We start from the raw sequence: 57671 nt of genomic DNA, 5'->3' as shown, positions 1-57671 counted from the left end.
GATTTGAAACTTCGGCCGGGCTACCCGCTTCAAGTCCAGGTCGAAACCAGTACCGGGATGTCCGAACGCTACCCGTGCCGCTTTGTGGGTGCCATGCCAGGGCGGGCGCTATTGCTGTCAGTGCCTCGGGTTAATGGTCGCTTTCTGCGCTTGCGTCCTGGGCAGAAGGTTGTGGCCCGGATGATGGTGGCAAATGGGGTCGGAGTTTTCACCTGCTCGGTGGAGAGCCAGGCCACGGAGCCCTACCCACTGTTACACCTCGACTACCCCGAAGAAGTCGGCTTTAAAGGCATTCGGCAGTCCACCCGTGTGGAAATAGACTTGCCGGTCGTGGTGCTCAACCAGAGCAGCCTTGAGGCCTCCGAAGTGGAAGCCCGTGTGGTTGATATCAGCCTGTCGGGTGCGCGCCTGGAGTTGGATCGTATTCTGGGCGATATCGGAGACAAAGTATCCATTACCGCCCAGGTTGAAGTGGCCGGGCTCTATCGTGATCTGCGCCTCGAGGCGGTCATCCGCTCCCGGGTTGAGCGCAGTACCCAGGAGCTCAAGCAGAACACCCCGGTAGTGTACGGGCTGGAATTCATTGAGGCGGATGAAGATCGCCGCTTGCTGTTGGCCGCCTATGTGTATGCAAAAATTGCCCAGGATCAATTACCCACACCTTAGCGCCGGTCTGGCGTTGTGCCTGTGTCTGAGCGCGGCCACTCCGGTCCAGTCGGTTGAGCTGGAGCAGCTGTGGCTGCCCAAATCCTATCTACGACACCTGCCCCGATTGTATGACGCTGCGCGCCTGGTGGAGGAATCCCCGGGTTGTGAAGAGCTGCTGGAGGGCACCAGTCATCTCGGGCGGAGCACACTCGAGCGTCCCGTCTTCACCCTCAAGTGCCGCAATCCATCGGGCCAGACTTTCAGCCTGATGGTCGACGGTCCCAGCCTGATGAAAGTGGATGACACCCGTCCCGGTGGCCTGGTGTCCTTTGAGCAACTGCGGGAAGAGTATGAGCTGGCGCAGCAGCGTGAGCGGGAGCGACAAGAGAAAGCCCGAGAGCTCGCCGCCCTGGAAGCGCAAAAGCAACAGACCGAGCAGGAGCGCCAGCAGTGGTTGCAGTGGTGGGAGGATGAGTTTGCCCGGCGGGAGACGCTCTGGAAGGAATGTGTCGCGGCACTGGAGCAGCGAGTGGGTGGAATGCAGGCACTGGAATGGCTGACTACCGAGCGCCCTGAGCCCGAGTTGGGGCAGGAGCCAAACCTGGAAAGCCATCCGCCGCTCACCTATGTGATCGACTTCAATGCAGAGAGCTATTATGGCGAGGCGTTGTTTTATCGGGCGTCTTGTCGCCAGGACGACCAAGGGGAACTGGAGCTGGATATCAAGGCGCGAAGGGACTAGATAAAAATGGTCAGACACAAAAAAGGGTCCCTGAGGACCCTTTTTTGTGGAACCGCCACTAGCGTTTAGGCGCTGGGGGTTGCCTTGGCGGGACGGCCGCGGCGGGCGCCGGCCTTTTTCGCCGCTGCTTTTTTAGCGGTGGTTTTTTTGGCCGCGGTTTTGCGGGTGCCGGTTTTCTTGGTGGCGGCCTTCTTGGCAGTGCTCTTACGCGCAGCGGTTTTCTTGGTCGCTGGCTTTTTGGTCGCCGCTTTTTTCTTGGCGGTGGTCTTTTTGGTGGCTGCCTTGGCTTTGGCGGCGGCCTTTTTGGCTTTTGCCTTGGCCTTGGCGGCGGCTTTCTTGGCCGCTACTTTCTGCCGTGCTGCCAGTTTCTTGGCGGCGGCGCGGGCGCGGGCGGCTTCTTTTTTGGCTTTCGCTTTGGCTTTGGCGGCCGCTTTCTTGGCGGCGGCTTTGGCGCGAGCGGCTTCTTTACGAGCGGCGGCCTGCTGAACCTTGGCCATGGCGGCTTCGGCTTTGGCTACGGCTTTGTCGTGCTCATTGGCCAGTTTGTTGGCGGCCTTGATTTCGGCCAGGGTCTGCTTGGCGGCTGCCAGATCAGCTTTGACCGTGTCGTGAGCGGCCTTCGCCGTGTTCACTGCGGCCTTGGCGGCTTCTGCCTGCTTGGCCGCGGCGGGGGTTTTCTTCTTGCGCGCGGTGGCCAGCTTGGCGCGGGCTGACTTGACTTTGGTCGCCGCTTTGGTGGCTTCCTTGGTCAGTGCTGTTACGGTTTTCTGGGCATCGGTTTCCTGTTGAGTGCGGGCTTTGCTCAGTTGCGCTTTGACCTGAGCGAGCTCTTTTTCCAGTTGCGCAACAGCGTCAACGGACGATTTTTTGCGTGCAGCCATGGTTTGCTTCCCTTATTGTTTTGGAAGAAAAATGAAGGATGAATAAAAAGCAAAATACAAACAGGTGATAAGTTAAAACTTTGTGGTGAAAATTCAAGTTTTTTATTGCGAAATCAGGAAAATAAACCGCTTTTTCGTAAAAAAAACCCGTTTTCGGGTTTTTCGAACAGTCGATTGAAATGTTTACCGGTTGGTTTTGAGTTTGGCGGAAGGCTCACCCCTGATTCGTCATTGGACTGCGGGCGTTATCCTTGAGTGCGTTTTCTGTATATAATCACAGGTATGATTCAAGGTCGGGACACGCTTTGTGCGTAAAATTATTCACTGTGATGCGGACTGCTTTTTTGCCGCAATCGAGATGCGGGACGATCCGAGTCTCCGTCATCGTCCGATTGCGGTGGGGGGCAGCTCGGATCGGCGTGGCGTCATCTCCACCTGTAATTATGAGGCGCGGCGTTACGGCGTTCGCTCGGCAATGGCGTCGGCTTACGCCAAGCGTTTGTGTCCGGACTTGCTGATTGTGCCGCACCGGATGGATGCTTATCGGGAAGCGTCCCTGCAAATGCGTCATGTGTTCTACGATTTTTCCGAACGAGTGGAACCTTTGTCGCTGGATGAGGCCTATCTGGATGTGACCGACAGTGAACACTGTCAGGGGAGCGCCACCCGGATCGCCGAGGCGATTCGCGAGCGGGTTCGCGACGCGCTGGGTATTACCATTTCGGCCGGCGTTGCGCCCAATAAATTTCTGGCCAAGGTGGCCAGTGATTGGCGCAAACCCGACGGTTTGTACGTGGTGCCTCCGAAGCAGGTGGCGGAGTTCGTTCGTGCGTTGCCCGTTGAGCGCGTGCCGGGTGTCGGCCGGGCCACGGCTCAGAAGCTGGCGCAGATGGGTGTGACCACCTGTGGTGACCTGCAGGCTTTTGATGTGTTTGAGCTCAGTGAGCGCTTCGGGGCCTTCGGTGTGCGTCTGCACCACCTGTGCCACGGGCGTGACGAGCGGGCGGTGACGGTCAGCCGGCGTCGCAAGTCCCTCAGTGTGGAGCACACCTTTGCCCAGGACCTGCCCGACCTCGAGCATTGCCTCGGGCAGTTGCCAGGGCTGCTGCAGTCTCTGGCCCTTCGGTTGCGCCGGGTTGATGGCGATTATCGGGTGGTCAAGCGGTTCGTGAAGCTGAAGTTTGAGGATTTCACCTCCACAACCCTTGAGCGGGCCGGGACCGATGTCAATCAGGCCGCTTACCGGGCGTTGTGTGAGGAAGCGTTTGTGCGCGGCGATCGGCCGGTCAGGCTGCTCGGCGTTGGGGTGCGGTTTGTGGATTTACGGGAAGATCAGGCTTTTTACCAGCTCGATTTATTCTCTTAGCCGCATTTTTATGGCAGTTTCACCTTTGTCAGGGTGTAAAAAGGACCATTAGCGGGCGTTGGGATGGCGACAACGGCAAGAAAGCGATGGTCATGCAGCGGTAAAAGCTGTTAGTATTCGGGTCTGTTTCTGGGGGGCTCAAGGGCGCCCAGTGATTTCAGACACCCAGTGATTTCAGATAAGAACGGGAGTAAGTGCGGTGAGAAGAAAGAAGAGCCGTAGCGGTGATGATAGTAACGATATCGATTTGACGCCCATGCTGGACGTGGTTTTCATCATGTTGATCTTCTTTATTGTGACGGCTTCGTTCGTCAAGGAGATCGGCCTGGACACCAACGTCCCCGAAGAGAATGACCAGCCGCCACCGGAAAATGCGGATCCCAACATCGTGGTCGATATCCGTCAGGATAACCAGGTGTGGATGGAAAACCGTCGTGTGGATACGCGGGCGATTCGTTCCAACATTGAGCGGATGCGCGCGGAACTGCCGGAAGCCACGGTGATCATTCGTACGCACGAACGTGCTGATGCTTCCGTTTATGTCTCGGTAGCAGATGCCGCTCGGGCGGCCAATGCACCTAGTGTTGTTCTTGTGCCCATGCCGGAAGAAATGCGCGCCCGTTAAGGCCGCTTTTTTGACGGACATAAAAAAACCACCGAGCGATCGGTGGTTTTTTTATGTCCGTCTATTGGGTTGGCTTGAGCGTGTCCGGCCAAAAAGATCTGGCGGATCAGGCGCCCTCAGTGGACGCCTTCTCTCAGTCTTTGACTGTTTGCGTTTAGCTGGCGAGCTGCTTGCGCACCGAGGCCAGCTTGACGCAGATCACAAACACCTTCATCGCCCCTTTCACTTCCTCGACACTGGGCACGGAGGGCGCAATACGGATGTTGCGGTCCTCGGGGTCCTGACCGTAGGGGAAGGTGGCGCCCGCGGGTGTCAGCTTGACCCCGGCTTCGGCCGCCAGGCGAACGGTGTCCTGGGCGCAGCCCGGACGAGTGTCAAACGACACAAAATACCCACCCTGGGGCTCTTGCCAGTTGCCCAGATCGCTGTCCGCGAAGGCCTCATTCAGCGCATCCAGTACCGCCGCAAAGCGGGGCTTGAGCAGTTCGGCGTGACCCTGCATGTGCTTCATCAGAGCGTCCCGGTTGGGCAGGAAGCGGCTGTGACGAATCTGGTTGACCTTGTCCGGGCCGATGGTGCAGGTTCCCAGAAACTGCTTGAACCCTTTCAGGTTGGCGGTGCTGGCATTGACGAACGCGACCCCGGCACCGGCATGGGTGATCTTTGAGGTCGACGCAAACTGAATGACCGAGTCCTCGGTGCCGTGTTGGGCGCAGGCTTTCATTACACAGGTCAGTTCCGGCGGGTTGTCCACCAGATCGTGAACGGCGTAGGCGTTGTCCCAGAATACCCGGAAATTCGGGCCGGCGATTTTGCCCAGAGCGGCGATGCGTTCAACGGTTTCATCGCTGTACACCACACCGGTCGGATTGGAGTATTTGGGCACACACCATATGCCCTTGATGCGCGGATCGTCTTTGACCAGGGCCTCTACTTTGTCCATATCCGGACCAGTGTCGGTCATGGGCACGGCAATCATTTCAATACCGAGTTGCTCACAGACGGTGTGGTGACGGTCGTAGCCGGGCACCGGGCAGAGGAATTTCACGTTGCCCTCGTTCTTCCAGGCGCTGTCCGGGCCGGTCAGGCCGAACTGGTGAGCGGTCAGCATGACCTGGAACATCAGGGTCAGGCTGCTGTTGCCACCGACCAGCACGTCGTCGGGCTCGACGCCCATCAGGTTGGCGCCCAGTTGTTTGGCTTCGGGCAGGCCGTCCAGGCCACCGTAGTTGCGGGTGTCGGTGCCGTCGGCGGCTTTGTAGTCACCTTTGAGAATGCCGTCCAGCGCATCGGACAGGCTCAGTTGCTCCGGAGAGGGCTTTCCTCGGGTCAGATCCAGGTTGAGCTTCTGGTTGACGATGGCTTGGTATTCGTCGGCCAGTTCGGCTTCCCACTGGCGCAGTTGTTCCTGTGTCGCTTGATCCAGTTGCAAGGTGTCTACCTCAATGGTTGGTGGGCGAAAGGGCCATTATAACCCTTGGTGGGTGAAGATTTAACCGGGCATGGGTGTTAACCGCGGACGACCGCTCAAGTGGATCATGCCTCAAGCGGTGGGGTCGGGCAGTCCAGTGCGTCCGCCACGGCGCGGTAAAGCTCCGCTTCCCGTGGTGTGACCCGCTGGTCCTGGAGCAGGCAGTCGCGCAGCGCTTTGAGTAATTCGGGCTTTTCCAGCGGGCGCAGCTGGCGCAATCGGTCCAGGGCACTGTCGAGGCCGGTGAAGCCGATGTCCTCGGTAGGCATCAGTGATGTCTCCAGGCCCAGCCGGGAGGCGCCGGCCCGGTAAGCCTCGGCCGGTTGGGTGCGACCGGCCCAGGCGGCGACCGACAGCAGCAGTCGGGCTTCGGCGTTGCAGTACGCCAGCTTGAGGCGCTGGCGTTTGGGGGCCGGTGCCACCAGGTGGGTGTGTGCCAGCCGGTAAACGATCCACTCGCTCAGTTGTACTCGTCCGTCGGCTTTCGCCAGACCGTTCAAAATGACGAGAAAGTCCCGGCGTTGCTGATCGGAGAATTCATTGAGCGAGGGCAGGGCCAGCTCAATCGCCGGCAGGCGCAAACCGTCCGGCAGTTCGGCACTCTGCGTCATCACCGGACGCAGCGCGTCCAGCTCGCTCTCCTTCAGTTGTTCCGCCAGATAGTGCCACTCGGATGCGCGCGCATTCGGGTCGGCAGTCAACAGTAGGCCCCAGAGAACGCCCCGGGCGCTGAAGGGGGCGCGGGCCGCTTCGCGCAGCGTTTGGGGTAGTGTCTCCAGGGTGGCCCGTGCCTGTTCAAGCGCCTTGGGACTGATGTCACCTGTGTGATGCCCGGCGCTGCTGGCCACCGCAACCGCCGCCATGGCTCGGGCCGTCTCTTCTCGCCCGGTTGTGGAAGCGGATTCGGAGGTTTGCGCTGCTGCTGCGCTGTCGGGCTGACTCAGCGGGGTGAAGTCCCCCTGCCAGCCGGGCAGTACCCGGCGAATCCGGTCTTCCAGCGGTGGGTGGGTGGCCATCAGGCCGCTCAATCGTGCCTTGACGCCCTCTTCGAAGTACATGTGGCTGAATTCGTTGGCGTCACTGGCCGAAAGTCGTGACCCGTCCGGAGAGTGGCCGATCTTGATCAGGGCGCCGCCGATGCCCTCGGGATTGCGGGTGTACTGAACCGCCGATGCGTCCGCCAGGAACTCCCGCTGCCGGCTCACCGCCGCCTTGATCCAGTTGCCGAAGAAAGTGCCGACGGCGCCGAGGATGATCAGTCCCAGTCCGATCAGTGCGACATTGCCCTGATTGGAGCGACGGCGAAGCCCGCGGTGAGCACCGCTGCGCGCCAGAATATGGCCGAGCAGACCGATCAGGAGCAGGCCGTTCAGCACCGCCACCAGGCGCAGATTCAGGCGCATATCGCCATGCAGGATGTGACTGAACTCGTGCGCAATTACTCCCTGCAATTCATCCCGGGAAAGCTGCTCCATGGCGCCACGGGTGACCCCAATGACCGCGTCGTGAGGGCCGTGGCCCGCGGCGAATGCGTTGATGCCGGCTTCATTCAGCTCGTACACCGGGGGAACCGGTGTGCCGGAGGCAATGGCCATTTCCTCGACAATATTCAGCAGTTGTCGCCGGGGCAGTTCCTGGCTGTTGCCGGGAATCAGTTGGCCGCCCAGGGCCTCGGCCACGGCCTGCCCACCCGCGCGCAACTGCAACCATTTGAAGCCACTGCCCACCAGAACCAGCAAGCCGACCATCAGAGAAATCCAGGCGATGGGTTGCCAACCCACTTGTTCGAGCAGGCGTCGCCAGTAGCCGCCACCGCCGGCCGTTTGCACCGAGGTCAAACCGACGCTGGCGACCACGAATACCAACGTGGTGAGGGCAATGATGCTCAGTACCGCCAGCGTCATTAACACCACCAGGCGACGGGTGTTGCGGCGAGCCAGCTCCTGGTGTTCAAAAAAATCCATAGCGGGGCGGCCGGGGCTTATTTGAACGAGACTTTGGGGGCGGCCTGAATGGCTTCGCTGTCGTCAAACTCCAGCAACGCGGCATCCTCACGATGGCCGAGGTGTCTGGCGAGAATGACCGGTGGGAAGCTCTGCTTGTAGGTGTTGTAGGTCATCACCGAGTCGTTGAACGCCTGGCGGGCGAACGCGACTTTGTTTTCGGTGCTGGTGAGCTCTTCATTGAGCTGCATCATGTTCTGGGACGCTTTCAGGTCGGGGTAGGCCTCCATGACCATGTTCAGGCGGCCCAGTGCCCCCGCCAGGCTGTTTTCGGCTCCGCTCAGTTGTGCCATGGCCTGTGGGTCGCCGGGCGCGCTGCGGGCGGCATTGAGACCGGCAAGCGCCTGGTTGCGTGCCTGGGTTACGGCTTCGAGGGTCTCCCGCTCATGGGAGAGGTAGGCCTTGGCGGTTTCGACCAGGTTGGGGATCAGGTCGTAGCGGCGTTTGAGCTGAACTTCAATCTGGGCAAAGGCATTCTGAAATCGGTTTTTCAGTGCGACCAGGCGGTTGTAAACGCTGATCAGGTAGAACACCAGCGCGCCGATCAGTACCAGAACAACGATGGTTGAAATGTCCATAACGCGAATCCTTTTACCGGGGTTGAAATTATTGTTCAAGGGCCGGGGTGATCGGCGCCTCAGTCAATGTACTCAAATACTCGCACGACTCGCTCCACACCGCCAGTGCGGCTGACAATGTCGGTGATTCGGTCGGCTTCGGCCCGGGATACAAGGCCCATCAGGTACACACTGGCGTTCTCGGTAATCACCTTGACCCGGCCACCCTCGACATCGCGACTGGCATACAGCTTGGTTTTGACCTTGGTGGTGAGCCAGTTGTCGTGGCTGCGGGTCATGAAGGAGATCGGTGCGTCGACTTCCAGCTCATTGTGCACCTGCCGGACACTGTGGATAGCATCCACGGTCTTGGCGGCCAGGCTGCGCAGTTCGACATTGGGTACCTGACCGACCAGCAAGACCACGGCGTTGTAGCTGTGCACATCGATGGGCGATTCGTCCAGGCGTGGGTGGGCTTTGTTGATATTGACGCTGGCAATGGTCTCGATCTGGGAATCGTCGATGCGCATACCGAGCGAGCGTTTCCCGGGGTTCAGTTGGATGGGCTCGCTGGTAGTGGCATCGACAATGGTAGTGCAGCCTCCAAGCACCGACAGCAGTGTGGTCAACAAAATGGCGGGTAATCCCAAGAAGCGTGGACGAGCCATCAGTGGAATCCTCCAAACAGGTGTTGATCAATCAAATCACACAGACAAAAAATCGTCAGCAGGTGCACTTCGTGAATGCGTATCGCCGAGGGCAGGGCCGCGCGCAGTTCGATATCCCGGTGGTCGAGCAGGGCGGCGGCGTCGCCACCATCGCCGCCCGTAAGCGCGATCACCCGAATGTTGCGGTCGTGGGCGGCGCTGATGGCCTGCAACAGGCTGCCGGCATTCCCAGTGCTGGTGATCAGCACCAGCACGTCGCCGTCCTGCCCGAGGGCTCGCAGGGGTTTGGCGTAGACATCATTGCCGCCACCGTCGGCGGCAATGGCGGTCTGGGTGATCATGTCGGCGCCCAGATTCAGCGCCGGCAGGCTGGGTCGCTCCTGCTCGAACCGGTGTACCAGGCTGCTGGTGAGAATCTGTGCCTGGGCGGCGGAGACCCCGTTACCGCAGGTGAGGATCTTGTGGCCGTTGAGTAGCGCCTCGACCATCACTTCACTGGCGTGAACAATCTGTGGGGCGAGGCTTTCACCGGTCTGCATGGTGGCCTCAATGCTTTCGTGAAACAGGGTGATGACCCGTTGTTCCATAGGATGTCCCGTTTTCGAGTGACGGGCTCAAATTGCGCTGAAAGCGTCTTTGAGCCAGGTTATTGGAGCGCCAGCGGTGCGGCGCGGATCGAACGCCACCACATCGAAACGACAGGCGACCCGATCGGTCAGTCCGGTGCGCTGTAGATAGTGCTGCGCGGCGCGAATGAGCTTCTGCTGCTTGCGAAAATCCACGGTTTCGGCCGCTGAGGCAAAGCCGTTATGGCGGCGCAGTCGAACTTCAACAAAGACCAGCGCATTGCCATCGGCCATGACCAGATCAATCTCTCCGGCTTTGCAGCGGTAGTTACGGTCCCGGACCGTCAACCCCTGTGCCGCCAGATAACGTTCGGCTTCCTGTTCGGCGGCTTTTCCGGCCTCAGCGCTCGCCGGGCGGTTGTAAGTCATCACGCAATTCCTCCTGAAGCGTGTTGTCACGTGGGGTGGCGGCGGCCATGGGCCGGGCTTCTCCCCCCTGAAATTGGGCCCAGACCAGCTCCCGCTCAATCCGCCCACCGGGGCGCATACGCAGCGCACCGGTGGCGCCGTAGAGTCGGGCATCCTCAATCTGCTCCAACTGGGGCAGGCGCGGGTAAAGCCGGTAGGCGTCCACACCCAGGGCGTGCAGACGACTGTATATGGCCGCCTCCTGGCTGTGCTCGGCCAGTGTCGCCTTCTCTTCGAACTCGCCGTTGAGCAGCCAGGGCAGGGTATTGAAGCGTACTCCGTTCAGGTCCCGATTGCTTTTGGTGTCCCGTTCGCCGGTGTAGATGTGACTGGTGGCGTACACCGGCAGATCGCCGGCGTAGTGGAATGCCAGGGTCGGCCGTATCTGGCGGCCCTGCTCGGGGTCGGCCATCAGGAAAATCATGTCCAGGTCCTTGCGCCGCCGTGGCTCAAATTCCAGGGCGCTGCCGAGCAGGCGGGTCAGGGCCTGTCGGCGGGCCTGGCTCTGATCAATCAACAGCGCCTGCTGGATGATCCGGGAATAATCACCGCTGCCAGGAAACTGGCTGTCGATCGAGACTTCGCCGCCCAGCGCCCGCCACTCCCGGGTGAAAGCCTGGGCGCTGCGCGCACTCCAGTTGCGGTCCGGAGCGAGGATCATGGCGTTGCGGTGGCCTTCCTGATAGGCGCGACGGGCCACCTGACGGGCTTCGTCCTCCGAGGCGAGGCCAAACTGATACAGGCCCTCGGGCGCTTCGGGTCGCTCTTCATTCTGAGTGCTGTCCACGTAATTGAGGGTCAGCACGGGAATCGGTAGCAGATCCTGTTCATGCAGTTGCCGGACTTTGTCCTTATCCAGTGGGCCGATGACCAGATCGGCACCTTCGGCCATGGCTTGTTCGTAAAGCGCCAGAATGTCATCGCTGGCGCTGGTGTTGTACTGACGTATCTGGGGGCGCTGGCTCTGTTCATGTCCGGCTCGGTAGTAGGCGCTGAGAAAGCCGTCGCGAACGGCATCGGCGGCGCGGGCCAGGGTACCTTCTTCGGGCAGTAGCAGCGCGACCTGCCGGGGCTTTTGTTCAATCAGTCGGCGCAGCAGTTGCAGGTCTTTAGGCAGGTTGGTGCTGGCGGGGTGGTTGGGCCAGGCGCTCTGCCACTGGTCCACCTGAGCTTGTTGCCGCTCGAGGTTGGTCTGATTGTCTTTACTGATCGCGGCCAGCTCGAGCCAGCCGCGCAGTGGGGTCTGACTCTCATCGCTGATGGCCTGTTCCAGTTCTGCGAGGGGCAGGGACATCAGACTCTGCCAGAGCTGCTCCCGGTTCTCGGCGCTCGCCGGTTCCTCGGGGCTGAGGAGCGAATCCATGAGCATGCGTTCATTGACGCTGGCGATGACATCACCGGTGCGCTGGTACAGGTGGGCGCGCAACTCACGCAGCGCGAGCTCGCGCTCCGGCGCCATGGTCTGCCACTGTTGTTCCAGACGGGGGTTGGTTAGAATGCGTTCGGCCAGATAGTAAGACCCTTCATTCAGTGCCACTGAGCCCAACAGCTCGGTGTGCAGCAAAAATCCGGGGTTATCCAATTGGCGGCTATCGATGGAGGTCAGCAGGTTACGGGCCCAGTCGTACTCCTGTTGTTCGACCAGCAGGTTGGCGGCTTCCAGCAGAAATCCTTCGCGTTCGGGTGACTGGCTGGCGCGGGCCTGATCCACCAGTGTTTTGACTCGGGCTTCAATCGCCTCCCGGGACAGGGGCGTCTCATCCGCCGGGGTTTCCATCGGAGGTGTGCTGCTGCAACTGGCCAGAAGCCAGACCAAAAGCGCGAGCAGGGTGCACAAGTATCCCCGGTATTGCATGATGATGTTCTCCACTAATACAGCTTACGATGTGAGTGCAACCAGACGATAAGGCACGTTTATGACCTCCAATACGACATCAGATCCGCTGGCACCCGGTGGCAGTTCGGGTACCTCTGCGGCCGGTGTTCTGTATGTTGTCGCCACGCCTATTGGCAATTTGGCCGATATGGTACCCCGTGCGGTGGAAATTCTACAATCAGTGGCGTTGATTGCGGCGGAGGATACTCGCCATAGTGCGCGACTCCTGTCACATTTTTCCATATCCACCCCCTGCATCGCTTACCACGACCACAGTGATGCAGAACGCACCAGTAAAATCCTGGATCGGGTGGTTGCCGGGGAGTCCGTGGCGCTGATTTCCGATGCCGGTACGCCGTTGGTGTCAGACCCCGGCTATCGGCTGGTGCGTTCAGCGCGCGAGCGCGGCCTGAATGTGGTGCCGGTACCCGGCGCCTGCGCCATGGTCGCGGCGCTCAGTGCGTCGGGTCTTCCCTCTGATCGCTTTTCCTTCGAAGGGTTCCCGCCGCCCAAGGCGAATGCCCGCCGCCAGTGGCTGGAGGCACTGTCCGCCGAGTCGCGCACCCTGATTTTCTACGAGGCGCCGCATCGGGTGCTGGCCTGCCTGGAGGCCATGGCCGAGGTGATGGGGGGTGACCGTGAGGCGGTGATTGCCCGTGAGCTGACCAAAACCTTTGAGACCATTCGGCTGGCACCCCTGGCGGAGCTGGTGGAGTTCGTTCGGGCGGACAGCAATCAGCAGCGGGGGGAGATTGTGCTGATGGTGGCGGGTGCTTCAAACCGTTCGGACAGTACGCTGGATGCCGAAGCTGAGCGGGTGATGGGTATTCTGCTGGAGGAACTGCCGCTCAAGCAGGCGGCCGCGATGGGGGCGAAGATTACCGGGGTGAAAAAAAACGCCCTGTATCAGTGGGCGCTTGAGCATAAGTAGTTTGAGTGGGAGAGGGTGGTTACGGCGGATGCGCTTCGCTTATCCGCCCTACGCAAACTCCGCACTATGCGTAGGGCGGATAAGGCCGAAGGCCGCATCCGCCGTAACGAACCCACGCGCATCCGCCGTAACCCAGCTTGCTTAAAGCATCAAAACCGCAAAGTCCCCTGCAACGCAACACTGCGCGGTCGTTCATAGAAAGCGTAATAACCGCTGCCGGTTCCGCCGGTCAGAACCGTTGCCACCGGGAGGCCGTTGGCGTAGCTGACAATGGCCTCATCGGTCAGGTTCTTGCCGATCAGCGCCACTTCCCAGCGGTCGTCCTGGCCGCTCAGGGCCACCCGGGCGTTCACTTTCACGTAGCTGTCCTGAGCCATGCGTGGGTCCAGGGTGGGTGTCGCCAGGTACTCGTCGCTGTAAATCAGGTCCAGGGTGCTGCTCAGAGTCAGTCCACGGCTCAGTGCCAGAGTGTGATTAGCGCTGATGTTGCCCTGGAATTCGGGGGTGAATTCCCGGGTTTCGCCGCTGGCGTCACACTGGGTCTGCCCCGGCGCCTCGCCAAAGTAGCACTGGGCGGTAGGGAAGTCGTCGTACTCGAAGTCCAGCCAGGCCAGCCCACCGGAGATCATCAGCTCGTTGGTGGCCATCCAACGTCCGTCCAGCTCCAGCCCCTGAATGGCGGCCTCGGCGGCATTGGTGACGTTAAAGCTGAAGGCGCCGTCAAACTGGCTGGTCTGCAGGTCCTGGAAGTCAGTGTAGAACAGGGCCGCGTTCAGCTCGGCCCGGCCGTCGGCGAGGTTGAATTTGCCCCCGAGCTCATAGTTCTTGACCTCTTCATCCTCAAATTCGAACACCCCGGTAATCGGAACCGGCGAGCCGGACGAGGCGTTGACGGCGTTGTTTACCGTGGGGCCCGGGTGGGCGTTGGAGCGCACATCGAAGCCACCGGATTTGAAGCCAGTGGTGTAGCTGGCATAGACCATGTCCGTGCCGTTGAGGTCATACTGCAGGGTGACCGACGGCGTGAAACCGGACTCCGAGCGGGTCCGGCTCAGCGCCTCGTAGGGCTCGATGTTGAACAGTCCGTACAGGCCATTGTAGGGATCCTGCGGGGTGCCAACGGGGCGCTCGACGGTGGCGCCACTGTTCGGGTCCGTTACCGTGTGGTACTGACGCCGGCTCGCGGTTTTTTCTTCGTCGGTGTAGCGTCCACCGAGAATCAGGCGCAGGTCGCTGGTGAGTTCCCAGGTGCCCTGGAAAAATACCGCGGCGATGTCGCTATCCTGCTCGAAATCCCGCTGGGAGGCGGTGCCGCGCAATAGCAGTGCGCCTTCACCCACCTGTTGCTGCAAGGCAACCGGCAGAAGGCTGTCCGAGGGAACCCGGATTTCATCGTCGAATTCCAGGTCACTGCTCTGATAGAACAGGCCGCCCATGTAGCTGAAGGGGCCGGATTCCGGCGAGGCGATACGGATTTCCTGGCTGACCTGGCTGTAATCCTCTTTCGACAGGATGTTGAACATCGGGACGCCGACGAAGTCGCAATCGCACAGTTCTTCATAGTCGTAGGCGGTATAACCGCTCACGGCGGTCAGGCTGTGCTCGCCCAGCTCGGTCTCCACCTCCAGCATGGCATTGCGGGTGTTGTTGTAACTGAAATCGCCGTTGGACTGACGGTTGAAGTCCTGGGTGGTATCCAGGGTGTAGGCGCCGCCGGTCAGCTGGGCGAGTACCGCCGAATAGGGCACGGTGGGGCGGCCGGGAATCTCGATCTCCGCGGGGTTGACCACCTCGAGGTTGCGCCCCTCCTGATCGAAGGAGCCATCCTCGAGCTTCAGGGTGATATCCCACTGGCTGTTGGGTTGCCAGAGCAGGGTGCCGCGCACCACCTGATCTTCTTCCCGGGTTTCATCCTGGCCGGTGGTGGTGTTGTGGAAATGACCATCAATACTGCGATCCAACACAGCCAGTCGGCCACTGAGCTGATCGGTCAGCGGACCGGAAATGACCGCGCGCAGGTCCTGCTCGCTGTGCTCGGGCTCGTACAAGCCGCTCACTTTGGCGAAGAACTCATCGGTGGGGCGGGCGGTCGTGATGCTGATGGCGCCCGCGGTACTGTTCTTGCCGAACAGGATGCTCTGCGGGCCGCGCAGAACCTCGACCCGCTCTATATCCAGAAACGGCGCCCGGCTGAGCTGGGCGCGGCCGAAGTGAACCCCGTCCACAAACTGGGCGGCGGACTGCTCGAAGCCCTGGTTGACGCCGGAGCTGATGCCCCGGATCGAAATGGTGGTGCCGATGCCGGTCTGGGTCATGTTCAGACTGGGTATGTAATCGGCCATGCGTTCGATGCCGGTGATGCCGGTATCGTCGATTTTCTCGCCCGCCATGGCGTTGACCGAAATGGGGACATCCAGAAGGTTCTGCTCGCGCTTTTGCGCGGTGACCAGAATTTCCTCCAGGGCCGGTGTGCTCTGGGCCTGGGCCGTGACGCTGAAGCTGGCCGCGATGGCCAGTGAAAGTGCGGTAAGTTTATAAGTGTTCACAGACGTCTCCTGTCCTTTTTTATGGTTGACCTTATTTTAGATCATAACGGGATTAAAAACGAAATCGTCAGTAAATAATCTGGGGTGTGGTGCTTTGTGTTGAAAATGTGCGCTTGCGCACGTTCGCCAAGGTCGCTACTCTATGTCCTCGGAGTCGGCTCGGCAGTCGCTTCGGTGCTTGCACCGGGGAGGAAAGTCCGGGCTCCATAGGGCAGAGCGCCAGGTAACGCCTGGGGGGCGAGAGCCCACGGAAAGTGCAGCAGAAAGTAAACCGCCTAAGCGACCTCGGTCGCCGGTAAGGGTGAAATGGTGCGGTAAGAGCGCACCGCGCGACTGGCAACAGTTCGTGGCGATGGTAAACCCCGCTCGGAGCAAGACCAAATAGGAACCCGATGGTGCGGCCCGTACCGGGTTCGGGTAGGTCGCTCGAGGTGCGTGGCGACACGCATCCCAGATGAATGACTGTCCTCGACAGAACCCGGCTTACAGGCCGACTCCGACTTATTCTGTTTTAGAGCGCTTCCTTCTATCCCCCGTCTTTTTTAATCCTAAAAATCCACAAACTTAATGTAACACTTTAAGTTTGTTCTCTATTGCGCTGATAGTTATAGCTTATTCCCTTTTAGCGGTTTCTGGCGCATCTCTCATTCCTGTCTATACCTACAGTTTTCTCTGCAGATCCCGTGCGGTTCGCCGCATTTTCCTTCTCTATTGCTTGACTTTGCTTTGCCCGGATTTATAGTGTGCCATAAGTGGTAGAAAGTGGTTATTAGTGGTTTTTTGTGGAAATCCGGGATGTGAAGTGGTGAAAAGTGCCCACACCTCCCATCAATTGACAGGTGAATCGTGCTCACAGGCAGTCACTCCATCAATATGGACGCGAAGGGTCGCATGGCGATCCCGACTCGCATTCGCGAGTCCTTTGTCGCGTCCTGCGAGGGCCGCCTGGTGCTGACCGCTCACACCCAGCAGCGCTGCCTGCTGGTGTACTCCGAGCCGGACTGGCTGGAGCGACTGCCGAAAATTCAAGCGCTGCCGGATAACGACCCGGCGGCGGGCCGGATCAAGCGTCTCTGGATTGGTTATGCGACCCCGTTGGAGATGGATGGCAACGGACGAATTCTGGTGCCCCCCACCTTGCGCAGCTTCGCCAGACTGGACAAGAAACTGATGCTGGTGGGGTTGGGCGACAAGATGGAATTGTGGAACGAAGACAGCTGGCAGGAGCTGATTGAGCAGCCGCTCGATACCGAGCTGTCCCCGGCGCTGCAATCGCTGACACTGTAACCGGATTTCAAGTGGCTCGGCCCGAGCCGAAGTGGCACAACAAACGCGGCATAACAAAAGGTAGCCCATGAGCGATTCGCCCCACCAAACGGTACTGTTGAATGAAGCGGTTGACGCCCTGGTTCAGGATGTCGACGGCTTTTATGTCGACGGTACCTTTGGCCGGGGTGGGCACAGTGCCCGGATTCTGGAGCGGCTGTCGGAAAAGGGGCGGCTACTGGGCATTGATAAGGATGCCGATGCCATCGCGGTGGCGCATGAGCGGTTTGCTGGAGATGCCCGCTTCGAGATCGCTCAAGGCTCCTTTGCCGCACTTGCCGAATTGGTGGATGCGAGAGGCATGACCGGCAAGGTCCAGGGACTGTTGTTGGATCTGGGCGTGTCGTCGCCGCAGTTGGATGAAGCCGAACGTGGTTTCAGCTTTATGAACGACGGTCCTCTGGACATGCGGATGGACCGAAGCTCCGGACAGAGTGCGGCCGAGTGGCTTGCTGAGGCCCCGGAAGCCGAGATCGCCCGGGTTCTGAAAGAGTATGGCGAAGAGCGCTTCGGCAAGCGAATGGCGCGAGCGCTGGTCGCCGCCCGGGCGGAACAACCGATCACCCGGACCTCGCAACTGGCCGAAATCGTCAAGGCGGCCAACCCGGCCTGGGAGAAAGGCAAGCACCCGGCAACCCGGGCGTTCCAGGGGATCCGGATTCACGTCAACAATGAGTTGTCGGACCTCGAGGCCATTCTTGCCCAGGCCTTGACGGTGTTGGCGCCGGGCGGACGGCTGGTGGTGATCAGCTTCCACTCGCTGGAAGACCGCCTGGTGAAGCGCTTTATCCGCCGGCAGGAAAAAGGGCAGCCGCTACCGGCCGGACTGCCGGTACGCGATGAGCAGCTCGATCGCACGCTCAAGAGTGTGGGCAAGGCGGTTCGGGCCAGCGACATTGAAGTGGGCGCAAACGTGCGTTCACGCAGCGCCATTATGCGCGTTGCGGAAAAACTTTAAACGATCAGGTGACGAGGCGATTTTGACCATGACCCACAACACATCCAATGCACAGCACTCCCGCCGGGGCATCACCCTGGCGGTGGCTGTGTTGTGGGTGTTGGTGGTGTTGTCGGCGCTGGCGGTCATCGCCTCTACCCATCAGACCCGTCAGCGGGTTGACCGTCTGGAGACCCTGCGCCGGGAGGCGGCCGAGCTCCAGGTCGTGTGGGGACAATATATGTTGGAGCAGAGCACCTGGGCCGCCTATGGCCGGGTGGAGCAAATAGCCCGCGATGAGCTGGCCATGCGTCTGCCGGATGACGAAGACATCGTGATGGTGATTCATGAGTAGGGCGCAGACTCTGACAATTGCCCGCTGGCGAGTCTGGCTGGTGGCCCTGGCCGTGCTGGTACTCGGCTCGGCGCTGTTGTGGCGCCTGGCCAGTCTGCAGGTGCTGCCCGATACCGCCCAGGGTTATGAGTTTCTCCAGGGCCAGGGGCAGGCCCGAACCCTGCGCACCGAATCCATCAGTGCCTACCGGGGGGTGATTACTGACCGCAACGGCGAACCATTGGCAGTCAGTACGCCGGTCGAAACCCTCTGGGCAGACCCGACACTCCTGTTGCAGTCGCCCGAGCGCTGGAACGAGTTGGCGCGGGCGCTGGAACTGTCGGAAGCCGAGCTGGAAGCTCGGCTCTCTCGTTATAGCGGCAAGGAGTTTATGTATCTGCGCCGGCATCTGCCTCCCCAGGCTGCCGAAGCGGTTCTGGCGCTGGAGATTCCCGGCGTTTACAGCCAGCGCGAGTACCGCCGCTATTACCCGGCCGGGGAAGTGGCGGCTCATCTGGTGGGCTTTACCGATATCGACGATCGGGGCCAGGAGGGCATGGAGCTGGCTTACGACGCCTGGCTGTCGGGGGAGAGTGGCGCCAAGCAGGTGCTCAAGGATTTGCGTGGTCGTACCGTCAAAGAGCTCCAGTTGGTGAAGTCCGCCCGGCCCGGTCGCAATCTCGCACTCAGCATTGACTTGCGCCTTCAATATCTGGCGCATCGGGAACTGAAAGCCGCGGTCCTGAAAAACAACGCCAAGGGCGGGTCGCTGGTGATCATGGATGTGCAGACCGGCGAGGTTCTGGCCATGACCAACCAGCCGGCCTACAACCCGAACGATCGCTCCGATCTGCACTCTGGGGCGTTGCGCAACCGGGCAATCACGGACCTGTTTGAACCCGGCTCCACCATGAAGCCGCTGGCGGTCATGGCGGCACTGGAAACCGGTCGTTTCAGTCCCAGTTCGCTTATCAACACCGCCCCCGGTTATGTTCAGGTGGGGCGTAAAACACTGTTGGATCCGGTGAACTACGGCACCCTGGATCTAAGTGGAGTGATTGCAAAATCCAGCCAGGTGGGCATGACCAAACTGGCACTGAAGCTTGAGCCATCGACGGTGCGCAACATGTATCAGCGGCTCGGACTGGGCCAGGGTGTGGGTACCGGGTTTCCGGGTGAAGCGGTGGGTACGCTGCCCACCTATGAAAACTGGCGCCCCATTCAGCGGGCAACCTACGCCTTTGGTTACGGTCTGAATCTCACCGCCATGCAGTTGGTAAACGCTTACAGCACGGTTGCCAGTGGCGGGGTCAAACGCACGCCTTCGCTGCTGAGGGTAGACGACGTGGTCGAGGGCGAGCGAGTGGTGGATGAAGAGCTGGCCCGGCAGGTCACGGCCATGCTGCGTCGGGCGGTCAGTACCGAGGGTACGGCCCGCAGGGCTGAAATTCCGGCTTATCCGGTGGCGGGCAAAACCGGCACCGTGCATAAAGTGGGTGAGGGTGGTTATGTTGAGAACCGATACATCGCCTCGTTTGTCGGTATGGCACCGGCAGACAATCCGCGCATTGTCGCGGCGGTAATCATCGATGAGCCCTCGGATGAGCGTTATTTTGGTGGCCAAGTGGCCGCTCCGGTGTTTTCCAGAGTAGCCGAAGGCGCACTGCGTCTTTTGCAGGTGCCGCCCAGAGTGGACGGGGCGAAAGGCATCATGGTTCAGGATGACAAAAAGCGCGGAGAGCCCTGGTCATGACCCGTCGCTACGCCATTAACCTCGCGGACCTGGCACCGGCGCTGAAGCTCGATCCGGCGTCGCTGCCCGACATTCAGGGGCTGACCCTGGACAGCCGCCAGGTTCAGCCCGGTGATGCGTTTGTCGCCCTCAAGGGCGCGGTGCATGATGGGCGAGCTTATATAAAGGATGCCGTCGACAGTGGCGCCGTGGCGGTGCTGGTGGATGTGGACGCACCGGCGGACCTTCAGTCTGTGCCGGTTGTTGCACTGCCCAACCTGGCGGGCCAACTGAGCGAGTTGGCAAATCGGCTGTATCAGTCCCCGAGCGAAGCGGTCAACATCTTTGGCGTGACCGGAACCAACGGCAAAACCACCTGCTCTCTGCTGATGGCCCAGCTGGCGGCCGTCCATTGGGGAACGGCAGGGGTGATCGGCACTCTGGGGTATGGACTGTTGAAAGCCGATGAGCCTGCCGCCAAGCAGATTGCCGGCCTGGAACACACAGGCTTGACCACACCGGACGCGCTGAGTGTGCAGAAAACGCTGCGCTCGCTGGTGGATCAGGGCGCGCAGACGGTGGCCATGGAAGTTTCCTCCCACAGTCTGGTTCAGGGGCGCGTGGCCGCTGTGACGATGACGGCCGCTCTGTTCACCAACCTGAGCCATGACCACCTGGATTTCCACGGAGATCTGATCCGCTATGGCGCCGCCAAGGCACGCTTGCTGGAGCAACCCGGCCTGCAGGTGGCGGTCATCAATCGGGATGATGCCTGGGCCGCGAGCCTCGCCAATCAGGTGCCGGAAGGAGTTCAGGTGGTGAGTTATGCCCTGGATGACCCTCAAGCCGATGTCTACGTCACCGATCGGGTCGAACAGCGCGCGGGCATCAGTGCCCTGATCAACACCCCCTGGGGACAGGGCGAGCTCCACAGCCCACTGTTGGGTGAGTTCAATCTCAGCAACCTGCTGGGCGTGATCGCAACGCTCTGTGCCGCCGGTATGGCGCTGGAGGACATTCTGGCCGCCGTTCCCGGTCTGGTACCGGCACCCGGGCGCATGGAGCCGGTGGTTCTGGATGAGCAACGACAGGATGTGCAAGTAGTGGTGGATTACGCCCACACCCCGGACGCACTGGAGAATACCCTCAAAGCGTTGAGTCACCACAACACGGGTCGGCTCTGGTGTGTGTTCGGTTGCGGTGGAGACCGGGACCGCGCCAAGCGTCCGAAGATGGGGCGGCTTGCCGAGCGGTACAGCGATTACGTGGTAGTGACCAACGACAACCCCCGCTCAGAGGATCCCGCCCAGATCGCGGCGGACATTCTGCGGGGCATGGACAATGACCATCAGTGCCTGGTGATTGCCGATCGCGCTCAGGCTATCGACCTGGCCATTCAGCAGGCCCGCGCCGGCGATACGGTATTGGTCGCGGGTAAGGGCCATGAGGATTATCAGATTTTTGCCCGGGAAACCCTGGCGTTCAGTGATTGCCAGCAGGTGCGCCAATCGCTGCAGCGTCGGCTGGATAAATTGACTCCCGGGGAGGTGACACCATGATCGGTACGATCGCTTTGTCAGAGCTGAACCGTCGTTTTGGGGGTGAGTTGACCCAGGGAGATGCCGAGTTCCGTCGGTTGAGCACCGACACCCGAACCGTGCAGGCCGGGGATCTGTTCCTGGCGCTGCGGGGCGAGCGCTTTGACGGCCATGAGTTTGTGCAGACCGCAGTCGACCGGGGCGCCTGTGGCGTGGTGGTCGACCAGCCGGTGCCGGACCTGACCGTACCTCAGTGGGTTGTGCCGGATACCCTGACGGCCCTGGGCCAGGTGGCATTGCTCAACCGTGAACGGTTTCGGGGCCCGCTGGTGGCGATCACCGGCAGCAGCGGCAAAACCACCGTGCGGACCATGCTCGCGGGCATTCTGGTGCGTGCCGGCGGTGTTCTGGCAACGCGGGGCAACCTGAATAATCACATCGGTGTGCCATTGACGCTGTTGGAGCTGGATGAGCATCACGAGTACGCGGTGATTGAAATGGGCGCGAGTGGCCCGGGCGAAATCGCGTCCTATTGTCAGTGGGCGAAGCCGGATGTGGCGCTGATCAATAACGTCATGCCGGCGCATATCGAAGGTTTTGGTTCGGTCGAAGGCGTCGCCCGCGCCAAGGGAGAAATCTATACCGCGCTGGATGAAAACGGCATTGCCGTGATCAACCGCGACGACGCCTTTGCCTCTTACTGGTTGTCCAGTCTGGGTGGCCGCCGAGTGATCAGTGTATCGCTGGATCAGCAGGAGGCGGATTGTCGGGCTCGGGATATCGAGTATCGCCCGGACAGTGTTCTGTTCACCCTGGTCACCCGCAACGATGAGGCGCGGGTGCAACTGGCGGTACCGGGTGAGCACAGCGTCAGAAACGCCCTGGCCGCAGCCGGTTGTGCGTTGGCGTTGGGCCTGAGCGCTCAGGCCATTGCCCGTGGGTTGGAGAGTTTTGAACCGGTGGCGGGGCGTATGTCCGCCCGGCGAGGTTGGGCCGACGCGCTGATCATTGACGACAGTTACAACGCCAACCCCGGCTCGGTCCGGGCGGCGATCGAAGTGCTCGCCGCACACCAGGGCAAACGCATACTGGTGCTGGGCGATATGGGCGAGCTCGGAGAGCAGAGTGTCGAGCTGCATCGTGAGGTGGGTGAGCGGGCGCGCGAACGCGGCCTGGATCGGCTGGTGACGCTGGGGCCCCTGAGCGCCCAGGCCGCTGAGGCCTTTGGTGAGGGCGCCAGCGCCTACCGTACTCATGAGGAAGTGATTGCAGCCCTCAAGGGTGAGCTGGATGAACACACCCGCGTGTTGATTAAAGGTTCTCGCAGCGCCGGTATGGATCGGGTGGTGCGCGGTTTGAGCAAAATCGGAGACCAAGACTGATGCTACTGTGGCTCGCAGAATACTTACAAGAATACCTGCGCGGCATGGCCGTGTTTCAGTACCTGACGCTGCGTGCGATTCTCGGGGTGCTGACAGCCCTGGTGATTTCACTGTTGTTGGGGCCCTGGATGATTCGCCGGCTCAACTACCTGCAGATCGGTCAGGCTGTGCGCAGCGACGGACCGCAAACGCATTTGAGCAAGTCCGGCACACCGACCATGGGCGGCACGCTGATTCTCGCGGCCATTTTCATCAGCACCCTGCTCTGGACCGATCTCAGCAATCGTTATGTCTGGGTGGTGCTGGTGGTGACCGGCATTTTCGGCGCCGTGGGTTGGGTCGACGATTACCGCAAAGTGGTCCAGTCCAACTCCCGTGGTCTGCCCGCGCGCTGGAAGTATTTCTGGCAATCCGTGGCCGGTGTCGGCGCGGCCCTGTTTCTGTATTACACCGCCGTTCTGCCTGCGGAGACCCAGCTGTTTGTACCGTTTTTCAAAAACGTGGCGCTGGATCTGGGCGTGTTTTATCTGGTGATCACCTACTTCGTGATTGTCGGTTCGAGCAACGCGGTGAACCTGACCGACGGTCTGGATGGGTTGGCGATCATGCCTTCGGTTATGGTGGGCTCGGCGCTGGGGATCATTGCCTATTTGTCCGGCCACGTGGAGTTTGCCAATTATCTGCACATCGCTCATATCCCCGGCGCCGGTGAGCTGGTGATTTTCTGCGGCGCCCTGGCGGGTGCCGGGCTGGGCTTTTTGTGGTTCAACACTTATCCGGCTCAGGTATTCATGGGCGATGTAGGTGCGCTTGCGCTGGGGGCCGCCCTGGGGGTGATTGCCGTGATTGTTCGCCACGAGATTGTCCTGTTCATCATGGGCGGCATCTTTGTGATGGAAACGGTGTCGGTCATCCTGCAGGTGGCGTCCTACAAATTGACCGGGCGCCGGATTTTCCGGATGGCACCGCTGCATCACCATTACGAATTGAAAGGTTGGCCGGAGCCGCGCGTGATCGTGCGTTTCTGGATTATTACCGTCATGTTGGTCTCCTTCGGGCTGGCCACGTTGAAACTGCGTTAACGGAGCGAGTGAAACTGTGCCTCAACTGATTGCGTCAAGCTGTGAAACCGCCATCGTGGGCGCCGGTGTGACCGGCGTCTCCGTCGCGCGTTTTCTGGCGCGTCGGGGGCAGGCGTTCACCTTGCTGGATACCCGTGCGGATCATCCCCAGCGCGAGGCGCTGGAGCAGGAGTTTGGTGCCGAGCGGGTGCAGTTCGGCCCCCTGGATGTGGCGTTGATGAGCCGGGTGGAAGAGGTGGTGGTCAGCCCGGGGATCGCGATTAGCATCCCCGAACTGCAACAGGCGCGCAATGCTGGCGCTCGCCTGGTGGGCGATATCGAACTGTTCGTGCGTTACGCCAAGGCGCCGCTGATCGCGATTACCGGCTCCAACGCCAAGAGCACGGTCACCACCCTGGTGGGTGAAATGGCCAAAGATGCGGGCGTGCGGGTCGCCGTGGGCGGCAACCTCGGCACCCCGGCACTGGATCTGCTCGACGACAGCGTTGAGTTGTATGTGTTGGAGCTTTCCAGCTTTCAACTGGAAGGTGTTTCAAAACTGAGCGCCAAGGTGGCCACGGTGCTCAATGTCAGTGCCGATCATATGGATCGCTACCCGAACATGCCCGCCTACCATCAGGCCAAGTTGCGGGTTTATTTCGGCGCGGAACAGGTGGTGTACAACAGCCAGAGTGTGCTGACCCAGCCGCCGATGAGTGTCAATGCGATACCGGTCACCTTCGGTGGACGTCCGGAGTTTCACCGGTTTGGCGCGGCCGAGCATGAGGGCGAGTTGTGGCTGTACTGGCAGCTTGACCCTCTGATGCCGGCGAGCGAACTGAAAATCAAGGGACGGCACAATATTGATAACGCGTTGGCGGCGTTGGCATTGGGGCACTCGGCGGGTTTGGCTCACGAGTCCATGCTTAACACCCTGCGTCGCTTCCGGGGCTTGGCGCACCGGTGCGAGTGGGTGGCGGAACACGCTGGCGTGGCCTACTACAACGACTCCAAGGGCACCAACGTGGGCGCCGCCGTGGCGGCCATTGAAGGGCTGATGCCCCCTCAGGGAAAGGTTGTACTGATCGCCGGCGGCGACCCCAAAGGCGCGGACTTTGCCGAGTTGCGCAAACCGGTCGAGCGCTGTGTTCGCACCCTGGTGTTGATCGGCGCCGCCGCCGATGCCATGGAGTCGACGCTGGGCGACCTGGCGGACGTGATCCGCGCGGACTCCATGGTGGATGCGGTGCGCAAAGCCGCCACCGCCGCACAGTCAGGCGATGTGGTTCTGTTGTCTCCGGCCTGCGCGAGCTTCGATATGTTCCGCAATTACCAGGACCGGGGCGAGCAGTTCCGCCAGGCAGTGGAGGGCCAGCAATGATCAATTGGCTCAAACAGCACTGGGAAGAGTCCGTGGCGATTTTCCGTGGCGGCGTGGATCAATGGCTGATTCTCCTGTGGCTCGGTCTGCTCAGCATTGGTCTGGTGATGATCGCTTCCGCCTCGATCGCGTTTGCGGCGGACACCTACGGTGACCCCTGGTTCTTTACCAAGCGGCACTTTGTGTACCTGCTGTTGGGGGTGGCGGTTGCCGCTCTGGTCGTGGCGGTGCCGGTGCGCTATGCCCAGCAATACGCCGGCTGGTTGATGGTGGCGACCCTCGGGTTGCTCTGCCTGGTGTTGGTTCCGGGTATTGGCCGGGAGGTGAACGGCGCCCGTCGCTGGCTGGACCTCGGGTTGATCTCGGTTCAGATTTCGGAAGTGGCTAAAGTGGCTGCGGTTGTGTTCTTTGCCAGCTTCTTCGCCCGTCGGCACCAGGAGTTATATACCGGTTGGCAGGGCTTCGTGAAGCCGGTGCTGGTGTTGGGGCTGATGTGTTTGCTGCTGTTGTTCCAGCCGGACTTCGGTAGTGCCGTGGTGCTGGCCAGCGTGGTGCTGGCGATGATGTTTATCGCCGGGGTCAAGCTTTGGCACTTCGGGTTGTTGGCGGCGGCGGCCATTGCCTGTCTGGCAGCACTGGCGGTGTATTCGCCCTATCGGATGACCCGTCTGGTGACCTTTCTGGATCCCTGGTCGGCTCAGTTTGGCTCCGGCTATCAGTTGACGCAATCCCTGATCGCCTTCGGTCGGGGAGAGTGGTTTGGCCTTGGTCTCGGGAACAGTCTCCAGAAGCTGTTTTACCTGCCGGAAGCGCATACGGACTTTATTGCCGCCATCATGGCCGAGGAGTTTGGACTGATCGGCCTGGTGGTGATGCTCGGAGTATTTGCGGCGTTGATCGTGCGGGTTTTTGCGATCGCTCGCGCAAACCTGACGGCCAACCGGTTGTTTGCCGCGTTCGCCTCTTACGGCGTGGCCATATTGTTCACCTTCCAGGTATTCATCAATGTCGGTGTTGCCGCGGGCTTGTTGCCCACCAAGGGGCTGACTCTGCCGTTCATCAGTTATGGCGGCAGCAGCTTGTTGATTGGCTGCGCGCTGATCGGCTTTGTGATTCGGGTGGATTGGGAACAGCGCCAGGCGGTTCCGGTTTCGCGCGTGCGCACCCGGGTCAAGCCGGTGTCGGTGAGCTCACAGTGGCGGGAGGCAGCATGATGACTTCAGCCACCCGTAAAAAAGCCTTGATTATGGCCGGTGGCACCGGCGGTCATGTGTTTCCGGCGTTGGCGGTGGCGCACGAGCTGCAGGCGCAAGGCGTTCAGGTGGCCTGGTTGGGTACCGCCAAAGGTATTGAGGCCCGTCTGGTGCCAGGCGCGGGTATTGCCCTGCATTATCTGTCCGTGCAGGGCGTGCGGGGCCGCGGTATGGCCGGCCTCCTGAAAGCGCCGTTTCTGATTTTGGCGGCCATCTGTCAGGCGCTGGCGGTGATCTGGCGGTTCAAGCCGGATGTCGTGGTGGGCTTTGGCGGGTTTGCCTCCGGCCCTGGTGGTATTGCGGCAAAACTGTTGTGGAAGCCGTTGGTCATTCACGAACAGAACGCCATCCCGGGCACGACAAATCGCTACCTGGCGCCTTTGGCTCAATCGGTGCTCAGCGCGTTCCCGACTGGCCTGAAAGGAGCGCAGATGGTGGGCAATCCGGTGCGTCGTGAGCTGGCGGCCCTGGCAGCGCCCGCGGAGCGTTTCAGCGCGCGGGGCGAGCAGCCGCTGCGGCTTCTGGTGCTGGGTGGCAGCCTGGGGGCGCAGGCCATTAACGAACAGGTGCCCGAAGCGTTGGCCCGACTTGCACCTGACGTCCGCCCGGCGGTGTGGCATCAAAGTGGCGCGGCCCACCAGGAAGCCACCCGGTCGCACTATGACGCTGCCGGCGTGGACGCCCGGGTGGATGCGTTCATTGATGATATGGCCGAGGCCTACGCCTGGGCCGACTGGGTGATCTGTCGAGCCGGCGCCCTGACAATTTCAGAGTTGATGACAGTGGGGTTGGCGGCGTTGTTGATTCCGTTCCCCTACGCCATTGATGATCATCAGACGCACAATGCGGCCGTGTTGGTGAATGCCGGTGCCGCGCTGGCGGTCTCGCAAAAAGATCTGGACGGTGAAAAGCTGGCGGCCTTGATGCGGGAAGAGTTTTCCGAGCGCAGTCGCCTGCGCGCCATGGCCGAATGTGGCCGCCAACTGGCACGACCCGAAGCGGCGCGAGTGGTCGCCGAGCAATGCATTGCCCAAACCGAGGTCAATCGTGGATAAAGCCATTCAATATTACGAAGTTCCGGAGATGCGCCGCATTCGACGCATTCACTTTATCGGCATCGGCGGTGCGGGTATGAGTGGTATTGCGGAGGTGCTGATCAATCAGGGCTATGAAATTACCGGCTCCGATCTGAAAGCCTCCGGCACCACCCGTCGCCTCGAGGCGATGGGGGCAAAAGTGTTTATCGGCCACCGCGAAGAGAACGTGGTGGATGCGCACGTTGTGGTCAACTCCAGTGCGGTGAAAGCGGACAACCCGGAGATGATCAGCGCCCGCGAGCGACGTATTCCCATCGTGCGACGCGCCGAGATGCTCGGTGAACTGATGCGCTATCGCCACGGTATTGCGGTGGCCGGCACTCACGGTAAAACCACCACCACCAGCCTGATGGCGTCGGTGCTGGCGGCCGGCGGGCAGCACCCGACCTTCATTATTGGCGGCCTGGTCAATAGCGCGGGCAGTAATGCTCAGTTGGGGGCCAGTCGCTACCTGGTGGCGGAAGCGGACGAAAGCGATGCGTCCTTCCTGCACTTGCAGCCCATGGTGGCGGTGGTGACCAACATCGACGCGGATCACATGGACACCTATGGGGGCGACTTCAACCAGTTGAAGCGCACCTTTATCGAATTCATTCACAACCTGCCGTTCTACGGGCTGGCGGTGTTGTGCGGGGATGATCCGGTGGTGCGCGACATCATCCCATCGCTGTCGCGCCCGATACTGACTTATGGCTTTGAGGCCCACTGTGACTTTCGGGCGATCAATGTCAGCAAGGACAAGATGCAGACCCGCTTTGAAGTCGAGCGCCCGGACCATAAAGAGCCGCTGGCGATCGAGCTCAATATTCCCGGGTTGCACAACGTATTGAATGCGACGGCAGTAGTGGCCGTCGCCACCGATGAAGGCCTGAGCGATCAGGCCATTCAGGACGGACTCAAACACTTCGCCGGTGTGGGTCGTCGCTTCCAGGTGTATGGCCACTACCAGGTGGAGAACGGCGAAGCCATGTTGGTGGACGACTACGGACATCACCCCCGCGAAGTGGCGGCGACGATTGCGGCCATCCGCGATGGTTGGCCGGATCGCCGCTTGGTGATGGTCTATCAGCCGCACCGCTACACGCGGACCCGGGATCTGTACGAAGACTTTGTGGACGTGTTGTCCTCGGTTGATGCGCTGGTGCTGCTGGAAGTGTACAGCGCTGGCGAAGACGCTATCCCGGGCGCGGATGGCCGCCACTTGAGCCGCAGCATTCGGATGCGCGGCGCGGTCGAGCCGATATTTGTCGAGTCGGTGGATGATGTCCCGGATGTGATTCGGGATATCGTCAAACCGGGCGATATTGTGATTACTCAGGGTGCCGGTAACGTCGGCGCTCTGGCAGGTGAACTCGCCCAGCGCAAGTTGCGCTAGGCCTTTGAGGTATTGATCGACGTGAACACAGAAGCAAACAACACAGTGTCCGCTGCCTCCGCCGGGTTCAACCCGGGTCGGGTGGGCGTGTTGTACGGCGGAACCTCGGCCGAGCGGGAAATTTCCCTGCAGACCGGGGCCGCGGTGTTGGACGCATTGCGCCAGTCCGGTGTGGACGCGGTGGGGATTGATATCGGGGCGGATGCCATTGCCCAGTTACAGGCCACGCCCATGGACGTGGCGTTTATCGCCCTGCACGGCCCCGGCGGTGAAGACGGTCGCATTCAGGGTGTGCTCGAGTACATGGGCATTCCCTACACCGGCAGCGATGTGTCAGCCTCGGCATTGGCGATGGACAAGCTGCGCAGTAAACAACTGTGGGCGGGTATCGGCTTGTCCACACCCGAGTTTGCCGTGGTCAATGCGGACAGCGATTGGGATCAGGTTCTGAAAAACCTCGGTGGTGACGCCATTGTGAAGCCGGCTCACGAGGGTTCCAGTATTGGTATGGCTCGGGTGCAGAGTGGTGCCGAATTGGCTCATGCCTATCGGGATGCGGCGCATTACGACGGCAGCGTGTTGGTTGAACGCCTGATTACCGGAAGTGAATACACGGTGGCCATTCTCGACGGTGAGGCACTGCCTCCCATCAAGCTGGAAACGGACCACCGCTTTTACGATTACGACGCCAAGTACCTGGCCGACGACACGCGTTACCTGTGCCCCTGCGGCCTGGATGCGGAGCGCGAGCAGGGGCTCAAGGCGCTCGCCTTGCAGGCATTCAGCAGCCTTGGTTGTCGTGGCTGGGGCCGGGTGGATGTGATGGCCGACCACTTGGGTAACTTCTATTTACTGGAAGTGAATACTGTGCCGGGCATGACCAGCCACAGTCTGGTGCCGATGGCGGCACAGGCCGCCGGCTTGAGTTTCGCCGAGCTGGTGGTGCGGATTGTGCGAGCCTGCCAGACGGGGTCATGAAGTCCGGTTCGGTAAAACGGATTCCCGGGCAGGGCAGAGTGACGCCGCGTGGCGCCACCCGCAAAAGCCAACCCCGAAAGGACTGGGGAGCCATGCTCAGGGGAGGGCGCCGATGGATTGGCCCGGTGTTACTGGTGGGTGTGTTGATCGGCGCGGGAAGCTGGTTGGTCGAACCGATCAGCGGATGGTTGAACCGGCCGGTCGCCGAAGTGAGTGTCGAGGGAACGTTTCGCTACCTGAGCCGTAAGCGGATCGAAACGTTACTGAGTGATCAACTGGGGGAAGGGTTCCTGCAGCTGGATCTCGCGGCGATCAAGCAGGCACTGGAAGCGGAGCCCTGGGTGGCTCAGGCCGCATTGACAAGGCGTTGGCCGGATCTGCTGCACGTGAAAATTATTGAGGAGGAGCCGATTGCCCGTTGGGGTGAGATCGGATTCCTGGATCGCGGCGGAGATATCATTGCCGTTGATGATCAATCGGCACTGGCGCATTTGCCCCTGCTGGCCGGATCGGATGCGGATGCCGTGGCGATGATGGAGCGTTACCAGGATCTGGCGCAGATGCTGCGTCATCGGGGGCTGAGTATTCAGTCGCTGAGAAGTGATCGGAAAAATGCCTGGCGCCTGACACTGAGCGATGGAGTTGCCCTGGTGATCGGACGGGATCAGGTGCTGGAGAAGATGCAGCGATTCGCCACGGTCTATGACCGGCAGCTGAGCGAGCGCTGGGACGACATAGAGCAGGTGGATTTACGCTATCACAACGGGGTGGCGGTCGCCTGGAAAGCACAACAGGAAGAAGCAGAAACGCAATGATGGAAAACTGTGACATGCAAAAGAGGTTCGCATAATGGCCCATGTAGCTGACAGCAAGATGATTGTCGGTCTGGATATCGGTACATCCAAAGTCGTCGCTATCGTCGGTGCCATTACTCCCGAGGGCGAATTGGAAGTGGTGGGGATCGGCTCACACCGCTCCAGCGGACTCAAAAAGGGTGTGGTGGTGAATATCGAGTCGACCGTGCAGTCCATTCAACGGGCGATCGAAGAGGCGGAGCTGATGGCCGGCTGCCAGATTCACTCGGTCTACGCCGGTATTGCCGGCAGCCACATCCGCAGCCTGAACTCCCACGGCATCGTGGCGATCAAGGACCGCGAGGTGTACCCCCAGGATCTGGAGCGGGTGATTGATGCCGCCCAGGCCGTGGCCATTCCTGCGGACCAGAAGATCCTGCACATACTTCCGCAGGAATTCCTGATCGACGATCAGGAGGGCGTCAAGGAGCCGCTGGGCATGTCCGGTGTTCGTCTGGAAGCGAAGGTTCACCTGGTCACCTGCGCCGTCAATGCGGCGCAGAATATCGAAAAATGCATTCGGCGCTGTGGGCTGGAAGTGGAAGACATCATTCTCGAGCAGCTCGCCTCAAGCTTTTCGGTGCTGACCGAAGATGAGAAAGAGCTGGGTGTCTGCGTGGTGGATATCGGTGGCGGCACGACCGACATTGCGGTGTTCAAGGAGGGGGCCATCCGTCACACCGGCGTGATTCCCATCGCCGGTGATCAGGTCACCAACGACATCGCCATGGCGTTCCGTACCCCGACGCCCCACGCGGAAGAAATCAAAATCAAATACGCCTGCGCCCTGGCGAAACTGACCGGTCCCGATGAAACCATCAAGGTGCCGAGCGTGGGCGATCGCGAGCCGCGGGATCTGTCCCGCCAGGCGTTGGCCGAAGTGGTTGAACCGCGCTACGACGAACTGTTTACGCTGGTACAAGCGGAGCTTCGGCGCAGTGGCTTTGAAGATCTGATTGCCGCCGGCATCGTGCTGACCGGGGGCACCGCGAAAATGGAGGGTGTGGTTGAACTGGCGGAAGAAATTTTCCACATGCCGGTGCGCTTGGGCGCGCCCCAGAACACTCGCGGTCTCAAAGATATTGTCAACAACCCCATTTATTCAACCGGCGTTGGCTTACTGCAATACGCCATCAAGCAACAGCAAGAGGGGAGGGCCATCACGCATGTCCGAGACAACGACGACTCCTGGTTCGGTCGCTTGAAAAAACTGTTTCAAAGTCATTTTTAGATTACCGTTTGCTTATTTTGTTACTTCAATAATTTTTAATTTGGTAAAGGAAAAGGGGAAATACTATGTTCGAGCTCGTAGACAACATCCCGCAAAATGCCGTGATTAAAGTCATTGGTGTCGGTGGTGGCGGTGGCAACGCCGTCAAGCACATGATCGACAGCAACATCGAGGGCGTGGAGTTCATCTGCGCCAATACCGACGCACAGGCGCTCAAGGACATCGACTCGCGCACCGTACTGCAACTGGGTCATAGCATGACCAAGGGCCTGGGGGCGGGCGCCAACCCCGAAGTGGGCCGTCAGGCCGCCATGGAAGACCGTGAGCGCATCGCCGAAGTACTGCGTGGTGCCGACATGGTGTTCATTGCTGCCGGTATGGGCGGCGGCACCGGCACCGGTGGGGCGCCTATCGTGGCCGAGGTGGCTCGCGATCTGGGCATCCTGACCGTGGCGGTGGTCACCAAGCCGTTCCCCTTCGAAGGTCGCAAGCGCATGGTCGTAGCCGACGCCGGCATCAAGGAGCTGCAGGAGCGGGTGGACTCACTGATCACCATCCCGAACGAAAAACTGCTCTCGGTGCTGGGTAAGTCCACCAGCCTGCTGGATGCGTTCAAGGCCGCCAACAACGTCCTGCTCGGTGCGGTACAGGGTATTGCCGACCTGATCATCCGTCCGGGCATGATCAACGTCGACTTCGCTGACGTGCGCACGGTGATGTCCGAAATGGGCATGGCGATGATGGGCACTGGCCACGCAACCGGTGAGAACCGGGCCCGCGAGGCGGCTGAGGCGGCCATTCGCAGTCCGCTGCTGGAAGACGTCAACCTGCAGGGCGCGCGCGGTATTCTGGTGAATATCACCGCCGGTATCGACCTGTCTCTGGGCGAGTACTCTGAAGTGGGCAATACCATCGAAGAGTTCGCCTCCTCCGATGCCACCGTGGTGGTCGGTACCGTGATCGATCCCGAAATGTCCGACGAGCTGCGGGTCACCGTCGTGGCCACGGGCCTGGGCGTCCCCGCAAAGGAAGAAAAGCCCGCCGGTAAAACCAAGGTGGTGGTAGACAATACCCGCCGCAAAAACACCGGTGAAGTGGACTACAGCAGTTACGAGCGCCCCACGGTCATGCGCCAGAACGCTCAGGCCACCGGGCAGGCCACGGCGACCGCACCGGCGACCGAGAAAGAACTGGAGTATCTGGACATTCCGGCTTTCCTGCGCCGTCAGGCGGATTGAGAGGCCTGAATTGCTCTCTGGAATATTGGCCGGCAAGAGTCAATAGTCTGGGGCAATGGAAGGAATTGTGAACTTTGTATAGAACCTTTGCCCTGGTTGTTGTCATAGTTCACGCCCGTTGCAACCGGCGAGCCGGGTCGAGTTCAGGCCCGCACGCCGGTTGGGCGGAGAACGGTCAGGATCTGAGAGGCTGAAACGTGATCTGTGTCACGGATTGCCGCGCTAGAGGGTCCGCAAACCGTAAAAAGAGGTAAATGTCACCAAAATGGTGCATGTTCAGCGCTATTTCAGTAGTGACTGAAATGAAAAATTGTTACAATTGCGTCCTTTTTACAACTCGGCAGCAGCGCCTCACAAGGGGGCTAATGCCACAGCCAAAGGTGGGCTACTCAGGGTAATGATCAGACAACGCACGCTCAAAAATGCCATCCGGGCCACCGGTGTTGGCTTGCACACCGGTCAGAAAGTATATCTGACCCTTCTGCCGGCACCTGCGGATGCCGGAATCGTGTTCCGCCGGGTCGATCTGGATCCGGTCGTTGAGATCGAAGCCAAAGCCGAAAACGTCGGCGATACCACGCTGTCCACGACCCTGGTCAAGGGCGATGTGCGGGTGTCCACGGTTGAGCACCTGCTGTCAGCGATGGCCGGGCTCGGAATTGATAACGCCATCGTTGAGGTGAGCGCGCCGGAAGTCCCGATTATGGACGGTAGCGCCGGTCCCTTCGTGTTTCTGATCCAGTCCGCTGGTATTCAGGAGCAGGCGGCCGCCAAGAAGTTCATCCGGATCAAGAAGCCGGTGACAGTTGAAGAAGGCGACAAGGTAGCGAGTTTCCTGCCCTTCGATGGCTTCAAGGTCACTTTTTCCATTGACTTCAATCACCCGGTGTTTGAGGGGCGCAACCTGAAGACGTCCGTGGACTTCTCCAGCACCTCCTTTGTGAAGGAAGTCAGCCGTGCCCGAACCTTTGGCTTTATGCACGAGATCGAGTATCTGCGCTCCAAAGGTCTGGCGAAAGGCGGCAGTGTCGACAACGCCATCGTCGTGGACGACTACCGGATTCTGAATGAAGACGGTCTGCGTTACGAGGATGAGTTCGTCAAGCACAAGGTGCTCGACGCTATTGGCGACCTGTACTTGCTGGGTAACAGCCTGATTGGCGAGTTCCGGGCCCACAAATCAGGTCACGGCCTGAATAACAAGTCCCTGCGTCAGCTGATTGCCCAGCGCGATGCCTGGGAAGTGGTGACATTTGAAGACGAAAGCACCGCGCCGATCTCTTACATGAAGCCGCTGTTGGCGGTGTAAGTGGGCGGGTAGCGCTCGCGAATCCCGATTCGCCCGAAAGGCCGTGCTGGAGACAGCGCGGCCTTTTCGTTCCGGGTACACCAGCTCCAAATAGCCGAAAAGTTGGTAATTCAGGGCTTTATATGCCATATTTGGCGATTGATTCCGGGCTCAGCGCTTCGTGTTGATTCGCTGAAATGCCTCAAATAACATAACACGTTGAAATTCATGGATTTTTCTTTGGTTGACGATGCTGTTTAGTGCCAACGGCTATAAGTGAACCAAAATTAGACGGATTTGATATAGATAATCGGCATAAAATGCTGATTAGTACTGTGCAATCCGGACACAAAAACGGGTAATATCCGCTTCATGAAGATCATTATTGTCAGTAAACAGCACGGCCAGACGCGCAGCATCTCCTTGGGTGGCTGGACGCGTGCGCTGCTGTCCATCTGCCTGCTGGGGATGCCGGTCACGGCGGCCGGGGTGTTGGGTGCGCAGTGGCTGAGCTCGCTCAATGGCAATAGTGATGTCTTTACCGCCGAGTCCCGGCGGGCGTGGGAAGCCACCCTGGCCGAGCAGCAGGCGCAAGTGGAAGAAACCCGCGAGCATGCCCGGTCCCAAGTGGCCGCGTTGACGCTGCGGGTTGCCGAGCTACAGGCCCGTCTGATGCGTCTGGATGCCTTGGGTGAGCACCTGACCAGCCTCGCCAACCTGGATGAAGGCGAATTTGATTTCAGTCAGCCGCCCGCCCTGGGTGGCCCGGAAACCGCCACCATCGGTGATCCCTACACCCCCCCCGATTTCATCAGCGTGATCGATCAGCTGTCCAATCAGATCGAGAACCGCGAACAGCAGCTCGCCACCCTGGATGCCCTGCTGGCCAAGCGCAAGTTGCAGGACGACATCTTTATCGCCGGTCGCCCGATCAAGAAAGGCTGGATGTCCTCGCGCTTTGGCCGTCGCACCGATCCGTTCACCGGTCAGGTGGCGTGGCACGGCGGCGTGGATTTTGCCGGTAAAGATGGCTCCGAAATCATCTCGGTCGCCGCCGGTGTGGTCACCTGGTCGCAAGATCGCCATGGCTACGGCCAGATGGTGGAAATCAATCATGGCGGCGGTTTCACCACGCGCTATGCACACAACAAAGAAAACCTGGTCAAAGTCGGTGATGTGGTCAAGAAAGGCCAGATCATTGCTCTGATGGGCTCCAGCGGCCGCTCTACCGGCCCACACGTGCACTTCGAGGTGTACAAAAACGGTCGCGCCGTCGACCCGGCGACCTATATACACCGCGCCAGCCGTTAATTTCCCTCCCTCCCGCTTGCTTTCGCAGGCCACATTCGGTTTACTCGTCGGTTTTCCGACGAGGTGACAGTCGTTCACCCGCAAATTGCTCAAGTACGGTAATAACAATGATCGGTAAATTAGTGAAGTCCCTGTTCGGCTCGAAGAACGAGCGCGAATTGAAGCGTATGCGCAAAACAGTCGCCAAAATCAACGAGATGGAAGGCGAGCTGGAAGCGCTCAGTGATGAGGCCCTGGCGGCCAAGACAACGGAGTTCAAACAACGCTTTGAGCAGGGGGAAACCCTGGATCAACTGCTGCCGGAAGCGTTCGCGGTGGTTCGCGAAGCCAGTAAGCGGGCGTTGGGTCTGCGTCACTTCGACGTCCAGATGATCGGGGGTATGGCACTGCACCAGGGCAAGATTTCCGAAATGCGCACCGGTGAAGGTAAAACCCTGGTCTCCACCTTGCCCTGTTACCTGCACGCCCTGACCGGCCGCGGCGTCCACGTGGTCACGGTGAACGACTACCTGGCGTCCCGTGACGCCGCCTGGATGGGCAAGGTCTACCAGAAGCTGGGTATGACCGTGGGCGTCATCCGCTCCATGCAGCCCTCCGCGGACAAGCGCGACGCCTACGCGGCGGATATCACCTACGGTACCAACAACGAGTTCGGCTTTGATTATCTGCGCGATAACATGGCCCTCAGCCTGAAGGACAAAGTCCAGCGGCCGCTCAACTTCGCCGTGGTGGACGAAGTCGACTCGATCCTGATTGACGAGGCGCGTACCCCGCTCATCATCTCCGGTGCGGCGGAGAACAGCTCCGAGCTGTACATGCGTATGGGCAAGCTGATCCAGAATCTGAACCCGGTGCCGGAAGAGGGCGAGGACGGCGATTACACCGTCGATGAAAAAAGCCGTCAGGTTGAGTTGACCGAGCAGGGACACCAGAAAGTGGAAGACCTGCTGTCCCGTTCCGGGCTGTTGCCGGAGGGGGAAAGTCTCTACGCCGCGAACAATCTGGGGCTGCTGCACCACGTCAACTCCGCTCTGCGTGCCCGCGCCCTGTTCCATCGGGATGTGGAATACATCGTACAGAACAATCAGGTGGTGCTGATCGATGAGCACACCGGCCGGACCATGGCGGGTCGTCGTCTGTCCGAAGGTCTGCACCAGGCCATCGAGGCCAAAGAGGGCGTGCCGATCCAGAGCGAGAGCCAGACGCTGGCCTCGACCACTTTCCAGAATTACTTCCGCCTGTATCCCACGCTGTCCGGTATGACCGGTACCGCCGATACCGAAGCCTTCGAATTCCGGGAAATCTACGGCCTGGATGTGGTGGTCATTCCCACCAACAAACCCAAGCAGCGGATCGACCTGAACGATGTGGTGTACCTGACGGTGGAAGAGAAGTACGACGCCATTGTCGAGGACGTCAAAAAGTATCAGGAGCAGAAAGCCCCGGTACTGGTGGGTACCGCCTCCATCGAGACCTCCGAGGAAATGTCCAGCCGGCTGAAAAAAGCCGGTATTGAACACCAGGTGCTCAATGCCAAGTACCACGAGCAGGAAGCGGAAATCATCGCTCAGGCCGGTCGTCCGGGCGCGGTGACCATTGCCACCAACATGGCCGGTCGGGGTACCGACATCGTGCTCGGCGGCAACTGGGAAGCCGAAGTCGCCAAGCTGGAGAACCCCACCGATGCCCAGATCGAGCAGATCAAAAGCGAGTGGAAAAAGCGTCATGAGCAGGTGATTGAGGCCGGTGGTCTGCATATCATCGGTACCGAACGTCACGAATCGCGCCGCATCGACAATCAGTTGCGCGGCCGGGCCGGTCGACAGGGGGACCCGGGGGTGACCCGTTTCTACCTGTCGATGGAAGACAGCCTGATGCGGATTTTCGCTTCAGACCGGATTCGGGGCTTCATGCAGGCCCTGGGTATGGAGAAGGGCGAAGCGATCGAGCACCGCATGGTGAACAACGCCATCGAAAAGGCCCAGCGTAAGGTGGAAGGGCGCAACTTCGACATCCGCAAACAGTTGCTGGAGTTTGATAACGTCGCCAATGACCAGCGTCAGGTGGTGTATCAGCAGCGCAACGAGCTGCTTGAAGCCGAAACGATCACCGACACCATCAACTCGGTGCGCTTTGATGTGGTCGATGAGATCATTAGCGAACACATTCCGCCCCAGAGTCTGGAAGAGCAGTGGGATGTGACCGGCCTGGAAAAGCGTCTGGAGCAGGAGTTCGGGTTGCGGCTGCCGCTGGCCAAGTGGCTGGATGAGGACGATCAGTTACACGAAGAAAAACTGCGCGAAAAACTCCAGACGGAAGTCCAGGGTGCCTACGACGCCAAGTGCGCGCGTATCGGGCCGGTGATGACCGAGATCGAAAAGCAGGTGATGTTGCAGGTATTGGACAATGCCTGGAAAGAGCAATTGGCCAACATGGATCACTTGCGTCAGGGCATTAACCTGCGTTCCTATGCCCAGAAAAACCCCAAACAGGAATACAAGCGCGAAGCGTTCTATCTGTTCCAGGGTATGCTGGATAAAGTGAAGCATGAAGTGATTCATCTGCTGGCCCGCGTGGAGCCGGTGACCCGGGAGCAGATGGAGGAAATGGAGCGCAAGCGGCGCGAAGAGCGCGAACGTCAGAAGATGCAGCTGCAGCACGACGAGGTGTCGGCCCTGAGTGGCGGTCGCCAACAGGCGGCGGAGCAGCCGGCGGGCGAGGGCGAACCCGGCGGCCAGCCGTTCGTGCGCGACGGACGCAAAGTGGGCCGCAATGATCCTTGCCCTTGCGGTTCCGGCAAGAAATACAAGCAGTGTCACGGTAAGTTGAGCTGATTACGGTGGTTGTGTTGCGGTTTGGGTGACGGCGGATGCGCTGCGCTTATCCGCCCTACGGCCGAGCGCAGCGGTATAGACCCGCGTAGGGCGGATAAGCGCAGCGCATCCGCCGTTACCCAACGTTGAGGTATACCCTTCATTAAAACGGAGTTCCAAAAATGGCCGTTGGCGAATACCCCTTTCCCTCCATGCCCCCACTGGCCGGGATCAAACTGGCCACGGCCAGTGCCGGTATCAAAAAGCCCGGTCGCCAGGATGTGGTGTTGATCGAGCTGGCTGAAGGCACCCGCAGCGCCGGTGTGTTCACCCGCAACGCCTTTTGTGCTGCGCCGGTGACGCTGTGCCGCGAATACCTCAAACAGGCCAGCCCCCGCTATCTGGTGATCAACTCCGGCAACGCCAACGCCTGCACGGGCGAGCGGGGGCGGCGCGACGCCATCGCCACCAGTGAGGCTGTCGCCCAGTTGTCCGGTGTTCAGGCCGCCCAGGTGCTGCCCTTCTCCACCGGCGTGATCGGGGAGCCGCTGCCGGTCAACAAGATCGTCAATGTGCTGCCCCAGGCTCATGCCGGGCTCAGCGAAGGCGGCTGGGAAGCAGCGGCCAAGGCGATCATGACCACCGATACCCGTCCCAAGGGGTATACCGCCAGTGTCGAACATCACGGCAAAACCATCACGGTAAATGGTATTGCCAAAGGCGCGGGTATGATCAAGCCGAACATGGGCACCATGCTCGCTTATATTGCCACCGATGCGGATATCGCCCAGCCGGTGCTGGACGATCTGTGCAAGGAGGCCGCGAATAAATCCTTCAACCGGATCACCATCGACGGCGATACCTCCACCAACGATTCCTGCATCCTGATGGCTACCGGACAATCCGGCGCGGAGGCCATTACCGAGGCCTCTGGCGATTTGTACGAGAAAGTGCGTGGGCTGATCATCGATGCCCATGAGTACCTCGCCAAAAGTATTGTCGCGGACGGCGAAGGGGCGACCAAGTTTGTCACTCTGGCGGTCAACGGGGGCGCCAGTCAGGACGAGTGTTTGCAGGTGGGGTATGCGGTGGCGCATTCGCCGCTGATCAAGACCGCCCTGTTCGCCTCGGACCCCAACTGGGGGCGGATTGTGGCGGCGGTGGGCTATGCCGGCGTGCCGGGGCTGGATGCCAACAAGGTTCGCATCCACCTCAACGATACGCTGATTGTCGAAGACGGTGGACGCGCCGAGGGTTATACCGAAGAGCAGGGCCAGGCGGTCATGGATCAGGCGGAAATCACCATCCGCATTGACCTCGGCCGCGGTGGTTGTGCGGAAACCCTCTGGACCACCGATCTGTCCCACGAGTACGTGCGCATTAACGCCGACTACCGGAGCTGATTTCATGGGTTCGGTGGTACGAGTGGCGGTGGGTGTGATTCAGGACCCACAGGGTCGAATCCTGATTGCCCGCCGTCCCGAGCACGTGCACCAAGGCGGGCTCTGGGAATTTCCCGGGGGTAAGGTCGATGAGGGGGAAACGCTGGCCGATGCCCTCGCTCGGGAGCTGGCGGAAGAGCTCTCGATAGAGGTGCGCGCCAGCGAACCGCTGATCGACATTCGCCACGACTACCCGGACAAGTCCGTGCTGCTACAGGTATGCCGGGTGACCGATTTTTCGGGCGAGGCGCGGGGCAACGAGGGTCAGCCGGTGCGCTGGGTCGAGCCAGCGGCTTTACCCGACTACCGCTTTCCCGAGGCCAACCGGCCGATCCTCCATGCCATTCGTCTGCCACAACAGATACTGATTACCGGTTCCGCCGACTCGGAGGCAGACTGGTGGCAGCGCCTGGAACGGGCGTTGGCCAATGGCCACGCCTGGATTCACTTGCGTGCCCCGGAGCTGTCGGCCGACGCGTATCGGGCTCGGGCCCTTCAGGCGCAAGCGCTGTGTGCCCGGTTCGGTGCCACACTGATCGCCCATGGCCCGGAAGATCGCGGTCTGAGCGGGCTGGCTGGCTGGCATATGAACGCCGAGGCGTTGCGGCACTGTGAGCGGCGCCCGTTGGGGCTTTCGGGTTGGTGGGGCGCGTCCTGCCATACCCCGGAGGAGCTGGCGCAGGCGGTTCGCCTGGGTGTGGATTACGTGTTTCTGTCCCCGGTACAGGCTACCCAAAGTCACCCGGATACCGAGCCTCTGGGCTGGGCGCGTTTTGCCGAATGGGTGGCCGGGGTGCCCCTGCCGGTGTACGCCCTGGGAGGTGTGGAGCCCGAGGCCCTGCCCCAGGCAAAAGCCGCCGGGGCACAGGGCATCGCGGGTATCCGCTACGCTTGGTAGATGCCCGCCTCAGAGGGGCTGATCGTCATCATCAAGGATTACCGGGTCGCCCGGAATCTTGTGGCCTTCACTGGCCCACTCGCCCAGATCGATCATTTTGCAGCGCTCGCTGCAGAAGGGGCGGTAGGGATAATCCTCGCTCCAGACAATCGTTTCGCCACAGGTCGGGCAGTCCAGTTTGATGGGCTCGGGGGTCGGGTCAGTCATGGCTCGGGTCCGCAGTCACTCAATGGGCGGCCGTTATAGCACCGCCCGGCGGGTCAATTCAATCCCGTTGACGGATAATGGTCAACTGGATGGTCCCAACCCTGAACCCCCATTTGCGTAGGGTGGACTGGTTGATGATGGTGTTCTCGTCGACCCGCCACATCCAGTCCTCGACGTTCAGCGCCAGTTTGCGGTCTTTGTAGTCCACTTCGAGGACGTAATCCATTTTCAGGGCGTTGCCGCTGGTTTCCGCCCGGCCCTCGCCGATTACATCGCCGGCGGTGGCCTTGTAGCTGCCGTCCTCCTGGGGCTCCAGGGTCCAGTTGCGGTGCTGGATTTCGCCATCGTCAAACTCGAAGCGCTCGGCCAGGCGACCGACACCCTCGTCATCCCAACTCGCTTCGATGGTCGCGTTGAAGTAGCGGGTCACCGTGCCCCCGCGACTTTTCAGCACCCCGTGGGCCGTCAGGGACCCCTGAAAGAAATCTTCCAGCGTCAGGGCGGGTTCATTTCCCGCGTACTCCTGTACCTCGGTGGAGGAACAGGCCCCCAGTGTCAGAACCAGGCTCAATAAAAGCGCGCGCATAATTCTCTCCCCAGCCAGCGTGCCCATGGGTTTTACCTCAGAACAGGTCGGTAAAGGTGATGCCCAGGCCGATGGCGTTGGTATGGTGGTCATAGTCAATCAGGCTGTGGCCATAGCCGCTGAACACCTTCAGATAACCGCGCACGGTGGAGGAAACCGGAAAACTGTACCCCAGCTCCACCGCGCCGCGATTGTTCGAGCGCAGGTTATTGCGCAGCATCAGGCTCACTATGTTGTCTTTACGATGCCAGGCGGCAGACAGTTCAAAGTTGCCCATGTATTTGTGAATATCCGGATTGTCATCGCCGGTGGGGTCATCGGGGCCGTCGCCCTCGCTCTCCGGAATGCGGTACCAGGGGTTGAACGAAAACGCGAAGGGACCGCGTTCGAACACGCTGTTGACCATGATCCGGTCCCAGCTGCGGGACAGATCGCCGCTCTGGCCATTGGACTGATGGGTGATCATCACCTCGTTGAGCACATTGCGAAAACCGAAAATGTTCCAGTCGTTGACGAAACTCAGAATCAGTTCGGGTTGATGGTTGGTTTCCCGGAAGGGGCGGGAGATCTCCCGGTAGTAGGCCTGCCAGAGCGAGTGATTGGTGTAGGCCATGTACAGGTGGCCGTTGTCGCCAAAAATTCCCTCACGGATCAGGATTTTGACGCTCAGTTGAAACTCCACTTCGGTGCTTTGCTGGCTGGCGAGTGACGTGCCGGCCTCGGCGTAGGGGGCGGTGTTGCGTTCCTCCTGGTAGCTGACCGGGAGCAGGTAATTGCGCTTGTGGGGGGTGAGCAGAAAGCGGTTGGCGCGATTGAGCGCTTCCATGTTCAGGCGCCGCTCCAGCAGGCGACTGTTGCCGCTGGGGTCGTCTTCCTGACCCGCGGTATCATCGCTCATGGCCGCCAGTGCCTGGCTGATGGCATCGCGCTGGCTGGAGTCTTCGCGCGCCAGGGTACTACATACGTCGCGTAGGCCATTGATTGACATGTCCCGGCCCGCGACGGTCACGGCAATCCTCAGGCACTGGTCCATTTCCTCGTCGGACAACTCCGTGCGGGTTGGTTCAGAGGCGTCATTGGCGTAGAGCGGGGCACAGAATACGAACAACCACAGTGAGAGTCGGGGCAAGCGCATGCAAAGGCAATCCTTGGGGTGACGATCAATAGCCCAAGGATACAGCAAACCGTCTGACAGTTTGAGAAACGGGACGCGCTTTAGGAGGTTTCGGAACGAACTGGCGCGCCAGTTTGCATCCAGCGCTCCAGATCCTGCTCGAGCCACTGGTTCAGAAGGAAGATGCCGTTCTCCACCACCTGCAGGTAGACGTCAATAATGTCGGTTGCCACCTGGAACAGCCGGTTGCTGTCGGCGGTGATCGGCCCGCCGCCGAGCACGTCGCCCTCCACCATATTGAGCAGAAACATCAGTTTGAGCTCGTACCGCTTGAGTTCACCCAACTGGCCGAATTCCGGACCGAGCACCTGTTCCAGGCGGCGGATCTGGTGGCGCAGCTTCTCGTTGTTGACCTGGGTGTTCTGGATGACGTATCGCAGCTTGCCGTCGTGGTGTGAATCACAGTGGCCGACCGCCGCCGCATAACTGGACAGGGCCCGGATACGCCCGATCTGCTCGACCACGCCGGGCAACATCCGGGTGGAGAAGTGCAGTAACTCCAGCATCTGCACCCGAGTGGGAGCGTCGGCGTCGGAGTGATCCGAGGGGGCGGAGAGAGGCGCTTCGAGCGGGCGGGACAGGCTGACCAGCATGGCCAGTAGCTGCTCGACCAGGTGGCAGTGCAGCTCGTAGTTGTCGATCACACTGTCGTCGTGCCAGTCCCGGCTGATGGTCAGCCAGGCGGTGTGCAGGTTTTCCCGCTCCCGCTCGCTGAGCAGATCGCTGCCCAGGGTGAACGCCTGCAGCGCCAGCAGGCGACGCTCCAGGGTTTGCTGGAGTCGTTCAAAGTCCGGCTCAAATTGTCGGTTGCCCCCGAGCAGGGCCATGCTCATGCCCCGGTGTCGCTGCACTCCCTTGATCATCTGGATCAATTGGCGGATCAACGACAGGGCATCCTGCCGGCGTCGGTAGTCCTGGACAAAGCGCGCAAACGGGGCGCGATCTATGCGAACTTGTGGGGCATCAGTGACGTTCATTTGCGCTGTCATGGTGCATGCAGTATCCGGGTTTGAGGCGTCCGGGCCCGATAACCGGTGTGTTATCGGGGGCGGCGGTCGTCTTGTCATATCATTGAGCAACACTTGTGCCAGAGGTTGCCCTCGGGTGGCGTCAGGCGCGCTGACTTACGCCCGGGCCATACAGCGGATGGCGGCAGCCGCCGCCGAGGTGCGGTTGTCCACACCCAGTTTGCGGAACACCTGCTCCAGGTGTTTGTTCACGGTACGCGGGCTCATGGACAGAATCTGGCCGATTTCCCGGTTGGTTTTGCCGTGGGCGATCCACAACAGCACATCAGCCTCCCGGGTGGTGACGCCGAAGAGCTCGCGCAGCCGATCCGTCTCGGAGCCCTCCCCGGGTTGCTCCAGCAGGCGCAGAAGGACGTCGGTGCCGCTCAGGGGCGCCAGGTATTCCAGGGTCAGCGCGGGAGACAGACCTCGAAGAGGCAGTTTGTGGCCGGTTTGTGGCTGGTGGCTGAGCCACTCGCGTAGCTGTCCGGCGAGCTGGTCCTGAGCCTGGGGCTGATTCAGCCCGGCGCGTTTCAGGTGTGCCTGCACTTGCGGTGTGGTCCACAGCAGTGTGCCGCTGCGGTCGATGGCAAACAGGTACTGGCCGGCGGCGTCCAGCGCATTGTGCGCGCTCTGGGTAAGGCGGGCATTGGTCATGTGCACCCGCATACGCGCGACCAGCTCCTCGGGGTTGATCGGCTTGGTAATGTAGTCCACGCCCCCGGCATTCAGCCCCTGAACCACGTGCTCGGTGTCGCTCAGGCCGGTCATGAAAATAACCGGTACATTGGTCAGGCGCGGGTTCTGTTTCAGCCGCTTGCAGGTTTCAAAGCCATCAATCTGGGGCATCAGGGCGTCCAGTAAAATGATGTCCGGCGTAATGTTCTGGGTAATGGTCAGCGCCTGTTGGCCCTCCAGTGCCACCAGTACGGTCATGTGTTCCGCCTCCAGTGCGTCGCTGAGCATGTGGATGCTTTCGATGGCATCGTCGACCACCAGAACCACGGGTTCAGAGGGGTTCTCGTTGAGGCTCATTGTCGGGTACCTGTAACAGTCGGATGATGGTTTCGAATTGGAATTGACCCGCCAACCGGGTCAGTGTCTGCACAAAGTCTTCGGTGGCCAGGCCGTTCGCTTCCAGCTCCGCCAGGGCCTGCTGCAAGCCGCTTTTGTGGCCAATCAAGGCCAGCTTGCGCAACGGTTGCAGATGCACTTCATCGGGCAGCGTCAGCGCGGTGATCCGGTCGTCGGCGTGGGGGGGTTGTGAGACCGGCCCAGTGGTCGCCTCGGATCGGGTGTGCCAGCGCAAATTTAGCTGTTGCCCCAGTGTTTCCAGCAGGGTGTTCAGCCGTACCGGCTTGACGATATAAGCATCGTGCAGGGCATCGCCCACGGCCTTGCCCTCGCTGGCATCGGCGGAAATCATCACCACGGGCTGGAAATAATCGGTGGCGCGCAGTTGGGCAACCAGCTCCCAGCCGTTGAGCCCGGGCATGGAGACATCCAGCAGAATCAGGTCCGGCGCCTCCTGCCGGACCCGGTCCAGCACCGTGAGCGAATTGTCGACCTCCACCACATCAAACCCCAGGGGTGTCAGCATGGCGTGCACCAGTTGGCGGTGGGAGGCTTCGTCATCCACCACCATGACGCGCCTGGCTTCGCCCCGGTAACCCTGAATGTCCTGGGCCTCGGTCGGCGCTATGTCCGAAGCGCCCCGAATGCGGCTCATCATCAGGGTCACTTTAAATACGCTGCCGTGCCCCGGCGTACTCTGCAGGCTGATGTCGCCGCCCATGATATCGGTCAGCAATTGGGTGATGGTCAGCCCTAACCCGGTGCCGGACACCTGTTCTCCCGGGCGGCGGATGCGTTCAAATGGCCGGAAGATCCGCTGCTGATCGTCGGGCGATATGCCCTCGCCGGAATCTTCAATCGTGAACTCCGCCACGTCGCTGCGGTATTTGACGCTCATGCTGACCCGGCCGTGAGCGGTGTACTTGATCGCGTTGGACAGCAGGTTGATCAGAATCTGCCGCAGGCGTTTTTCGTCGGCGCGCACCAGAGGGGGCAGCCGGTCCTGGCAGTGGTACTCGAACTGCAACCCCTTGCCTTCCGCCTGTAGGCGGAACATGTGCACCAGTTGTTCCAGCAACGGACCGAGCCGCACCTGATCGCGATGAAGGTCCAGTCGACCCGCTTCGATTTTGGAAATATCCAGCAGGCCTTCGATCAGATCGGCCAGGTGCTCACCGCTGCGCCGGATGACGCCCAGGGCGTCGCGCCGGTGTGCGGGAATCGCCGGGTCTTTCTCGAGCAGTTGTGCGTAGCCCAGTACGGCATTCAGGGGTGAACGCAACTCGTGGCTGATGCCAGTGAGGTACCGGCTTTTGGCCTGGTTGGCGGCGTCGGCCTGTTCCTTGGCCCGTTGCAGTGCCTGGTCGGTCTGTTCGTGCGCGTCGATCTCTTCCATCAATAGACGGGTCTGGCGCTGCGACTCTTCCTGGGCAACCACCCGACTTTCGTGAGCCAACACGAACAGCCAACTGACCACACCGGTAATGATCACCAGAATGAAAAACACCTTCCAGAGCAGGGCGGCAAAGAGCAGGGCGGACACCTCATCCGGGAATGCCGTCTGATGGAAAATCAGTGACAGAAGTACGCCCGAGAATCCGTTGATACCCACCACCAGCAACAGAAAATTGCCCAGGCGGGCATTGATGTCGGGTATCAGCCAAGAGGGCAGCCAGCGGTGCACCCAGTGGCGGATTTGTTCAGGGTAGCTGGCGCCGGGTTTGCAGAAATCATTGCAGCGGGCATCCAACGAGCAACACAACGAACAGATCGGACCGTCGTAGGCGGGACAGTGGGTGACGTCCTCTTTATCAAACCGGTGTTCACAGATGCAGCACTGGTGAGTGGCGGCCGCGGGCGTCAGGGTGACCGGCGCGCGGGCGATGTAATACCGCCCGCCGGTTCGCCAGGCGATCAGTGGAGCAATAACCAGAGCGCTCAACAGGGTGATGAAGTGCGAGAGCGCCTGGAAGGTTTCGCCCCAGAAGCCGAGATAACCGATCACGCCGATCAGGGTGGCGGTGATCATGGTGCCGACGCCCACCGGGTTGATGTCGTACAGATGGGCGCGCTTGAATTCGATATGGGGTGGACTGAACCCCAACGGCTTATTGATCACCAGATCGGCCACCAGAGTGCCCACCCAGGCAATGGCGATCAACGCGTATAGCCCCAGGGTGTTCTCCAGTGCCCGATAGACTCCCAGCTCCATGACCAGCAAGGCAATGGTGACATTGAACACCAACCAAACCACCCGCCCCGGATGACTGTGAGTAAGGCGGGAGAAGAAGTTGGACCAGGCGATGGACCCGGCGTAGGCGTTGGTCACATTGATTTTCAACTGCGACAGGATGACAAACAGTCCGGCGATGGCCAGGGCCGCCGTGGGCGACTGGGTGACGTAGCCAAAGGCCACCTGATACATGTGGGTTGGGTCAATCGCTTCGTTCGCGGACATGCCGTGTGACAAGGCCAGCACCGCCAGAAAGGAGCCCGCCATCATTTTGAGGGCTCCGATCACAATCCAGCCCGGTCCTCCGGCGCTCAGGGCCAGCCACCAACGGCGACGCTGTTCCGGTTTGGGTTCGGGCATAAAGCGCAAGTAATCCACCTGCTCGCCAATCTGGGCAATCAGGGAGAAGATGACCGCAGAGGCCGCCCCAAAAAGCAGCAGATCAAACCCGCCACCGGCTTCGCGTGTGTAACTGGTCCAGTCCGACACCGACTGGAAGTCGGCCCATAGGATGAATGCAAACGGCAGCGCCTGCAGAAACACCCAAAGCGGCTGGGTCCAGAGCTGAAAGCGGCTGATAAAGGTGATGCCGTGCGTGACCAGCGGAATCACCACAACGGCACAGAGAACATACCCCCACACGATGGGAATACCAAACAGCATCTCCAGCGCCATGGCCATAATGGCCGCTTCGATCGCGAAAAAAATGAACGTGAATGATGCGTAAATCAGGGAAGTAATGGTGGACCCGATATAGCCAAAGCCGGCGCCGCGAGTCAGAAGATCAATGTCGACACCGTACTTGGCGGCGTAGTAGCTGATCGGAAAGGCGGTCAGCATGATCACCAGGCTGACCGCCAGGATCGCCATCATCGCATTGGTAAACCCGTAACTCAGGGTGATTGCGCCACCGATTGCCTCCAGAGCCAGAAAGGAAATCGCACCCAGGGCGGTGTGGGCCACCCGAGCGGGCGACCAGCGCCGGGCTCGCTTGGCGGTGAAACGAAGCGCGTAGTCCTCCAGCGTCTGGTTGGCAACCCATTGGTTGTACTGACGGCGCACGCGGAAAATGGTCTGTTTGGCAGTCATGGCATTCGCTTATTGAATAACAGCCGGTGAAGGCATTGATCGGGCGATGTCCATGTCGGCCGTCGCCGTGCGCCGGTATGACGCATAGCGCCCGGGCAGGCGAACCAGGATGGTGCACTTTGTACGACCGGGCCGGAGCTCAGCGCTCTGAATCCGACACTCCTTGAATCAGGTATCAATCTTTATGCCATCTGTGACGTGCGGAACATTAAAGGCAAAGTGGGTGGACGGTGGTATGGGGTGATTGACGTAGGTCTCTGCGGCATTTGTCGAATGGGCTCGGAAGGGAGGTGCGAGCAAAATGCAGAGCATGGGCACGGGCCAACCGATGTTCAGTCGCGTTTTCAAACCACCACACGAGGAAAGACCATGGTTACTGACTCACGCAAGCATACGCCGGGGCTGTCGCGCCGGCTTCTGAAAAGCCTGGCCGGGCTGACGGCAGGCCTCGCCATGAGTGCGTTTGGTGTCGCCCAGGAGGTGAACACCACCGGACTGGCGGTTACCGAAGACACTGTGAAGGTGGGTATTCTTCATTCTATCACCGGCACCATGGCCATCAGCGAGACCGGCTCAGTCCAAGCGGAAAAGCTCGCCATCGAGCAGATCAATGCCTCTGGAGGGGTTCTTGGTCGCCAGATCGAGTACATCCAGGAAGACGGCGCCAGCGATTGGCCCACGTTCGCTGAAAAATCCCGAAAACTGCTTCGTCAGGACAATGTAGCGGCGGTATTCGGTTGCTGGACTTCGGCCTCACGCAAAGCGGTGCTTCCGGTTTTTGAGCAATATAACGGAATGCTGTACTACCCGACCTTCTATGAGGGGCTAGAGCAGTCGCCCAACGTAATCTATACCGGTCAGGAAGCCACGCAGCAGATTCTTGCCGGTATCGACTGGGTGGTTGACGCCAAAGATGCCAAAACGTTCTACCTGCTTGGTTCGGATTACATCTGGCCCAGAACCTCCAACAAGATTGCCCGCAAGCATATCGACAAGCTGGGCTTGAAAGTTGTGGGTGAAGAGTATTACCCGCTTGGTCACACCCAGTTCAATTCGGTGATCAACAAGATCAAGCTGCGTAAGCCCGATGTGATTTTTGCGTCAGTCGTAGGCGGCTCCAATGTGGCTTTCTATAAGCAGCTGAAGGCAGCCGGTATCGATCTGACCGAGGAATCTCCCCTGGTTCTGACCATTTCAGTAACCGAGGATGAAATACTGGGTATTGGTGGCGAAAACGTCGAAGGCGCCTATGCCTCAATGAAGTACTTCCAAAGCCTGACGAACTCCAACAACGAAGAATTCGTCAAGGCATTTAAAGAACGTTGGGGTGATGACATCGTGATCGGTGACGTAACCCAGGCGGCTTACCTTGGACCCTGGTTGTGGAAAGCGGCCGTTGAGAAAGCCGGCTCCTTTGACGTCGATAAAGTGCGCGAAGCGTCACCGGGTATTGAACTGACCACTGCGCCTGAAGGTTACGTGAAGGTTCACCCCAATCACCACCTATGGTCCAGAACCCGTATCGGTCGTGCCCAGGAGAATGGCCAGTATGAGGTGGTCTTTGAGACCGAAGAGCTGATTGAGCCAGACCCGTTCCCGGAAGGTTATCAATAAGCGTCACTTCAAGGCAGTGATATAAATAACCCCGCCTCCGGGCGGGGTTATCCCGGTAGAAAGACCAGCCCGGTTGGTTCAAGCGCACGCGGAGGCACCTTCCCATGTTTTCTGACTATTCCTCATCGGAGTTGATGTCGATTTTTGCCATGCAGGGTTTTGCAGGCCTGACACTCTTCTCTGTTTTTGTACTGATGGCCTTGGGCCTGGCCATTATTTTTGGCCAGATGGGTGTGATCAATATGGCGCACGGGGAGTTCATGATCCTCGGTGCTTATGTCACCTACATGACTTCTAACGTCTTTTCCCAATGGCTGCCTGACCTGTACGGTTTCTACTTCTTTGTGGCTATAGCACTTGCCTTCCTGGCGGCCGCGCTCTTGGGCATGTTGGTCGAATGGTTGATGATTCGCCACTTATATCATCGTCCCCTGGACACCCTATTGGCCACTTGGGGCCTGAGTCTGATCCTGCAACAAACCTATCGCTCGATATTTGGCGCAAGGGAAGTTGGCGTGAGTATGCCCGACTGGATGATGGGCTCCTACCCGATAACGGACTTGGTAGAGGTTCCGATCAACGGCATATTTGTTATGTGCCTGTCGCTTGGGATTACCTTGGTAGTGGCGGCCCTGATGTATCGCTCGCGCTGGGGCACTCAGGTACGAGCCGTCGTTCAAAATCGACCCATGGCGGGTGCGGTGGGGATCAACATCCAAAAAGTGGACCGTATGACCTTCGCATTGGGTTGCGGGATTGCCGGGATTGCCGGTGCCGCCTTTACCATGATCGGTTCCACGGGTCCCACTTCGGGCCAGCTGTATATTGTGGATACTTTCCTTGTGGTGGTTTTCGGTGGCGCTACAAGCCTGTTGGGTACAGTCGCTTCCGCGTTCACCATTTCCCAGGCGCAGTCGACCATGGAGTTTTTCCTCAGTGGCTCCATGGCCAAAGTGCTGACGCTGCTGTTCGTGCTGGGCATTCTGATGATTCGTCCTCAGGGCCTGTTTACCCTTAAAGTTCGTCGATAGGAGGACGGTACGATGACTGCGACCGGATTACGATCATTGTTTAGTCGTCACGATCTGCTCAGCTTTGCAGTGCTTGCCCTGCTGTTGATTGTGGTATTCCCTCTGGCGCTGGATGTATTCCGGCTTGGTTTGATCGGTAAGTACCTGACCTACGCGTTTGTGGCTCTGGGGCTGGTGCTTTGTTGGGGCTACGGTGGCGTTCTCAGCCTGGGGCAGGGCGTGTTCTTCGGGATCGGTGGCTATATGATGGCCATGTTTCTCAAGCTCGAATCGTCCGACCCCGAAAGCACCGCGATTCAGTCCACGCCGGGCATTCCCGACTTCATGGACTGGAATCAGATTACCGAGCTTCCCTGGTTCTGGGAGCCGTTCTACAGCTTCGGGTTTACATTACTGGCGGTAATTGTTGTGCCTACAGTGTTTGCGTACCTGATCGGTGTAGCAATGTTCAAGCGGCGGGTAAGTGGGGTGTATTTTGCCATTATTACCCAGTCGATTGCTCTGATTCTCACCATCCTGATTATTGGGCAGCAGGGATTCACTGGTGGCGTAAACGGTATCACTGACCTGAGAACGCTGTTGGGTTGGAACATCCGGTCAGACTTCGCCAAGTATGTATTTTACTTTATTTGCGTCGCACTTTTGTTGGCCTGTGTGGTAATCGCGCAGTTTATCCGAAAAAGTAAATTCGGGCGTATTTTGGTGGCTTTGCGCGATGCGGAAGATCGCATCCGGTTCTCGGGTTATGATGTGGCCAACTTTAAAGTGTTCGTGTTCTGCGTAGGGGCTGCCTTTTCGGCGATTGGTGGAGCTATGTTCACTTTGCAAGTGGGCTTCATGTCACCGAGTTTTATCGGCATTGTTCCCTCTATCGAAATGGTTATTTTTTGCGCTGTGGGGGGGCGGCTATCTCTTTTTGGTGCGGTCTACGGTGCGGTTTTGGTGAGCTGGGCGCGATCCATTTTCTCCGAGAGCTTTCCTGAGTTGTGGCTGTTCGCCATGGGTGCGCTGTTTATCGGTGTTGTGTTGGCGTTCCCAAACGGACTGGCCGGGCTCTACGACCAGTATGCCCGAAGTCATGTGACCAAAGTGCTCGATCGCTGGGTTGACCAGCTTAGCCGTTCTGATTCTACCCGCACTGTCCAAGGAGTTGCCCATGAACGCCAGTAACACAGATTTTGTCCTGGCGGTGGAGAACCTGACTGTTTCCTTTGATGGGTTCAAAGCCGTGGATGACCTGACATTGTATGTCAATGAAGGAGAGATCCGGGTGATTATTGGTCCCAACGGGGCTGGTAAAACAACGGTTCTGGATTTGATTTGCGGCCGTACCCGGTCAACTCAGGGCTCTATCAAATTTCGCAACCGCGAGCTGACCAAAATGAGCGAGTCCGATATTGTGAATTCCGGTGTGGGTCGAAAATTTCAGACACCCTCGGTGTATACCGATTTGACTATTTTTGAGAATCTGGAAATTTCTTATCCCAAAGGACGAAATGTGTTTGGCTCCCTATTCTTCAAGCGGGACGACACAGTTGTCCGTAAATGTGAAGAGGTAGCCGAAATGATTCTCTTGAAGGATCAGCTTCACGAGTCGGCCGGATTGCTGAGCCATGGTCAAAAACAATGGTTAGAAATCGGTATGTTACTGATTCAAGACCCGGATTTATTGATGTTGGACGAGCCGGTTGCGGGGATGTCCGTCACTGAACGCCAGGAAACCGCCAAGCTGCTTCGGCGTATTTCCCAGAATCGGTCGGTGATCGTTATTGAGCACGACATGCAGTTCGTTGCCGAGATTGCTGACAAAGTGACCGTCCTGCATCAGGGAAAAATTCTGACCGAAGGGGCAATTGAAAAAGTCAAGAACGATCCGAAGGTTATTGAAGTTTACCTTGGCCACTGAGTGAGAGAGGACTCATCATGCTTAATGTATCCGATTATCGAGTCAGTTATGGCCAGAGCGAAATTGTGCATGGTCTGGATTTTACTGTGCAACCCAATGAGATTGTCGCCGTGATGGGCCGCAATGGTATGGGCAAAAGCACCCTGATGAAAGCGCTGATGGGAGTTATTCCCGAATCCGGCGGTACCGCGACGCTGGACGGGAAGCAGATATCCGGTATGAAAAGTCATCAGCGAGTCAGCCAGGGGCTAGCTTATGTGCCCCAGGGACGGATGATTTTCTCCAGTATGACTGTGCGCGAAAACATTCAGACCGGTCTGACTTCAACGGGGCGACGAGCCGTTCCGCGTGATCTCTACGATATGTTTCCGGTATTGCTGGAAATGCGTAACCGACGGGGCGGTAACTTGTCGGGTGGACAGCAACAGCAGTTGGCAATCGCTCGCGCCTTGGCGAGCGATCCCAAAGTGTTACTGCTGGATGAACCCACAGAGGGGATACAACCTTCCATCATCAAAGAGATCGCCCAGACCCTGAAAGAAATCCGCGATCAGCGCGGCCTGACCATTGTGGTGACCGAGCAGGTACTGAGCTTCGCCCTGGATGTGGCCGATCGTATCCTGGTAGTGGAGAAGGGGAAGATTGTGCACGAGGAAGCCCGAAGCAGTGTCGATGCCGAGAAAGTGGCGTCCTATCTATCCGTTTAAGTGAGGTAATCTACTATGCGACACGGTGATATTTCCAGCAGTGACGATACCGTCGGCGTAGCCGTCGTCAACTACAAAATGCCGCGCCTGCACACCAAAGCCGAGGTACTCGATAACGCCCGGGCCATTGCGGACATGTTGGTGGGGATGAAAAAAGGACTGCCCGGGATGGACCTGGTGATCTTTCCCGAATACAGCACCATGGGCATCATGTACGACCAGGACGAGATGATGGCCACCGCCGCCACCATTCCGGGGGAGGAGACGGAAATTTTCTCCGACGCCTGTCGCAAGGCCAATACCTGGGGGGTGTTTTCCCTGACCGGTGAGCGTCACGAAGACCATCCCAACAAAGCGCCCTATAACACTCTGGTGTTGATCAGCAACGAAGGTGAGATTGTTCAGAAGTACCGTAAGTGTATTCCCTGGTGCCCCATTGAGGGCTGGTATCCCGGCGATCGCACCTACGTCACGGAAGGACCGAAGGGCATGAAGATCAGTCTGATCATCTGTGACGATGGCAACTACCCGGAAATATGGCGTGATTGCGCCATGAAAGGGGCCGAGTTGATCGTTCGCTGTCAGGGCTATATGTATCCGGCGAAAGATCAACAGGTGATGATGGCCAAATCCATGGCCTGGGCCAACAACTGTTATGTGGCGGTGGCCAATGCCACGGGGTTTGACGGCGTCTACTCTTATTTTGGTCACTCTTCATTGATCGGCTTCGACGGTCGGACACTCGGCGAGTGCGGCGAAGAGGATATGGGGGTGCAGTACGCCCAGCTCTCGGTCAGCCAGATTCGCGATGCCCGCGCCAATGATCAATCCCAGAACCATCTGTTCAAACTGCTGCATCGGGGTTATTCCGGTATCTACAACTCCGGAGACGGCGATCGCGGCGTGGCCGAGTGCCCGTTTGACTTCTATCGCACCTGGGTGATGGATGCGGAGAAGGCGCGGGACGATGTCGAGGCCATGACCCGTTCCACCATCGGGGTTGCGGAATGTCCGGTGGGCGAGCTGCCTCACGGTGGCCGCGAGAAAACCGTCGGGTAAGGCGGTTCCATGCCATTCATCAATGATCGACTGGAAGATCAGGCGCTGCGCGAGGCGCTGACTCCGGCGGTGTCTGCGCCTGAGCCGTCCCGGTCGGGTTCCTCGCCGGGCGAGTCGCGCTTGGGGGCCTCACGTTTTCTGTTTGATCCGGAGACGGTATCGGCGGTTTTGCGTCAGAGAATCCGTGGACAACCCGACGCACTGACGCAAATCGATCGGGAATTGACGCGAGTCAAAGCCGATATCGGTGAGCCGGATCGTCCGCTGGCGGTATTTCTGTTGGCGGGCCCCACCGGGGTCGGTAAAACCGAAACGGTTCGGGCTCTGGCCGAAGCGTTGCACGGGAAGGCCGATGCCTTCTGCCGGGTGGATATGAATACGCTGGCCCAGGATCATTACACCGCTGCCATCACCGGTGCGCCTCCGGGTTACGTCGGTAGCAAAGAGGGCCACAGCCTGATCGATGAAGAGGCCATGCGCGGCAGCTTCAGTCGGCCCGGTGTCGTGCTGTTTGACGAGCTGGAGAAAGCGGGCCCGGAAGTGCTGCGCAGTCTGTTGGGGGTGCTGGACACCGGGCGGTTGCGTCTCACCTCCGGGCAGAAGCAGCTGGATTTTCGCAACAGCCTGATCTTTATGACCAGCAACCTGGGGGCGGCGGATCTGGCGCGCCACCTGAACCGTTGGCAGACTGGCTGGCGTCGATTCTGGCCCCGTTCGGAGCCCGCGCAGCAAACTGCACTGCGTCAGCGGGTTGAGCGCGCCCTGGATCGCGGGCTGGACCCCGAGTTTCTCAATCGCATTGATAACGTGTTGATCTACTATCCGCTGCCCCCGGAAGCACGACCGGGGGTGGTGGCGGAGCTGCTGGTTCAGTTCAATCGGCGTCTGCGGTCCAAAGGGTGGCAACTGCAAGTGTCCCGGGCGTTGATGAGCCGGGTGGAGCGCAAAGGCTTCGATGCCCGGTTTGGAGCGCGGGCGTTAAAGCGACAGTTCCGTCAGCAGGTGGAAGTGCCGGTGGCACAGTTTCTGTTGGAACGGCCGGAGTTACGCCCGGACAGTGCGAAGCCAAAGATGCCACCGCAGGCCGAATCAGAGCTGCGCCAGATGTATTGCGATTGGCAGCACGGGCGGGTCATCTGCCGGCAGGTGTGGGCCCGCAAAAGCGAGTACGTCAAATGACGCAGAGTCGGGGCCAATTGTCGTATGGGCTCAACGGCAGGCGCCTTTGATAATGAGCGTACACGGGCCAGAGGTATATGCACCTCGGCCCGAAATGCTAACGCCTCATTCCCTGTCAGGAGCCAAGCCATGACTGAAACCATCATCAAAATTGATCTGAACCAGACCCCCTACGAGAATGACAAGGTACACAATCGCTGGCACCCGGACATTCCCATGGTGGCCACGGTCAAACCGGGGGACGACTTTATCGTCGAGTGCTACGACTGGACCGGTGGGCAGATCGCCAATAACGATAGCGCCGATGATGTGCGCGATGTGGATCTGACCCAGGTGCACTTCCTGTCCGGACCGATCGGGGTTGAAGGTGCCGAACCCGGCGATCTTCTGGAAGTGGATATTCTGGATATCGGTACCTTCGAGGAAAGCCAGTGGGGCTTTAACGGCTTTTTCTCCAAACAGAATGGCGGCGGCTTCCTGACCGAACATTTTCCCGAAGCGCAGAAATCCATCTGGGATTTCAAAGGCATGTTCACCAAGTCCCGGCATATCCCCGGGGTGGAGTTCGCCGGTCTGATTCACCCTGGCCTGATCGGCTGCCTGCCCTCCAAGGAGATGTTGAAAGAGTGGAACACCCGTGAGCAGGGCCTGGTGGACACCGACCCGGAGCGGGTGCCGCCGCTCGCGGCACTGCCCTATGCCGATACCGCGCATATGGGGCGCATGGATAAAGACTCGGCCAAGAGCGCTGGCGCCGAAGCGGCGCGCACCGTGCCGCCCAGAGAGCATGGCGGTAACTGCGACATCAAGGACCTGTCACGCGGTTCGAAAATCTATTTCCCGGTGTACGTCAAAGAAGGCGGCCTGTCCGTGGGCGATCTGCACTTCAGCCAGGGCGATGGCGAAATCACCTTCTGTGGTGCCATTGAAATGGCCGGCTGGATTCACCTGCGGGTCAATCTGGTGAAAGACGGCATGGCCAAGTACGGCATCAAGAATCCGATCTTCAAGCCCAGCCCGATTACGCCCAAGTACGACGACTACCTGATCTTTGAAGGTATTTCGGTGGATGAATACGGCAAGCAGCACTACCTGGATGTGCACGTCGCCTATCGTCAGGCCTGTCTCAATGCCATCGCATACCTGACCAAGTTTGGCTACACCAAAGCCCAGGCCTACGCCATTCTGGGATGCGCGCCGGTACAGGGGCATATCAGTGGGGTGGTGGACATTCCCAACGCCTGTGCCACCCTGTGGTTGCCCACCGATATCTTCGATATCGACGTCAACCCCAGTGCGTCCGGCCCGGGCGCCAAGGTCAGTGGTGGTATGGATGTACCCCTTTCGAAAGATAAGGAGTAAGCATCATGCCGGTCTACGACTACAAGTGCGCCGAACACGGGCTGTTTCACCAGCTGGCGACCTTCGAGCAGAGCGCTGAGCCACAGGCTTGCCCGAGCTGCGGCCAGTTAGCGGCCCGGGTGATTGTCCTGCCCCCGGAACTGAAAGCCATGTCCCGGGAGAATCACACGGCCCACGAGCGCAATGAGAAGAGCCAGCATCAGCCGGTGTTCTCCACCACGGAGGCCCGGGCGGACGCCCGGGAGCGGCAGGCCCATGCACATCGAAAGGGCAAACCCTGTGGATGCCACGATGGCGGCAAACTCCGCTCGGCGCTGATGTACACCGCCGATGGCAAAAAAATGTTCCCCAGCATGAGGCCCTGGATGATCAGTCACTGAGCTCCGGCGGTTGATTGAAATTTGCCCCTGACTGGGGCAGACTCGAAGCCGATGGTCAGCGGTAACGACCCGGCTTCGATTTCAATCACCGTTTACAAGGACTTCAGTTATGACCTTTCCAATACTCCCCCGCACGTTGATCGCGTCCCTGTGCGCCCTGGGTTTCAGTCTGGGAGCACAAGCGGAATCCCTCGATATCAGACCCGGCCTCTGGGAACACCAGGTTTCCATGAAAAGCGAAAGCGG

The 57671-nt window shown here is 59.7% G+C and carries 50 protein-coding genes and 1 other RNA gene (2 of these 51 running past the window's edge); 36 read left to right on the top strand and 15 right to left on the bottom strand.

Annotation, left to right across the window (positions count from 1 at the left end; all coding sequences use genetic code 11):
* Window positions 1-666, top strand: the 3' portion of a protein-coding gene (locus N645_RS0107280) for a flagellar brake protein (RefSeq protein WP_036160552.1). 12 nt of this gene lie to the left of the window's left edge; only the last 666 of its 678 coding nucleotides appear in the window; the start codon falls outside the window, past its left edge; it ends in the stop codon at window positions 664-666.
* Window positions 638-1390 carry a hypothetical protein gene (locus tag N645_RS0107275; protein WP_152521649.1) on the top strand — a complete coding sequence of 251 codons (753 nt, stop codon included), beginning with the start codon at window positions 638-640 and terminating at the stop codon, window positions 1388-1390. The genes N645_RS0107280 and N645_RS0107275 overlap by 29 nt, the downstream gene beginning before the upstream one ends.
* A gap of 65 nt (window positions 1391-1455) precedes the next feature.
* Here N645_RS0107275 and N645_RS0107270 read toward each other — a convergent pair whose 3' ends face one another.
* Entirely contained in the window at window positions 1456-2271 is an 816-nt protein-coding gene (locus N645_RS0107270; RefSeq protein WP_024460846.1) for a hypothetical protein, read from the bottom strand.
* 307 nt (window positions 2272-2578) lie between these two features.
* Here N645_RS0107270 and dinB point away from each other — a divergent pair, with 307 nt between their 5' ends.
* Both dinB and N645_RS0107260 read left to right on the top strand, forming a co-directional pair.
* Window positions 2579-3637, top strand: a complete 1059-nt coding sequence (dinB, locus tag N645_RS0107265; RefSeq protein ID WP_024460845.1) for a DNA polymerase IV — start codon at window positions 2579-2581, stop codon at window positions 3635-3637.
* 199 nt (window positions 3638-3836) lie between these two features.
* Complete coding sequence (locus tag N645_RS0107260) at window positions 3837-4262, top strand: biopolymer transporter ExbD (RefSeq protein WP_024460844.1); 426 nt, start codon at window positions 3837-3839, stop codon at window positions 4260-4262.
* Window positions 4263-4416: 154 nt separating this feature from the next.
* On the opposite strand, the gene N645_RS0107255 is transcribed toward N645_RS0107260, so the two are convergent.
* The 7 genes from N645_RS0107255 to N645_RS0107225 form a co-directional block, all read right to left on the bottom strand.
* Complete coding sequence (locus N645_RS0107255; protein ID WP_024460843.1) at window positions 4417-5694, bottom strand: aminotransferase class I/II-fold pyridoxal phosphate-dependent enzyme; 1278 nt, start codon at window positions 5692-5694, stop codon at window positions 4417-4419.
* 104 nt (window positions 5695-5798) lie between these two features.
* On the bottom strand, window positions 5799-7697 hold the full coding sequence (locus tag N645_RS0107250; protein WP_024460842.1) for a M48 family metallopeptidase: 1899 nt from the start codon (window positions 7695-7697) through the stop codon (window positions 5799-5801).
* 17 nt (window positions 7698-7714) lie between these two features.
* The gene (locus tag N645_RS0107245) at window positions 7715-8314 is read right to left on the bottom strand and encodes a LemA family protein (protein WP_024460841.1); all 600 of its coding nucleotides are present in this window, start codon (window positions 8312-8314) and stop codon (window positions 7715-7717) included.
* Between the two features lie 59 nt (window positions 8315-8373).
* A complete protein-coding gene (locus N645_RS0107240; protein WP_024460840.1) occupies window positions 8374-8961 on the bottom strand; it encodes a BON domain-containing protein in 588 nt (195 codons plus the stop codon).
* Window positions 8961-9548, bottom strand: a complete 588-nt coding sequence (locus N645_RS0107235; protein ID WP_024460839.1) for an SIS domain-containing protein — start codon at window positions 9546-9548, stop codon at window positions 8961-8963. The genes N645_RS0107240 and N645_RS0107235 overlap by 1 nt, the downstream gene beginning before the upstream one ends.
* Window positions 9549-9575: 27 nt before the next feature.
* A complete protein-coding gene (locus N645_RS0107230) occupies window positions 9576-9956 on the bottom strand; it encodes a YraN family protein (RefSeq protein ID WP_024460838.1) in 381 nt (126 codons plus the stop codon).
* Entirely contained in the window at window positions 9928-11850 is a 1923-nt protein-coding gene (locus N645_RS0107225) for a penicillin-binding protein activator (protein WP_024460837.1), read from the bottom strand. The genes N645_RS0107230 and N645_RS0107225 overlap by 29 nt, the downstream gene beginning before the upstream one ends.
* 61 nt (window positions 11851-11911) lie before the next feature.
* On the opposite strand from N645_RS0107225, the gene rsmI reads away from it, so the two are divergent.
* The gene (gene rsmI, locus N645_RS0107220) at window positions 11912-12802 is read left to right on the top strand and encodes a 16S rRNA (cytidine(1402)-2'-O)-methyltransferase (RefSeq protein ID WP_024460836.1); all 891 of its coding nucleotides are present in this window, start codon (window positions 11912-11914) and stop codon (window positions 12800-12802) included.
* A gap of 149 nt (window positions 12803-12951) precedes the next feature.
* On the opposite strand, the gene N645_RS0107215 is transcribed toward rsmI, so the two are convergent.
* Window positions 12952-15348, bottom strand: coding sequence for a TonB-dependent receptor (locus N645_RS0107215; protein ID WP_024460835.1), 2397 nt, complete (start codon window positions 15346-15348; stop codon window positions 12952-12954).
* A 150-nt stretch (window positions 15349-15498) separates the two neighbouring features.
* On the opposite strand from N645_RS0107215, the gene rnpB reads away from it, so the two are divergent.
* The 21 genes from rnpB (at window position 15499) to N645_RS0107115 (ending at window position 40817) form a co-directional block, all read left to right on the top strand.
* An RNA gene (gene rnpB / locus N645_RS17410) (RNase P RNA component class A) lies at window positions 15499-15850 on the top strand.
* 344 nt (window positions 15851-16194) lie between these two features.
* Window positions 16195-16635: a division/cell wall cluster transcriptional repressor MraZ gene (mraZ, locus tag N645_RS0107210; protein WP_024460834.1), complete on the top strand. Its 441-nt coding sequence runs from the start codon at window positions 16195-16197 to the stop codon at window positions 16633-16635.
* Between the two features lie 67 nt (window positions 16636-16702).
* A complete protein-coding gene (gene rsmH / locus N645_RS0107205) occupies window positions 16703-17632 on the top strand; it encodes a 16S rRNA (cytosine(1402)-N(4))-methyltransferase RsmH (protein ID WP_024460833.1) in 930 nt (309 codons plus the stop codon).
* 28 nt (window positions 17633-17660) lie between these two features.
* Window positions 17661-17966: a cell division protein FtsL gene (gene ftsL, locus N645_RS0107200; protein WP_024460832.1), complete on the top strand. Its 306-nt coding sequence runs from the start codon at window positions 17661-17663 to the stop codon at window positions 17964-17966.
* Complete coding sequence (locus N645_RS0107195) at window positions 17959-19698, top strand: penicillin-binding protein 2 (RefSeq protein ID WP_024460831.1); 1740 nt, start codon at window positions 17959-17961, stop codon at window positions 19696-19698. The genes ftsL and N645_RS0107195 overlap by 8 nt, the downstream gene beginning before the upstream one ends.
* A complete protein-coding gene (locus N645_RS0107190) occupies window positions 19695-21236 on the top strand; it encodes a UDP-N-acetylmuramoyl-L-alanyl-D-glutamate--2,6-diaminopimelate ligase (protein WP_024460830.1) in 1542 nt (513 codons plus the stop codon). The genes N645_RS0107195 and N645_RS0107190 overlap by 4 nt, the downstream gene beginning before the upstream one ends.
* Window positions 21233-22597, top strand: coding sequence for a UDP-N-acetylmuramoyl-tripeptide--D-alanyl-D-alanine ligase (gene murF, locus N645_RS0107185; RefSeq protein ID WP_024460829.1), 1365 nt, complete (start codon window positions 21233-21235; stop codon window positions 22595-22597). Before N645_RS0107190 ends, murF begins: the two co-directional genes overlap by 4 nt.
* Window positions 22597-23679, top strand: a complete 1083-nt coding sequence (mraY, locus tag N645_RS0107180) for a phospho-N-acetylmuramoyl-pentapeptide-transferase (RefSeq protein ID WP_024460828.1) — start codon at window positions 22597-22599, stop codon at window positions 23677-23679. Before murF ends, mraY begins: the two co-directional genes overlap by 1 nt.
* A 16-nt stretch (window positions 23680-23695) precedes the next feature.
* On the top strand, window positions 23696-25039 hold the full coding sequence (murD, locus tag N645_RS0107175; protein WP_202960776.1) for a UDP-N-acetylmuramoyl-L-alanine--D-glutamate ligase: 1344 nt from the start codon (window positions 23696-23698) through the stop codon (window positions 25037-25039).
* Window positions 25036-26253, top strand: a complete 1218-nt coding sequence (gene ftsW, locus N645_RS0107170; RefSeq protein ID WP_036160423.1) for a putative lipid II flippase FtsW — start codon at window positions 25036-25038, stop codon at window positions 26251-26253. The genes murD and ftsW overlap by 4 nt, the downstream gene beginning before the upstream one ends.
* Window positions 26253-27347, top strand: a complete 1095-nt coding sequence (murG, locus tag N645_RS0107165) for an undecaprenyldiphospho-muramoylpentapeptide beta-N-acetylglucosaminyltransferase (protein ID WP_024460825.1) — start codon at window positions 26253-26255, stop codon at window positions 27345-27347. The genes ftsW and murG overlap by 1 nt, the downstream gene beginning before the upstream one ends.
* Window positions 27348-27375: 28 nt before the next feature.
* The gene (murC, locus tag N645_RS0107160) at window positions 27376-28764 is read left to right on the top strand and encodes a UDP-N-acetylmuramate--L-alanine ligase (RefSeq protein ID WP_036160546.1); all 1389 of its coding nucleotides are present in this window, start codon (window positions 27376-27378) and stop codon (window positions 28762-28764) included.
* A 21-nt stretch (window positions 28765-28785) separates the two neighbouring features.
* Window positions 28786-29742 carry a D-alanine--D-alanine ligase gene (locus N645_RS0107155; protein WP_152521648.1) on the top strand — a complete coding sequence of 319 codons (957 nt, stop codon included), beginning with the start codon at window positions 28786-28788 and terminating at the stop codon, window positions 29740-29742.
* Complete coding sequence (locus N645_RS0107150) at window positions 29739-30557, top strand: cell division protein FtsQ/DivIB (protein WP_036160422.1); 819 nt, start codon at window positions 29739-29741, stop codon at window positions 30555-30557. The genes N645_RS0107155 and N645_RS0107150 overlap by 4 nt, the downstream gene beginning before the upstream one ends.
* 34 nt (window positions 30558-30591) lie before the next feature.
* Window positions 30592-31827 carry a cell division protein FtsA gene (gene ftsA, locus N645_RS0107145; protein WP_024460821.1) on the top strand — a complete coding sequence of 412 codons (1236 nt, stop codon included), beginning with the start codon at window positions 30592-30594 and terminating at the stop codon, window positions 31825-31827.
* Between the two features lie 65 nt (window positions 31828-31892).
* Complete coding sequence (gene ftsZ, locus N645_RS0107140) at window positions 31893-33065, top strand: cell division protein FtsZ (protein WP_024460820.1); 1173 nt, start codon at window positions 31893-31895, stop codon at window positions 33063-33065.
* A gap of 397 nt (window positions 33066-33462) precedes the next feature.
* Entirely contained in the window at window positions 33463-34374 is a 912-nt protein-coding gene (gene lpxC, locus N645_RS0107135) for a UDP-3-O-acyl-N-acetylglucosamine deacetylase (protein WP_024460819.1), read from the top strand.
* Window positions 34375-34725: 351 nt separating this feature from the next.
* Complete coding sequence (locus N645_RS0107130) at window positions 34726-35664, top strand: M23 family metallopeptidase (protein ID WP_024460818.1); 939 nt, start codon at window positions 34726-34728, stop codon at window positions 35662-35664.
* 107 nt (window positions 35665-35771) lie between these two features.
* Entirely contained in the window at window positions 35772-38498 is a 2727-nt protein-coding gene (secA, locus tag N645_RS0107125) for a preprotein translocase subunit SecA (protein ID WP_024460817.1), read from the top strand.
* 161 nt (window positions 38499-38659) lie between these two features.
* Window positions 38660-39880, top strand: a complete 1221-nt coding sequence (argJ, locus tag N645_RS0107120) for a bifunctional glutamate N-acetyltransferase/amino-acid acetyltransferase ArgJ (protein WP_024460816.1) — start codon at window positions 38660-38662, stop codon at window positions 39878-39880.
* A gap of 4 nt (window positions 39881-39884) precedes the next feature.
* Complete coding sequence (locus N645_RS0107115; RefSeq protein WP_036160421.1) at window positions 39885-40817, top strand: Nudix family hydrolase; 933 nt, start codon at window positions 39885-39887, stop codon at window positions 40815-40817.
* 9 nt (window positions 40818-40826) lie between these two features.
* Here the strand turns inward: N645_RS0107115 and yacG are convergent, their stop codons facing one another.
* The 6 genes from yacG to N645_RS0107085 all read right to left on the bottom strand — a co-directional run bounded on the left by yacG (window position 40827) and on the right by N645_RS0107085 (window position 48187).
* A complete protein-coding gene (gene yacG, locus N645_RS0107110) occupies window positions 40827-41024 on the bottom strand; it encodes a DNA gyrase inhibitor YacG (protein ID WP_024460814.1) in 198 nt (65 codons plus the stop codon).
* A gap of 58 nt (window positions 41025-41082) precedes the next feature.
* Window positions 41083-41610, bottom strand: coding sequence for a DUF3833 domain-containing protein (locus tag N645_RS0107105; protein ID WP_036160419.1), 528 nt, complete (start codon window positions 41608-41610; stop codon window positions 41083-41085).
* 37 nt (window positions 41611-41647) lie between these two features.
* Complete coding sequence (locus tag N645_RS0107100; protein ID WP_024460812.1) at window positions 41648-42745, bottom strand: phospholipase A; 1098 nt, start codon at window positions 42743-42745, stop codon at window positions 41648-41650.
* Window positions 42746-42825: 80 nt separating this feature from the next.
* Window positions 42826-43761, bottom strand: a complete 936-nt coding sequence (locus N645_RS0107095; protein ID WP_024460811.1) for a hypothetical protein — start codon at window positions 43759-43761, stop codon at window positions 42826-42828.
* 147 nt (window positions 43762-43908) lie between these two features.
* A complete protein-coding gene (locus N645_RS0107090; RefSeq protein WP_024460810.1) occupies window positions 43909-44826 on the bottom strand; it encodes a response regulator in 918 nt (305 codons plus the stop codon).
* The gene (locus N645_RS0107085) at window positions 44801-48187 is read right to left on the bottom strand and encodes an ATP-binding protein (protein WP_024460809.1); all 3387 of its coding nucleotides are present in this window, start codon (window positions 48185-48187) and stop codon (window positions 44801-44803) included. Before N645_RS0107085 ends, N645_RS0107090 begins: the two co-directional genes overlap by 26 nt.
* Window positions 48188-48556: 369 nt before the next feature.
* On the opposite strand from N645_RS0107085, the gene urtA reads away from it, so the two are divergent.
* The 10 genes from urtA to N645_RS0107035 form a co-directional block, all read left to right on the top strand.
* Window positions 48557-49801, top strand: coding sequence for an urea ABC transporter substrate-binding protein (urtA, locus tag N645_RS0107080; RefSeq protein WP_024460808.1), 1245 nt, complete (start codon window positions 48557-48559; stop codon window positions 49799-49801).
* A 104-nt stretch (window positions 49802-49905) separates the two neighbouring features.
* The gene (gene urtB / locus N645_RS0107075; protein WP_024460807.1) at window positions 49906-50832 is read left to right on the top strand and encodes an urea ABC transporter permease subunit UrtB; all 927 of its coding nucleotides are present in this window, start codon (window positions 49906-49908) and stop codon (window positions 50830-50832) included.
* A gap of 12 nt (window positions 50833-50844) precedes the next feature.
* A complete protein-coding gene (gene urtC / locus N645_RS0107070; protein WP_024460806.1) occupies window positions 50845-52002 on the top strand; it encodes an urea ABC transporter permease subunit UrtC in 1158 nt (385 codons plus the stop codon).
* Window positions 51989-52738, top strand: a complete 750-nt coding sequence (urtD, locus tag N645_RS0107065) for an urea ABC transporter ATP-binding protein UrtD (RefSeq protein WP_024460805.1) — start codon at window positions 51989-51991, stop codon at window positions 52736-52738. Before urtC ends, urtD begins: the two co-directional genes overlap by 14 nt.
* A gap of 17 nt (window positions 52739-52755) precedes the next feature.
* A complete protein-coding gene (urtE, locus tag N645_RS0107060) occupies window positions 52756-53445 on the top strand; it encodes an urea ABC transporter ATP-binding subunit UrtE (RefSeq protein ID WP_024460804.1) in 690 nt (229 codons plus the stop codon).
* Window positions 53446-53460: 15 nt separating this feature from the next.
* Window positions 53461-54504 (top strand): aliphatic amidase, encoded by a 1044-nt coding sequence (locus tag N645_RS0107055; RefSeq protein ID WP_024460803.1) that lies wholly within the window; start codon window positions 53461-53463, stop codon window positions 54502-54504.
* A 9-nt stretch (window positions 54505-54513) separates the two neighbouring features.
* On the top strand, window positions 54514-55683 hold the full coding sequence (locus N645_RS0107050) for an AAA family ATPase (RefSeq protein ID WP_024460802.1): 1170 nt from the start codon (window positions 54514-54516) through the stop codon (window positions 55681-55683).
* 129 nt (window positions 55684-55812) lie between these two features.
* Window positions 55813-57045: a formamidase gene (gene fmdA / locus N645_RS0107045; protein ID WP_024460801.1), complete on the top strand. Its 1233-nt coding sequence runs from the start codon at window positions 55813-55815 to the stop codon at window positions 57043-57045.
* Between the two features lie 5 nt (window positions 57046-57050).
* The gene (locus tag N645_RS0107040; RefSeq protein WP_024460800.1) at window positions 57051-57425 is read left to right on the top strand and encodes a zinc ribbon domain-containing protein; all 375 of its coding nucleotides are present in this window, start codon (window positions 57051-57053) and stop codon (window positions 57423-57425) included.
* 109 nt (window positions 57426-57534) lie between these two features.
* Window positions 57535-57671 carry the 5' end (the start) of a DUF3617 domain-containing protein gene (locus N645_RS0107035; protein WP_024460799.1) on the top strand. It continues 391 nt past the right edge of the window, so only the first 137 of its 528 coding nucleotides appear in the window; it begins with the start codon at window positions 57535-57537; its stop codon lies off the right edge, out of view.

Origin of the sequence: Marinimicrobium sp. LS-A18, from assembly GCF_000463525.1 — a bacterium.
In the GTDB taxonomy this organism is placed as follows: Bacteria; Pseudomonadota; Gammaproteobacteria; order Pseudomonadales; family Cellvibrionaceae; genus Marinimicrobium; species Marinimicrobium koreense.
This window is presented reverse-complemented; position numbering and strand designations above follow the sequence as displayed.

Bases quoted from the DNA above. Each gene is read 5' to 3' on its own strand.
- N645_RS0107115 (WP_036160421.1), top strand. From the start codon at position 39,885: ATGGGTTCGGTGGTACGAGTGGCGGTGGGTGTGATTCAGGACCCACAG.
- yacG (WP_024460814.1), bottom strand. From the start codon at position 41,024: ATGACTGACCCGACCCCCGAGCCCATCAAACTGGACTGCCCGACCTGT.
- ftsW (WP_036160423.1), top strand. From the start codon at position 25,036: ATGATCAATTGGCTCAAACAGCACTGGGAAGAGTCCGTGGCGATTTTC.
- N645_RS0107040 (WP_024460800.1), top strand. From the start codon at position 57,051: ATGCCGGTCTACGACTACAAGTGCGCCGAACACGGGCTGTTTCACCAG.
- N645_RS0107085 (WP_024460809.1), bottom strand. From the start codon at position 48,187: ATGACTGCCAAACAGACCATTTTCCGCGTGCGCCGTCAGTACAACCAA.
- secA (WP_024460817.1), top strand. From the start codon at position 35,772: ATGATCGGTAAATTAGTGAAGTCCCTGTTCGGCTCGAAGAACGAGCGC.
- rsmH (WP_024460833.1), top strand. From the start codon at position 16,703: ATGAGCGATTCGCCCCACCAAACGGTACTGTTGAATGAAGCGGTTGAC.
- ftsA (WP_024460821.1), top strand. From the start codon at position 30,592: ATGGCCCATGTAGCTGACAGCAAGATGATTGTCGGTCTGGATATCGGT.
- N645_RS0107195 (WP_024460831.1), top strand. From the start codon at position 17,959: ATGAGTAGGGCGCAGACTCTGACAATTGCCCGCTGGCGAGTCTGGCTG.
- N645_RS0107225 (WP_024460837.1), bottom strand. From the start codon at position 11,850: ATGCAATACCGGGGATACTTGTGCACCCTGCTCGCGCTTTTGGTCTGG.
- N645_RS0107190 (WP_024460830.1), top strand. From the start codon at position 19,695: ATGACCCGTCGCTACGCCATTAACCTCGCGGACCTGGCACCGGCGCTG.
- N645_RS0107055 (WP_024460803.1), top strand. From the start codon at position 53,461: ATGCGACACGGTGATATTTCCAGCAGTGACGATACCGTCGGCGTAGCC.
- N645_RS0107250 (WP_024460842.1), bottom strand. From the start codon at position 7,697: ATGGATTTTTTTGAACACCAGGAGCTGGCTCGCCGCAACACCCGTCGC.
- N645_RS0107270 (WP_024460846.1), bottom strand. From the start codon at position 2,271: ATGGCTGCACGCAAAAAATCGTCCGTTGACGCTGTTGCGCAACTGGAA.
- ftsZ (WP_024460820.1), top strand. From the start codon at position 31,893: ATGTTCGAGCTCGTAGACAACATCCCGCAAAATGCCGTGATTAAAGTC.
- N645_RS0107050 (WP_024460802.1), top strand. From the start codon at position 54,514: ATGCCATTCATCAATGATCGACTGGAAGATCAGGCGCTGCGCGAGGCG.
- fmdA (WP_024460801.1), top strand. From the start codon at position 55,813: ATGACTGAAACCATCATCAAAATTGATCTGAACCAGACCCCCTACGAG.
- N645_RS0107100 (WP_024460812.1), bottom strand. From the start codon at position 42,745: ATGCGCTTGCCCCGACTCTCACTGTGGTTGTTCGTATTCTGTGCCCCG.
- N645_RS0107095 (WP_024460811.1), bottom strand. From the start codon at position 43,761: ATGAACGTCACTGATGCCCCACAAGTTCGCATAGATCGCGCCCCGTTT.
- N645_RS0107230 (WP_024460838.1), bottom strand. From the start codon at position 9,956: ATGACTTACAACCGCCCGGCGAGCGCTGAGGCCGGAAAAGCCGCCGAA.
- urtB (WP_024460807.1), top strand. From the start codon at position 49,906: ATGTTTTCTGACTATTCCTCATCGGAGTTGATGTCGATTTTTGCCATG.
- urtA (WP_024460808.1), top strand. From the start codon at position 48,557: ATGGTTACTGACTCACGCAAGCATACGCCGGGGCTGTCGCGCCGGCTT.
- N645_RS0107240 (WP_024460840.1), bottom strand. From the start codon at position 8,961: ATGGCTCGTCCACGCTTCTTGGGATTACCCGCCATTTTGTTGACCACA.
- N645_RS0107245 (WP_024460841.1), bottom strand. From the start codon at position 8,314: ATGGACATTTCAACCATCGTTGTTCTGGTACTGATCGGCGCGCTGGTG.
- N645_RS0107235 (WP_024460839.1), bottom strand. From the start codon at position 9,548: ATGGAACAACGGGTCATCACCCTGTTTCACGAAAGCATTGAGGCCACC.
- ftsL (WP_024460832.1), top strand. From the start codon at position 17,661: ATGACCCACAACACATCCAATGCACAGCACTCCCGCCGGGGCATCACC.
- urtD (WP_024460805.1), top strand. From the start codon at position 51,989: ATGAACGCCAGTAACACAGATTTTGTCCTGGCGGTGGAGAACCTGACT.
- N645_RS0107105 (WP_036160419.1), bottom strand. From the start codon at position 41,610: ATGCGCGCGCTTTTATTGAGCCTGGTTCTGACACTGGGGGCCTGTTCC.
- lpxC (WP_024460819.1), top strand. From the start codon at position 33,463: ATGATCAGACAACGCACGCTCAAAAATGCCATCCGGGCCACCGGTGTT.
- N645_RS0107090 (WP_024460810.1), bottom strand. From the start codon at position 44,826: ATGAGCCTCAACGAGAACCCCTCTGAACCCGTGGTTCTGGTGGTCGAC.
- urtE (WP_024460804.1), top strand. From the start codon at position 52,756: ATGCTTAATGTATCCGATTATCGAGTCAGTTATGGCCAGAGCGAAATT.
- rsmI (WP_024460836.1), top strand. From the start codon at position 11,912: ATGACCTCCAATACGACATCAGATCCGCTGGCACCCGGTGGCAGTTCG.
- murG (WP_024460825.1), top strand. From the start codon at position 26,253: ATGACTTCAGCCACCCGTAAAAAAGCCTTGATTATGGCCGGTGGCACC.
- N645_RS0107150 (WP_036160422.1), top strand. From the start codon at position 29,739: ATGAAGTCCGGTTCGGTAAAACGGATTCCCGGGCAGGGCAGAGTGACG.
- murF (WP_024460829.1), top strand. From the start codon at position 21,233: ATGATCGGTACGATCGCTTTGTCAGAGCTGAACCGTCGTTTTGGGGGT.
- mraY (WP_024460828.1), top strand. From the start codon at position 22,597: ATGCTACTGTGGCTCGCAGAATACTTACAAGAATACCTGCGCGGCATG.
- argJ (WP_024460816.1), top strand. From the start codon at position 38,660: ATGGCCGTTGGCGAATACCCCTTTCCCTCCATGCCCCCACTGGCCGGG.
- urtC (WP_024460806.1), top strand. From the start codon at position 50,845: ATGACTGCGACCGGATTACGATCATTGTTTAGTCGTCACGATCTGCTC.
- N645_RS0107130 (WP_024460818.1), top strand. From the start codon at position 34,726: ATGAAGATCATTATTGTCAGTAAACAGCACGGCCAGACGCGCAGCATC.
- murC (WP_036160546.1), top strand. From the start codon at position 27,376: ATGCGCCGCATTCGACGCATTCACTTTATCGGCATCGGCGGTGCGGGT.